Raw genomic sequence first — 40,751 nt, forward strand, 5'->3', positions numbered from 1 at the left:
CCCCTCGAACGAGGGACCGGGGCACCGCGGGTTGTGTGCGGCGCGCCCATGGCGTTGGGTCGCGCGCCGCACTTACTACCATCCCGGTAGTGGACACCAGGGCTTCTCAGGACGGCTCGTGGACTGGGCCCGTGACATGCTGCGCACTGCTCTGGAGATCGTGCGCAAGCCCGCTGACCATCGCGGCTTCAGCGTCATCGCCCGCCGGTGGATGGTAGAGAGGACACTGGCCTGGCTGACCGCCTGCCGACGATTGGCTCGTGACCACGAACGCGACCCTGCCGTCTCCGAGGCGATCATCCGCTGGGCTGCCGTCGCCGGCATGACCCGCCGCATCTCCCGAGGGGGACCCGCCCGAGGTCAGCCCCGCTACGTCTGTGACTGAGGCTGATCGTCCATCTCAGCACGCACTCAGAAAATGGCACTTCCCGGAAAGTAAGCGTCAGTGATGGATTGCTCAGGCGAGACTCCACATCCGGATCGTGGTGTCGAGGCTGCCGGAGACGACGACGGGGGTGCCGTCCTCGCGTGTGCCCACAGCCAGAGCGCTGATGTTGTCGGTGTGACCGGTGAAGGGGCCACTAAGGGGTCGGCCGGTGTCGAGGTTGCGCACCACCAGGTTGCGGTCGTTGCCACCCGAGACGATGACCGGGGTGCCGTCACCGTCCTTGGCCGTCACGACGAAGGAGTGGTGGGCGTTTCCTTCATGCGTCAGGGGCTCCCCGAGGGGCCGGCCCGACTCCAGGCTCCAAATGCGCAGTGTCGCTGGTGGGCTTCCCTCGTCCAGAGGGAAGTTCGGGACCTCTGCCGAGATCACGACGCGCTGTCCATCGCTGCGCTCCGCGATCGCCATCCCGTACACCATGCAGGTGAAGCAGGCGTTGAGAGGCTTGCCGATGGGTTTACGCGTGTCGAGGTTCCAGATCCGCATCCTTGCGTCGGTGCTGCCGGTCACAAAGACGGGCGACCCATCGGCGCGCTTGGTGACTTCGATGTCCATGACACCGGAATAGTGACCCCACCACGGCTTACCGATGAGCTTGCCGGTGTTCAGGTTCCACATGTGGAGCGCCACCATTTTGCGGCCCTCGCCGCTGGAGATGATGACCGGCGTGCCGTCACTACGCTTCCCAACGGCAACCGCGTGGACGAGTGCGTGCCCGGTTCTGAGTGGTTTGCCCAAGGGCTTGCCGGTGTCGAGGTTCCACATCCGTACGGTGCCGTCCTCACCGCCGGAGACGATGACAGGAGTGCCGTTGCTGCGCCTGCCGATAGCCACGTCGTACGCCGGCCGGTGATGGCCGGTGATGGGCCTGCCGAGCGGCTTACCCGTGTCGAGGCTCCACACCCGCAGCGTCTTGTCGAAGCCGGCAGAGACGATGACTCGGGTGCCGTCGCTGCGCTCGCCGATCGCGAGCGCGCTGATGCCGCGTGTGTGGCCCTTCAACGGTCCGCGCAGCTCACTTCCGAAGGGCGGAGCCTCTGCAGGGGATGCAGGCCGGGCAGGTTGGCCAGCGAGGGCGACCGGCGTCGCCATCACCACGGGAGTGTGCCAGCACGTGCCTGCTACCAGGAGACCCAGCGCGACCACCAGCGTTCCGGCACCCGTCCTTACCGCACGTCGCGCCATCTCCTCGTCCTTCCAGACGTTCTGCCCCGGAGTCATGATCGTGATCACGGGCAGGCGTCACTGTAGCGGCCGGGATCCTTGTTCCGGAAGAGCTGACGCTTTACCGCAGCCTGCGCAGGAACGGCTCTGCGAGACGGGCATGTGATAGCGGACCTGTTCGGGGGCTTGCAGGCCCCGAGCCCGCACCACGGATGCACCTGCTGCTCGACGCACCAATGCCTCTCGTCACGCCGTCATGCCAAACATAAACAATCTTCTCAACCACGCTTTAAGGGTGCTGCCAGCCTGGTTCGTTGAACAGATCTTGGAGGGCCTGGGCGGTGGCCGCGCGGGTGAGCCAGAGTTCGAGTTGGCCGAGGTCTGTGCAGGCGGTGATCTGGGCGCGAATGTCGTCGGGGACGTTGAAATCGCGGGCGGCGAGGACGAGCAGCACCGATCTGGCGGCCTCTTCCGCTTTGCCGCGGCCGAAGTGCTCGCGGGCGAAGGGGCTGTAGACCGGCCATTCGGTGGACGCGGACTTCATGATCTCCTCCATGAGGCGGCGGATCTCGGGCGTGGACATGCTGTATGCGTATTCATAGTAATCCGGAGCGTGTTCGTCGGTCACGTCCGCGAGTGCGGCGGTGAACGCCTCGATGACCTTGCGGTCGCGTCCGTGGACCATGACCGACATGGCGGCGAGGTGCGGGTGGGCGGCGGCCTCTTGGGGGTCGGTGATGGCCGGGATGCCGTCCGGCCCCAGCACCCAGGGTCGCAGGCGGTAGCCGGTCAGCCCGGACTCGATCGGCTGTGCGTAGTGGGTGGCGACGTTGCGGTCGGGGCAGATGACCAGGACCGAGACGTCACAGCCCAGCATGAGCCACAGGGCGGCGGCGTAGCGGGCGAGCTGCCGGGGATCCTTGGACTTGTCCTGCTGGATCTCCACGATGATGGCGTGGGCGGGCGTTTGTGGTGGCCCCAGCACGAGGACCAGGTCGGCCTCGATGTCGTCGGAAGGGCGGGTGTTGAAGGTGCTCGTCTCCCGCCGGATCAGCGGGGTGGCGGGCAGGTCCGCTCCCAGGAAGTCACGCAGGATCTCCACCGCCAGTTGAGGGCGGTCGGCGAACAGCTTGATGAGGGTGTCGTGTCGGGGGGACGGCATGGCGCTCATTGTTACATCACAAGTACAGAAAGTGATGGTTATTCATGTGCCTTCGGTATGGCGCCTCACCGCTGGCCCGAGTTCCTGGTCAACGCCCTCGGCCGAGTTCTCGCTCGAACACTCTCCACCATGGCCCGCAACCCCGCCTCGAACCACTGCTCATAGAACGCCACCGCGGCCGCGTCGCCTTCCACCGCCGGCCGGGTGCGCGGTGGGGTGCCGACCTGAGCCAGGGCGTGGCCCAGGACATATACCGCGATCGACTGGATGGCGGTGAGTGCGGCCTGACGAAGTGCCTCGGGCCACGGCGTGTCCGCGTCGAGGTCGATCGCCTCTGACCTTTCTGCTTGTCAGGGCGGTTCGTCGCGGGGACCTTGGTCGGCTACCCCGGGCGGTGCCCGGTCCTGACACGACGGTGCCCCGGCCCCTCGAACGAGGGACCGGGGCACCGCGGGTTGTGTGCGGCGCGCCCATGGCGTTGGGTCGCGCGCCGCACTTACTACCATCCCGGTAGTGGACTAGCGTCCCTTGGGCGGGATTCGCCTGGGCGGCGCGATGGGCCGCTGCGGCATCCTCGGCATCTGCCGGGGCACCGGTGGCGTCTCCTGCCCAGGGAGGTTCTTACCGTGTCGCTTCTTGCCTGAACGTACTCGCATGAGGAAGCTCCTTTACGTAATTCACGACGCGGCCAGGGCCGGTCGACAAGCTCAGCTGCCGCGTCTGGACGAGGTCGGCGGGCATACACACCGCCGGGCGGGGCCGAGTGGCCGGGGTATTGGCACCCCAACGAATTACAGGTAAAAGCGCATGTCACCGACCCTATGCTTCGTCTGGCGCTCGTCGCAACCGATTTATTCGCGCCCGTGTTCCGTGCGGGCCTGTCGCGCTGGGCGCCCGCCGAGCACCCGTGGGCGCCGACACCTGTGTGCGCCGCCACCCAAACCCCCAAGCCCATCTCGTACGACACGGGAGGTCAAACGGTGTTAAGCGGGACTAGCCGCCGCACTGCGTGCCTACAGCCCGCTCAGCTCCCCGTAGATCCGGCATGGGAAGGCCCACACGTGGGCAGCATCTGATGGCCATGCACCCGCCTCGGCGGCCGCAGGCGGTACCGACCTCACCATCAGGGACTGCAACTTCACACCCGGCTCCACCGTGACGGTCGGTGGTACGGCCGCCACTGCCGTGATCGTGATGGATGACACCACCATCCGATGCAAGAACCAGGCGCACGCAGTCGGCGCGGTGGCCCTCGTGGTCATCACGGACGCGGGGGCGGCGACGAAGGCGAACGGTTTCACCTACGCCTGATTTGCCGTTCAGGCGCGGTGGGCTTCGACCCATTGCGCCTGAACGGTTTCCCTGCCGTGGTGCTCATGCTCGACTGGCTGTGTGCAGAGCGTACTCACCTCTCTGATCGCAGTGATGGGGACTCTTTTCGGGGCATCGCTGACCTACATCTTCCAGAGCCGGGCCAGCCGCCGTGCGGAGCGGTTCGCTCGCGATGAGCGGCTCCGTCAGGAACGCCTGACGGTCTACAGCTCCTACGCCGGTGCGGTGTTCGATTTACGGCGCAAAAACGCTGACCAGTGGGCAGCCCGTGTTGAGGGATCGTCTGATTCGCTCGCCTACAAGGAAGCACGGGCGGCCAAGACCACGAGTCGCGTTGCGGCCTACGAAGGTCTAGCGAGGGTGATGTTGGTGACGGACGATGAGCAGGTCATCGACCTGGCGCGTGCAGCGCTGGAGCTCACCAGGGGCCTGTATAAGGCTGAATCCGCAGAAGAACTCGACTTGCGCCAGAAAGGCATCAGGCAAGCGCTGCAGACCTTTGTTGAAGCGGCCGCCGCCCACGTGAGGTAGGCACGCCGCAACACTTCACACCCGGTAGGGGCGTTAGCGCTGGTTTCGGGCACTCTGCCCCGGTTCGTACGCAGGGAGGGGGCCCAAGGTGCGGGTGCCGCTCGAACACAAGTCGGTGGCGGTCTCGCTGATCTCCGCCGCAGTAGACGATCCCGTGGGGGACGATTCGCTGCCTGGTGTGTCGATCACGGGGATCGAGGACAACGTCGGCGACATCATCATGCCCGGAGCCTTCTCCCGGACGATCGCCCTGCGGAAACCGAAGGGCGGTGTAGCGCCAGGCCGTGGTGGCGTCGATGGTGAAGCCAGCAGCCAGGCGGGCGTAAGTGTCGCCGTTGCGCAGGTGCGCCAGGACCAGCAGCGCTTGCTGGGCCGGCTCTGATCTCCGCTACCGGGATCGACGTTCGGCACGCCGGGTGCGGCCATCGCGACCAGGGTCGTCAGGTTGAAAGAGCTCACTGTCTTGAGCCAAGAAGTCGGCAGGACGTGCAGGCCAGTCCCGCAAGCGGATCGCTAGCCGGGCGTCCCGTCGCGCTCGCTTCTTCGGGCGAGGCGCTTGGCTTGCCCGTCGTGCACATCGCTTACCCACTCCCAGCCGGGCTTGGCCGATGGGCCGATCCGCGGGTCATCGGGAACATGGCCCTCACGCAAGGCGAGCACGTACGCCCGATCCCGCTCGATCCGCGCGTGTACCTGATCAGCTCCGCCGACTGACCCGTGCCCAGGGACGAGGACATCGACGTCGCCCGCCACGCTCTCCAGCAGTCGCAGCGCTGCTAGGTAGTCCTCGATCGGGTCAGCGGTGCCGTTCAGGTCGAGCATCGGAACCAGGACATCAGAGAGCATGTCGCCGGCGACGAGAACCCCGCGTTCCTCGATGAACAGCGCCGCATGGCCCGGTGCGTGCGCTTGGTGCTCGATGATCCGGGCTTGGGGGCCATCCCATGGAATCTGCGCCGTCTCGGCGGGCAGGGCGGTGATGAGGCCGAGCAGGTCCAGCGGTACCTGTCCGGCGATTTCCGTCTCAAGCAGGTGGTCGGCGATGTGGGCCTTCGCATCCGGGTCGGAAAGCTGATCCCGGACACTGGCCGAGCAGCGGGCCGTGCCGTAGCGAGGGGCCGCGCCGAGCTGGGGGTGCCAGAGCAGGTGATCCCAATCCGGGTGCGTCGAGAAGCCTGCCACCACGGTCTGGCCCGAATCGGACAGGTCGTTCGCGAGGCAGGCCAATTCGTGGTTCTGCACCCCAGGGTCGATGAGCAACACGCCGGCCCGGCCGTGCACGACAACGGCGTTGCTCTGGCAGAACTCGCTCTCGTGGATCAGCACACCCTCCGCGACCTGCCTCAGCACGGGTGGCCCCTTCCGCTTGTGGTTTGCAACCGCTTTGAGACCGTAGTACCGGGTGCTGGTAGATTGCAAGCACTATGGGCGAAGTGCATGAGCCGCGGTCGGGGTGCCCGATCAACGCCACCGTCGAGGTGTTCGGTGATCGCTGGAGCCTGCTCGTCCTTCGCGACATCGTCTTCGGAGACCGCCGCTATTTCCGAGAGCTGCAGGCCGGCTCAGAAGAGGGGATCGCGTCAAATATTCTCGCCGACCGACTCAAGCGACTCGTCGGGTTGGGATTGCTCACCCGTGAGGACGCGCGAGCCGGCCAGCGGGCGCGCTACAGCCTGACCGAACCCGCGATCCAACTCGTACCCGTGTTCGCGCAGCTCGGCAGCTGGGGGCTTCGCCACCGGCCCACGAGCCGCGCGCTGCGCGTTCGCGCCGAGCTTCTCGAACAAGGCGGCCCCGCGCTTTGGCAAGAGTTCATGGACGAGCTTCGCCACTCGCACCTCGGCTCCGGATCCCCGGCGCGATCACCGAGCGTTCGCGAGCGCCTGAACGCGGCCTACCTCGCTGCTGTCAACTCCTCGTAGCTGCCAGGCAGTCGACTTCGTCAGGCTTCGCGCTGCGGCGAGATGCCCAGGGCCGCGTAGGCGCCGTCCACGGCTGCCCGGCGGAGCTCGTCCTTCGGTACGTCGGTGAACTGGATCGTGCAGTCCTGGAGGCCGCCGAAGGCGATCACGGCCCGGGTGGCCTGCTCGAGCGTGGGTTCGGGGCCGTGCAGCAGCTTCGTCAGCCGCCTGCGCCAGTCCAGCACGAGGTCGATCAGGCCCAGGTCGGCGAGCGTGGTCAGCTCGCTGAGCATGAGCACCATCGCTTCGCGGTGGCGGTAGTGGAAGTCGAAGTAGCCCTCCAGCAGGGCGCGGGGGTCGACCTCGGCCAGTGCCTCCTGGCCCGTCAGGAACGCCTCTTCCTCCTCGATGATCGGCTGCACGATGCTGCGGACCAGGTCCTCGCGTGAGGAGAAGTGGTAGTAGAGCGCCGGCTTGGTGATGCCCAGCTGGTCGGCGATCTCCTGAAGGCTGGTCCGCTGCACACCTTTCTGGGCGAAGAGCTCGCGGGCGACGTCCTGGATCCGCTGCTTGGTGTCAGAGGGACGAGGCATGCCGTAAGTCTATCTGACTTAATGATAGGTAAGTAACCATGTTACGCTTACTTATCGTTAAGAAAGGAAGCGTGCACATGCGGATTCTCATCTCCGGCGCCAGCGTTTCCGGGCCGGTACTGGCGTACTGGCTGACCAGGCACGGCTTCTCCGTCACGGTCGTCGAGCGCGCGCCGACTCTGCGCAAGACCGGCGGCCACGCGGTCGACCTGTTCCGGCCCGCTATGAACATCTCGGAGAAGATGGGCGTGCTCGCGCGCATCGAGGGGCGGGCCACCGGCGCGAACCGGATGACCGCGTACGGCGAGGGCGCGCGGCGTCCCGTACGGGTGGACCTCTCCAAGATCTTCGGCGCCGCCGAAGGCCGGCACGTCGAGATCATGCGCGACGACCTGAGCGAGATCTATTACGACGCCACGCGCGAGGACGTCGAGTACATCTTCGGCGACTCGATCACCGCGATCTCACCCGACGGCGAGGTGCGGTTCGAGAACGCCGCGCCGCGCCGTTTCGACCTCGTCGTCGGCGCGGACGGGCTGCACTCCAACGTGCGCCGCCTCGTCTTCGGCGACGAGTCCCGCTTCAGCGCATTCATCGGGGCCTACCTCGGGGTGCTGACCCTGCCCAACGCCGCCGACCTCGACGGCGAGCTCCTCATGCACGTCGGCGTCGGCCGCACCGCCGGCATGTACGGCGCGCGGCACCTCGGCGAGGCGCGGGCGATGTTCCTGTTCCGGAGCGAGCGCGAGCTCGACTACTCCCATCGCGACGTGCCCCGGCAGAAGGAGCTGCTGCGCGGTGCGTTCAGGGGCCTGCACACCGACGTGGACCGCTGGCTGGCCGAGCTCGACCGCACCCCGGCGTTCTACTTCGACTCGATCACCCAGCTCCACATGGACACCTGGTCGCGGGGGAGGGTCACGCTCGTCGGCGACGCGGGCTACTGCCCCGGCCCCGCCGTCGGCGGCAGCACCAGCCTGGCGGTCGTCGGCGCGTACGTCCTCGCCGGGGAGCTGGCGCGGGCGGGCGGCGACCACGAGCGCGCCTTCCCCGCCTACGAGCGCGTGATGGCGGAGCACGTACGCGGCAGCCGCGCCGTCGCGCTGAGCGCGGCGAAGACCCTGGTCCCCACGTCCCGCCTCGGCGTGCGGGGATTGGTCCAGGGCCTTCGCCTGATCTCCGCCCTGCCCGCGGGGCCCAGCCGCGCCCTCGTCCGCCTCACCACCAAGAGCGCCCGCCTCTACAACTCCATGATCGTTGACGACTACCCGGTGTCGCCCAGCCGGGTCGGCCTGGAAAATCACTGAAGGTCGTTTTCGATTTGTGTGCGGCGCGCGGCGCAACCGATCTATTCGGGCGTTTCGTGCGGGCCCTTCGCTCTACGGCGAGGCCCGCCGCCGCGGTCGCTCTTTTGGATGCTGTCAGCCTGGTTCGTTGAACAGGTCTTGGAGGGTCTGGGTGGTGGCCGCGCGGCTGACCCAGGTTTCGAGTTGGGCAAGGTCTGTGCAGGCGGTGATCTGAGCGCGAATGTCGTCGGGGACGGTGAAGCCGCGGGCGGCCAGCACGAGCAGCACCAATCTGGCGGCCTCTTCCGCTTTGCCCGCTGTCCAGCCTTCGGCCATGCCTTCGGCAATGCCGTCTGCTTTGCCGCGGCCGTAGTGTTCGCGGGCGAAGGGGCTGTAGACCGGCCATGTGGGGGACGCGGACTTCATGATCTCCTCCATGAGGTGGCGGATCTCGGGCGTGGACATGTCGTAAGCGTATTCATAGTAATCCGGAGCGTGTTCGTCGGTTACGCCCGCCAGCGCGGCGGCGAACGCCTCGATGACCTTGCGGTCGCGTCCGTGGACCATGACCGACATGGCGGCGAGGTGCGGGTGGGCGGCGGCCTCTTGGGGGTCGGTGATGGCCGGGATGCCGTCCGGCCCCAGCACCCAGGGTCGCAGGCGGTAGCCGGTCAGCCCGGACTCGATCGGCTGTGCGTAGTGGGTGGCGACGTTGCGATCGGGGCAGATGACCAGGACCGAGACGTCGCAGCCCAGCATGAGCCACAGGGCGGCGGCGTAGCGGGCGAGCTGCCGGGGATCCTTGGACTTGTCCTGCTGGATCTCCACGATGATGGCGTGGGCGGGCGTTTGTGGTGGCCCCAGCACGAGGACCAGGTCGGCCTCGATGTCGTCGGAAGGGCGGGTGCTGAAGGTGCTCGTCTCCCGCCGGATCAGCGGGGTGGCGGGCAGGTCCGCCCCCAGGAAGTCACGCAGGATCTCCACCGCCAGTTGAGGGCGGTCGGCGAACAGCTTGATGAGGGTGTCATGTCGGGGGGACGGCATGACACTCATTGTTACATCACGAGCACGTAAAGTGATGGCTATTCGCATGCCTTCGGGCATGGCCCCCTGTCCGGGTCCTGCCGTGACATGCATACAGTTGGCGCAAGCGCGTGGTCAACGCCCTCGGTCGAGTCCTCCCTCGAAACCCGACACCATGGCTCGCAACCCCGCCTCGAACCACTGGTCATAAAACGCCACCGCGGTCTCCGCCGGTGGTTCAGGGGTGTTGGTGTCCGGTGGGGTGCCGACCTGGGCCAAAGCATGGCCCAGGACATAGACGGCTACCGACTGGATCGCGGTGAGTGCGTCCTGGCGTGGGATTCCCGCTGCCTCGAAACGGTCCAGCAGCCCGGCCAGCAGTTCCAGGCCCAGGTCGATGTCCACCGGGTGGGTGGCCAGCAGGGGCACGGCGTGCGGATGGCCGAGCAGCATCAGCCGGTAGGAACCCGCGAACCGGGCCAGCGCCTCGGGCCATGGCGTGTCGGCGTCGAGGTCGATCACCGCCTCGGCGAACAGGTGGTCGACCACTGCGGCGAGCACCGCGTCCCGGTTCGGCAGGTGGCGATACAGGGACATGGCCGCGACCCCGAGCTGGGTGCCGAGGCGGCGCATGGTGAGCGCGTCGAGCCCCTCGGCGTCCACTACCTCGATGGCCGCGGCCACGATCCGTTCGCGGGTCAGGACGGCTGGGCGTCCCCTGCCGCGCCGGGGTGCGGGCTCGTTCATCCGGTCAGCGTAGCGATCAGCGTGGTGGCCAGCATGAGCAGGGACAGAGCGCCCACCACCAGGTGCTGAACGTCTACCACCACATCATGTCCCTCGATCGGCAGGATCTTGAGCGTCCGGCTGTACTCGCGTTGGTACGTCTCCCGCTGCGCGGCCGTGGCGGTGCCGAAGTAGGGGATCCACCAGTTCCACAGGTGTCCGCCGACTATGACGAGGCAGAGTGCGGTGGCGGCGAGCAGCGACCAGGTTCGGTGCAGTGCGACCCCGGCCGCGATCAGTAACGGGAACGGGTAGTTGATGCCCGCCGCGAGTACGCGCTGTCCGACGTTGCCGGGCCGCAGGTCGTTCAGCGGGAACATCGGCACCCACTCGGTCACGACGAGCCAGCCGAGCCAGACGAACGGGACGATGATCGCGATGGTGGTGGTCATGGTGTCGGCCTCCTGATTGATTTTGTGTACCTTGTAAGCTTACGTCGTACACAAAATCCAGACAATAGGGTTGCCGGAGATCGGGCCGCTGCGACATGCTCGGAAGATGATTGACGATCGGCGTATGGTGCGGATCTCCAAATACCTGTCCAAGCACCTGCGTCACGAGCCCGGGCGGATCGGGATCGAGCTGGACGAGCGCGGCTGGGTGGACGTCGGCGTCTTCCTCCGGGCCGCCGCCTCCCATGGGTTCCCGATCGACCCGGCCGATCTGCAGCGGGTCGTGGCGGGCAACGACAAGCAGCGCTTCGCCCTTGAGAACGGCAGGATCCGCGCGAACCAGGGGCATTCCATCGAGGTCGACCTGGACCTGCCGGTGGCGACGCCGCCCGCATGCCTGTACCACGGCACGGTGGCGAAGAGCCTGCCCGCGATCCGGGCCGAGGGGCTGCGGCCGATGAACCGCCACCACGTCCACCTGTCGCCCGACCGCGAGACGGCGACGCGGGTGGGGGCGCGGCGGGGCAGACCGGTGGTCCTGCCGGTGGACGCTGCGGCGATGCACGAGGCGGGACACGAGTTCCGGGTCAGCGCCAACGGGGTGTGGCTCGTGGACGAGGTGCCACCCACGTATCTGCGGTTCCCGGACTGACGTCAGACTTTCGTCAGGGGTGGTCCTGGACGGTCGGCGGATCTTTTCCGGGCCGCCGATTTCTACCGTCGTCACTATGAAACGCAAGCTCATCGGCGTCCTGGCGGCGACAACGGCGCTGACCTTCGCCCTGACCGCGCCCGCCGCCGGTTCAACTGAACAGCCGGCGCCGACCCCGGCCGCCATCGACTCCTACCTCACCAAGGTCGTGGAGTCCACCGGGCTGCCGGGCATGTCCGTCGTGGTCACCCACAACGACCAAGTGATCCACGCCGCCGGCTACGGCCAGGGCTCCGACGGCAGGCCCGTCACCGCCGACACCCCCATGCGCGTCGCCTCCGTCAGCAAGTCGTTCACCGCCATGGCCGTGATGACGCTGGTCGACGCGGGCAAGATCAAGCTGGACGAGCCGGTCGCCAAGCAGCTGCCCGGCTTCCAGCTGGCGGACCCGCGCGGCGCGGCGATCACCGTACGTCAGCTGCTCAACCAGACCTCCGGCCTGTCCGACACCACCCTCGACATCAACGCCCTGGAGGAGACCACCTCCCTCGCCCAGTACGTGGACCGGCTCAAGACCGGCGCGCTCGCCACCGACCCCGGCACCCACTGGGCGTACTGCAACGCCAACTACGACCTGGCCGCCCGCCTGGTCGAGGTCGCGAGTGGCCAGAGCTTCGACGACTACCTGAAGCAGCACGTGTTCGCCCCGCTCGGCATGACCCACAGCGCCCTGCGGAGTGAGGTGGTCGGGCCGTCGGACGGCTACAACTCGGTGTTCGGCGCCTGGCTGGCGCGCCCCGAACTGCCCGGGTTCCTCGACGGCAGCGGCTCCGGCGGGGTCATCACCACCGCCGCCGACATGGGCGCCTGGCTGATCAACCAGAACGGGAAGGGCAAACCGCTCGTCACCTCCCAAAGTCTGCGGACCATGCACACCCCGTCCAAGGTCAGCGATTACGGCATGGGCTGGGCCCCCGACAGCGACACCAAGCTGCTCGTGCACTCCGGCAACCTGTTCACCTACACCGCCGTCGAGGCGATCTCCCCAGAGACCGGCTACGGCTTCGCGGTCATGACCAACAGCGCGGCCCTCACCGACGACACGTACGCCGTCGCCACGGGTCTGTTCGCGATGACCCAGGGGCGGACGCCGGAGCTGCCCGGTGGTGGGCGGCAGACATTCGAGCTGGTGCTGGGCCTCATCGGGCTGGCCGCCATCGGGCTGGGCATCCTGGGCGTGTGGCGGTCACGACGCTGGGCGGCCGGGCGGGCCGGGCATCCCGGGTGGCGGATCGCGCTGCGGATGGTGCCGGTGCTGCTGCCGGCCGCGGTACTGGCGGCGTATCCGGACCTGATCTCGTTCATCTCGAACGGGCGGACGATCACCTGGGCCCAGCTCACCTACTTCCCCGCACCGTTGACGATCACCCTGGCGGTCGCGGCGCTCGCGGGAGTGGCCACGGCGGCGATGCGGATCGTCCGGCTGCGGGAGCGCAAGGCTGACACGGTTCCGCAGGTCATCCCGTCTGAGTCGATAAGGTCTGGTAGGTGAGAAACGGCGCGATTCTGGCGGTGGTCGCGGGGATCAGCCTGGTCAACGGGCTGTACCTCGACCACATCCCGACCTGGCGGCAGTTGCTGTTCGCGGTCATCGCCGTGCTCGCCTACCTGCACGGCAGGCATCTTCCGGTGCGCCGGGACTGGCTGGTCCTGGGCGCGGTCGCGATACCCGGTGTTGTGGAGCTGGGGGTGAGCCTCTGGGACGGGGTGGGTGCGCTGATGGCCATGGCGCTGTTCGCGGTGCTGCCCTGGCTGGCGGGGCGCTTCCGGCGGCAGCAGGCGGAGCTGGTCGAGGCGGGCCGGCAGCGGGTCGGTCAGTTGGAGCGGGAGCAGCAGTACACCGCCGAGCGCGTCAAATTGCATGAACGCGCCCGCATCGCCGCCGACATGCACGATTCGCTCGGGCACGAGCTGGCGCTCATCGCGCTGCGGGCCGGCGCCCTGGAGCTGGCGGCCGACATGAACGAGACGAACCGGGAGGCGGCCGCCCAGCTGCGGGCCTCGGCGGTCACGGCCACCGACCGGCTGCGCCGTACCATCGGGGTGCTGCGGGACTCGGGCGGCGCCCCCACGGACCCACCGGACGAGTCGATAGAGACGCTGGTCGAACGGGCCGGGCGGGCCGGCATGGCGGTGACCCTGCGCCGCGACGAGCGCTCGGCGGTCCTGCCGCCGCTGCTGGACCGGGCCGCGCATCGGGTGACGCAGGAGTGCCTGACCAACGCCGCCCGGTACGCACCCGGCGCCGAGGTCCGTGTCACCATCGAGCGCCGCGCCGACACGGTCGTCGTCGTGGTCACCAACGCACCCTCGACCAGCGAAGCGCCGTCCACCGGCGGCGGTGGGACTGGGCTGGCGAGCCTGCGCGAACGCGTACGGCTGCTGGGCGGCACGCTGGAGGCCGGCCCTCATGGAGCGGGATTCACCGTGACGGCCCGGTTGCCATGGCCGAAAGACACAGGGGAGAGCGGATGATCCGGGTGCTGCTGGCCGACGACGAGCCCATGGTCCGGGCCGGGGTGAAGTCGATCCTGGCCACCGACGCGGGCATCGAGATCGTCGCCGAGGCCGCCGACGGCAGGGAGGCCGTCGAGCTGGCCCTGGCGCACCGTCCGGACGTGGCGATGCTCGACATCCGCATGCCCCGCCTCGACGGCCTGTCCGCCGCCGCCGAGCTGCGGGCCGCGCTTCCGGAGGTGGCGGTGGTCATGCTGACCACGTTCGACGAGCGCGAGTACGTCGCCAGGGCGCTCGCGGAAGGCGCGGGCGGCTTCCTGCTCAAGGCCGCCGACCCGCGTGAGCTGATCATCGGTGTCCGGGCGGTCGCGGGCGGCGCGGCGTACCTGTCACCGCGCATCGCCCAGCAGGTCATCGCGGAGCTGGGCGACGGCAGGCTCACCCGGACCTCCACCGCCCGCAAACGGACCGAATCCCTCACCCCCCGCGAACGCGAGGTGCTGGCCCTCATCGGCCGTGGCCTGTCCAACCAGGACATCGGCCGCGAGCTGTTCGTGTCGGAAGGCACGGTCAAGGCCCACGTCAGCGCCATCCTCCTGCGCCTGGAGGTGAACAACCGCGTCCAGGCCGCGATCCTCGCCTACGAGGCGGGGCTAATGAGCTGACTCGTCGTACGGCAGCAGGCTCGGCGCGGTGTTGTGCACCTGCTGGAAGATCACCGACGTACGGAACCCGGCGATCTCCCGCCGCTTGCTGAGCCGGTCGAGCAGGAACGCGTGCAGATGGTCCAGGTCCTGGACCGCGACGTGCAGCAGGAAGTCGTCCCCGCCCGCCAGGACGAACACGCTCAGCACCTCCGGCTGCTCGGCCGCCGACTGCTTGAACGTCTCGATGACGGTCCTGCTCAGCGGGCGGACCTGGACCGAGACGAGCGCCTGGACGCTGCGGTTCAGCGCCGCCGGGGCGATGTCGGCGTGGTAGCCGCGGATGACGCCGCGCCGGGTGAGGGCGCGGACGCGTTCCAGACAGGTGGAGGGGGCGACGCCCAGCTGTCTGGCCAGTTCCCGGTTCGATTGCCGCGCATCCGTTTGAAGAAGCCGAATGATTCCCGTATCAAGTTCATCCACGGCGGCATTATCTCCAGAGAACCGATCAAACGTTCGCCAGAAGGCTGCGAGCGCCACGCGTCCGGCTACTTTCAGCGGATATGTCGCAACAAACGAAAGGTCACTTGAGCGCAGGTCAGGGCACGGCGATGCTGCTGGGCGGGGTACTCGGACCGGGCATGCTGGTGCTGCCCCAACTGGCCGCCGAGGCCGCGGGCCCGGCGTCGATCCTGGCCTGGGTGGGCCTGCTGGCGCTGAGCGCACCGGTGGCGATCACCTTCGCCACGCTCGGCACCCATTACCCGAACGGCGGCGGCGTGGCCGCCTTCACCGGGATCGCGTTCGGCGGGAGGGCCGCCGCGGTGGTCGGCTGGTGGTTCTACGGCGCCGTCCCCATCGGCATCGTGGCCGGCGCGCAGGTGGGCGCGGTCTATGTGGCCAACACCCTGGGCGTGGACAAGACCGTCGCCGCCGCCACCCTGCTCGCCGCCGCCTTCCTCGCCAACGCCGCGGGCCTGCGCACCTCGGGACGGCTGCAGGTGGCCATGGTGCTCCTGCTGATCGCGCTCCTCGCGACGGCCGTCGGCACCGCCGCGCCGCACGCCAGCGCCGCCAACTTCACCCCGTTCGCCCCGTACGGCATGGCGGGCGTGATCTCCGCGGCCGGAGTGCTCTTCTTCGCCTTCGTCGGCTGGGAGGCCGCCACCCACCTGTCGGCGGAGATCACCGACATCAGGAGGGCCACCACGGTGACCCTGATCGTGATCTCCGTCCTCTACCTGAGCATCTCCATCACCTCGATCGCCGTCCTGGGCCGAGCGGCACCGCTGTCCGCCCTGCTGGAGACCGGCATCGGCGCCGCAGCCGGCCCGATCACCACCGCGGCGGCCATAGCCCTCACCTTCGGCGCCATCAACACCTACATAGCCGGCGCCGCCCGCCTGGGCGTGTCCATGGCCGGGAGCGGATCCCTGCCGCGCTGGTTCGAAAAGGGCGCAACCCCCTACCGCAGCCTGGCCCTCCTGGCGGCCCTGACCGCCCTGATCATGCTGCTGCCGGCGGACCTGGACACCCTCATGAGAGCCACCTCGGCCTGCCTGGCCGCGGTGACCACGGCAGGCGTGGCGGCGGCCGTCCGCGTTCTGCCGCCGGGAAGGCCGCGCAACACGGCCATCGTGGCGACTGCCCTTTCATGCATAGCCCTGGCCTGCTGCGGCACATACCTAGCAGTACCGGCGGCACTGTCGCTGATAGCCCTGCTGACGGCAAAGCCGTAACGACTGGAGTCCCGAAACCAGGTGCGGCGGGTGGCGGGCAACCCGCGCTTGTCGTACAAGAAAGGGAAAGAGACCCCTCACCGAACGGAAGAGGGACGCGATGACCGACTACGCAAAGGCGAGAGAGCTCGGCGAGCAGGCCCGCGAGAAGGAGTGGACCCGCCCGAGCTTCGCCAAGCAGCTGTTCCTGGGCGATCTCCGCCTCGACCTGGTCCACCCGGCCCCCACGCTGGCGGAGGAGGCGGCCAAGCGCGGGGAGGATTTCGTCCGGGCCGTCCGGCGCTACCTCGACGCGCACGTCGATCCCGCCGAGATCGAGCGGACCGCGCAGGTGCCCGACGAGGTGGTCAAGGGGCTCGGCGAGCTCGGGGCGTTCGGGATCACGATCAGCGAGGAGTACGGCGGGCTCGGCCTGCCCTACCTGTACTACTGCCGCGCGCTCATGCTCGTCGGGTCGTACTGCCCGGCGCTGGCGACGCTGCTGTCGGCGCATCAGTCGATCGGGGTGCCGCAGCCGCTCAAGTTGTTCGGCACCGAGGAGCAGAAGCGGGAGTACCTGCCGAGGTGCGCGCGCGGCGAGGTGTCGGCGTTCCTGCTGACGGAGCCGGACGTGGGCTCCGACCCGGCGCGGCTGTCCACGACCGCAGTCAGGGACGGCGACGACTACGTGCTCGACGGCGTCAAGCTGTGGACGACGAACGGCGTGGTCGCCGACCTGCTCGTGGTCATGGCCCGTACCGGCAAGAAGATCAGCGCGTTCGTGGTCGAGGCCGACTCGCCCGGCATCACGGTGAAGCGGCGCAACGCTTTCATGGGGCTCAGGGGCATCGAGAACGGTGTCACCGAGTTCACGCAGGTCAGGGTGCCCGCCAAGAATCTCATCGGGCGTGAGGGCGAAGGGTTGAAGATCGCCCTCACCACGCTCAACACCGGGCGCCTGTCGCTGCCCGCCACCTGCGCGGGCAACGCCAAGTGGGCGGTGAAGATCGCCCGTGAGTGGGGCAACGCCCGCGTGCAGTGGGGGCGCAAGATCGGCGAGCACGAGGCCGTCGCCACGAAGATCGCCTTCATCGCGGCCACCGCGTACGCCCTGGAGGCCGTCTGCGAGCTGACCAGCCGCATGGCCGACGACCAGCGCAACGACATCAGGATCGAGGCCGCGCTGGCCAAGCTCTACGCCTCCGAGCTGTCCTACCAGGTGCTCGACGAGTTGCTCCAGATCAGGGGCGGTCGCGGCTACGAGACCGCCGGGTCGCTGGCCGCGCGGGGCGAGCGCGGGGTCCCGGTCGAGCAGATGCTGCGCGACTCGCGGATCAACCGGATCTTCGAGGGCTCCTCCGAGATCATGCGGCTGCTGATCACCCGCGAGGCGGTCGACGCCCACCTGTCGGCGGCCGGGGAGCTCATCAACCCCGACGCCTCCAGGAAGGAACGCGCGCAGGCGCTGCGGCAGGCGGGCCGCTTCTACGCCCGCTGGCTGCCGACGCTGGTCGCGGGCAGCGGCAACCTGCCCGCCGCCTACGCCGACTTCGGGCCGTTGGCGGCCCACCTGCGCTTCGTCGAGCGGACCAGCAGGAAGCTGGCCCGGTCCACCTTCTACGGGATGTCCCGCTGGCAGGGGCGGCTCGAGCACAAGCAGTCTTTCCTCGGCCGGATCATCGACATCGGGGCCGAGCTGTTCGCCATCACCGCGGTCTGCGTCAAGGCCGAGGAGGACGCCCGTGACCTGGGGCGCCGGCCGTACGAGCTGGCGGACACGTTCTGCCATCAGGCGCGGCGGCGGGCGGAGGCGCTGTTCGCCAAGCTCTGGGACAACAGCGACACCCAGGACACCCGGCTGGCCCGCTACGTGCTCGACGGCCGTTACACCTTCGTCGAGGAGGGCATTCTCGACCCGTCCATCGAAGGGCCGTGGATCGGATCGCCGCAGGGCGGGGAGAGCGTGCGGAGAAAGATCCTCTGACGCGCGGTCTAGACCGGTTGTGAGGTTTCTGGCGTCCTAGTGTTTTCAAACCGAGACCAACCGGTATAGACCAGACCGAGAATAGAGGCTTACTCTGACGCAAACGCGTTGAGCTGTGACTCACGCACCGGCCGCTGGTACGGACCAGCGAGACCCGTCCGATGAGAAGGCGGTACTTCGGTGAACATGAAACTTGTGGGCGGTGCGGCTCTCGGCCTGGCGACCGTGCTGGTCCTGTCCAGCTGTGGCTCAGGAGGAGGCACCGGCACGGCCGGTGCGGGCGACCAGAAGTCCTCGGCCGGCGGCCCGGTGACGCTCAAGATGGTCGCCGCCGACTACGGTGACGGCCCCGGCAAGCCGAACTCCGGTGAGACGTTCTGGAAGGGCGTCGTGGACGAGTTCCAGGCGGCCAACCCGAACATCAAGGTCGAGGTCCAGGTCATCAACTGGAACGACATCGACAAGCAGGTCGCCACCATGGTCCAGAACGGCCAGGTGCCCGACATCCTGCAGACCGGCGACTACTCCGGCTTCGTCAAGGACCAGCTCCTCTACAAGGTCGACGAGGTCCTGTCGCCGAACGTCTCCGGCGACATGCTGCAGAAGTTCGCCGACTTCGGCAAGGTCGACGGTGCCGCGTACGGCATCCCGTTCGTCTCCTCCGCCCGCGCCCTGTTCTACAACAAGGACCTGTTCCAGAAGGCCGGCATCGCCGAGCCGCCCAAGACCTGGGACGAGCTCAAGGCCGACGCCGAGAAGCTGAAGAAGGCCGGCGTCAGCCAGCCCTTCGGCCTGCCACTCGGACAGGAGGAGGCGCAGGCCGAGTCCTTCCTGTGGATGCTCGGCAACGGCGGCGGCTACAAGGACGCCTCCGGCAAGTGGGCGATCAACTCCCCGCAGAACGTCGAGACGTTCAACTACGTGAAGGGCCTGGTCAACGCCGGTCTGACCACCCCGAACCCGGGCACCAAGGACCGCAAGACGGTCTGGGAGGACTTCGGCGCCGGCAAGGTCGGCATGGTCAACGGCGGCCCGATGTCCATCCCGATCTTCGACGCGGCCGGGCTGAAGAACTACGGCGTCGCGCCGATCCCCGGCAAGTCCGGCCCGCTCGACACCACGCTCGGCGTCATGGACTGGATCATGGCGTTCAACAAGAACGGCCACGCCGCCGAGATCAAGAAGTTCTTCGACTTCTTCTACACCGGCAGCGCCGCGCAGAAGATCAGCGACACCTACAAGCTGCTGCCCGTGACCAACGGCGGCATCCAGAAGCTGTCGGGCGACGAGAAGCTCAAGCCGTTCCTCGACGCGCTGCCCAACGCCAGCTTCTACCCGTTCCAGGACCCGAAGTGGGCCGAGGTGAACCCGCAGATCAAGCAGACCATCGGCGGGGCCGTCAAGGACGACCCGGCCAAGGTGCTCGGCGAGCTCCAGAAGACCGCCGACGCCGGCTGATCAGTCGGGGGCCCGTACGGCCGGCGCTTCGCGTCCAGAGCGCCGGCCGTACCGTTACGGAAGGTTCCGCATGAAAAGGTTGCGCGTCCTGGAGCCCCTGGCCTGGGTCGGGCCCGCTGTTGTGCTGATCGCGGTGGTCGTGCTCTGGCCGGTCTACGAGATGATCCGCTCGTCGTTCCTGAAGATCAGCCGATTCGGCGTGGTCCAGGGCGGGAACGGCGTGGCGAACTACGAGAAGCTGTTCGGTGAGAAGGACTTCGCGGACATCATGGTCCGCAGCGTGATCTGGGTGGTCGCGGTCGTCGCCCTCACCGTGCTGATCTCGCTGGCCCTGGCCCAGCTGTTCAACCAGCGCTTCCCCGGCCGCAAGATCGCCCGCTGGGCGCTGATCGCGCCGTGGGCGGCCTCGGTGCTGATGACGGCGATCATCTTCAAGTGGATGCTCGACCCTGAGGTCGGCGTCATCAACCAGATCAGGCTCAAGCTCGGCCTGATCGACGCGATGGGCGGCGCCTCGGCCGACCAGCTCGGCGACGCCTCGACGGCGATGCCGTGGCTGGTGTTCGTGGCGGTGTTCGTGTCGGTGCCGTTCACCACGTACGCGCTGCTGGCCGGTCTGGCGACGATCCCCAACGACGTCTACGAGGCGGCCAAGATGGACGGCGCCACCCGGTTGCGGACGTACTGGTCGATCACGCTGCCGCTGCTGCGCCCCGCCCTCACGGTCGCCGCGCTGATCAACGTCATGAACGTCTTCAACAGCTTCCCGATCATCTGGGCCATGACGCACGGTCAGCCCGGATACTCGACGGCGACCTCGACGATCCTCATGTTCATCCTCAAGGGCTCCAACATCGGCGAGTCCGCCGCCATGTCGGTCGTCAACTTCGGCATGGTGATCATCCTGACCGCGATCTTCCTCAGGGTGTCCCGCTGGAACAAGGAGGTGGCGTGATGGCCGTCAAGACGGCGCCGACACTGTCCACCCACCACCACGCCAAGCCGACCCGCCCCGCCGCGCGCCGCCTGCCCAGGGTGAAGACGGTGATCGTCGCGGGCAGCGCGTACGTGATCGCGTTCATCTTCCTGTTCCCGTACCTGGTGATGCTGCTGACCTCGCTGCGTCCTCAGGAGACGCTGCGCGACGTGACGTTCTTCCCGTCGCAGTGGGAGTGGTCGAACCTGACCAACTTCTGGACCAGCGGCCTGGCCGGCAACCTCATGGTCACGCTCAAGGTGGCGGCGGGTTCGACCATCTTGGTGCTGCTGGTGGCCCTGCCGGCCGCCTACTACTCGGCCAGGCACAACTTCAGGGGGCGCACGGCGTTCCTGATCCTGGTGCTGATCACCCAGATGTTCCAGCCGACGGCCATGCTGGTCGGCATCTACCGGGAGTTCTTCCAGTTCGGGCTGGTGGACTCGATCTGGTCGCTGATCCTGGTCAACGGCGGGTTCAACCTGGCGTTCGCGGTGTGGATCCTGAACGCGTACTTCTCCTCGATCCCGCGTGAGCTGGAGGAGGCGGCGTTCATCGACGGCAACGGGCGGTTCGGGGCCCTGTTCCGGATCACGCTGCCGCTGGCCATGCCCGGGGTCATCACCGCGCTGATCTTCACCTTCATCGCCGCGTGGAACGAGTTCGTGGTGGCGTTGACGCTGACCACGACACCGGCGAACCAGCCGCTGACGGTGGCGCTCAACTCGTTCATCGGTCAGTACCAGGTGGACTGGCAGAACCTCTTCGCCGGCTCGGTGATCGCCACCATCCCAGTGATCATCCTGTTCGCTCTGATCGAGCGAAAGGTGGTGGGAGGTCTGACGGCGGGCTCCATCAAATAGCCGGCCACGACAGCCATCCCCGCCCGGGCCCCTCCTCCACCGGCCCGGGCCCCTCAGCCGCCCCGCTCGCCGGTGGCGGCTGAGGTGGTTACTGGGGTACGCGGGCGACGCAGAACACGGTCTGGCCGAAGGGCGGCCGGATGAAGCGCTCGATCAGACGCGTGGCCGGAACCACCGTCCGGTCGTAGATCTTCACGAGTCGCGGATCCGGATAGCCCACACCACCCCGGCGGACGGCGGCCCACCAGGCGATGCCGCCCAGGAAGTTGATCGGCTTCAGAACCTCGGGCTCCAGCCCCGCCTTGGCGACCGTCGCGCCCAGGGTCTTGGGGGTGTAGCGCTGGACGTGCCCGACCTTGCGGTCGAAGTCTCCATAAAGCTGCATGTAGCCGGGCACCCAGATGATGATCCGGCCGCCGGGCTGCGTGACCCGGGCCAGCGAACGCAGCGCCTCGGCGTCCTCTTCGATGTGCTCCAGGACGTTCATCATGATGACCGTGTCGACCTTGTCCTCAAGCGGGATCTCGGTCGGCAGGCCGAACTGCAGCACGTTGATGTCGTCGCGCCCCTCGAAGCGCTTGCGGAGCTGCTCGACGCAGTAGGGGTCGAAGTCGCTCACCACGAGGCGGTCGAGGCGCGGCAGGAACTGCTCGGCGAAATGGCCCAGCCCGGACCCGATCTCCAGCATCGAACGGCCGACATGCGGGGCGACCATGTCGAACTCGTACTGCCGATAGTTCTTGGCCTCGTCCCCACCTAGGTGGTTCTCCAGGGCCTCGTCACCGGCCGCCGGTTGTACTACACGGTCATACCCAGAAGACATAGTGCCGTTCCTTCGAAGGGCTCATGGATTTGTGCGAGTCTAATGCCCCAGCAGCGCCGATGGTCACCTGATGGGTCAAACGCCCTTCCCCGAACCCCCTCTGATGCGGTGAAATCTGACTCGTTCATGGACGACGACGAGGCCATCAGCCGCTCCCTCGCCGGCGACCTGTCCGCCTACGAGGCGCTGGTCGCCCGCTACAGCGCGCTCGCCCACCGCACCGCCGCCATGCTCGGGGCGGGGGACGAGGCAGAGGATGTGGTGCAGGAGGCGTTCGTCAAGGCGTTCAGGCATCTGTCGACCTTCCGCAGGGACGCCCCTTTCCGGCCGTGGCTGCTGCGGATCGTGGCCAACGAGACGCACAACCTGACCCGGTCGCGCGGGCGCAGATCCGAGCTCGCCGTACGGCTCAGCGCCACGGCCGAGGTCAAGGCCCCCGACGACCCCGAGGGCTCGGCCGTCGCCACGGATCGGCGCGCCCGGCTGCTGGAGGCGGTACGCCACCTGCCGGAGCGGGAACGCCAGGCCGTCGTCTGCCGGTACTTCTTACAGCTGACGGAGGCGGAAACCGCCCAGGTGCTCGACTGGCCGCTCGGCACCGTCAAGTCCAGCACCCATCGCGGCCTCGCGCGGCTCAGGGAGGAGGTGGGCAATGAGCTCGCATGACCCGTTCGACGACCTGGCCGCCGAACTCACGGCCCTCGCCGACTTCCTCGACGTCCCCAACCCACCGCCGGGCGACGTGGCGTCAGCCGTCCGCGCCCGCCTGGAGCCCACCCCCGAAACGCCCACGACGCCCGAGGTGGCCCCTGAGGCGCCCGGTGTGTCCGGCGCCAGGCGGCATCCCCCGGCGCCGGGTCGGCGAGACGATGAGCGGCGGCCTCCGGCGCAACGCGGGCGGCGGCCGAGATGGCCGATCGTGACAGCCATCGTCCTGGCCGTCATAGCCATCACCGCCGCCACCCCGCAGGGCCGCGCCGCCGTACGCGCGATCCTCCACTACGCCGGCATCGAGCTACGCCTGAGCGACTCCACCCCAGAGCCGATCACCACCCCCACCCCGCTGCCGGGCGAGCACACGGTGGCCCCGGCGGACCTGGCCACCCAAGTGCGGTTCCCCATCAAGACCCCCACCGCGCTGGGCACCCCCGAGCGCGCCACGGTGAGCGACAACGGCCGGGTGGCGTCGATGTTCTGGCCGGGCGGCATCCGCCTGGACCAGTTCGACGGCACGCTCAGCCCGTACTTCTTCAAGAGCGTCGGCCCACCCTGGCCCGAGGACGTCCCGGTCGAGGGCGTCACCGCCTGGTGGCTCGGCGGCGAGCATCCGCTCGGCTACCTCAAGCGCGAGGACGGCACGTCGGTCCCCCTACGCCAGGCCCAGCCCACCCTCATCTGGCAGTCCGGCACAGTCGGCTACCGCCTGGAAGGAGCCGGCACCAAGGAGCGCGCCGCCGAGATAGCCGCCGCACTCCTTCGATAGCCGCGCTGATAGCCGCCTCACTCCGGTTGGGCCAGCCAGTCGTCGATCTCCTTCAGCAGCTCCTTGCGCACGCCCTCGGGCGCCGTGGACGCCCTGATCGACTGCCGGGCCAGCTCGGCGATCTCCTCATCGCGAAAGCCGTAGACCTCCCGCGCCAGCTCGTACTGCCGCAACAACCGCGCCCCGAACAGCAACGGGTCGTCGGCCCCCAGCGCGATCGGTACCCCCGCGTCGAACAGCCTGCGCAACGGCACATCCGCCACCCGCTCCGCGACACCCAGCCCCACGTTCGAGGTCGGGCACACCTCGCAGCAGATCTGCCGCTCGGCCAGCCGCTCCATCAGCCACGGGTCCTCCGCCGCCCGCACCCCGTGCCCCACGCGATCCGCGTGCAGGTCGTCCACGCACTGCGCGACGCTGCGGGGCCCGAGCAGCTCACCTCCATGGGGTACGGCCAGCAGCCCCGCGCGCTTGGCGATCCGGAAGGCCCGCTCGAACTCCCTGGCCGCGCCGCGCCGCTCGTCGTTCGACAACCCGAACCCGACGACCCCCTTGCCCTGGTACTGGACCGCGAGCCTGGCCAGCGTGTTGGCGTCGAGCGGGTGCTTGGTGCGGTTGGCCGCCACGACCACCGCGATCCCGATGTCCGCCAGTACGGCGGCCTGGGCGGCGGCGTCCAGCATGAGCTCCAGCGTCGCCGTCAACCCGCCGAACCGCGGCGCGAACCCCGACGGGTCCACCTGGATCTCCAGCCACCGCGACCCGGCCGCCGCCTCGTCCTCGGCCGTCTCCCGCACCAGCCGGTAGACGTGTTCCGGCCGCCACAGCACCGACCTGGCGATGTCGTACAGTCGCTGGAACCTGAACCACCCACGCTCATCGGTCGCGTGCAGCTGGGGCGGCCAGTCCTGCTCCAGCGCGTCGGGCAGGTGCAGGCCCTGCTCGCGAGCCAGCTCGATCAGCGTCGTATGCCGCATCGAGCCGGTGAAGTGCAGGTGCAGGTGAGCCTTGGGCAGCTGGTCAAGCGGGCGTGGCATTTCCATATCTTGCCACTCAACCTGTATGCCCGTTCGTGCGTTGGGAGGGGCGAAAGGGGACCCCGCTCATGACGGATGAAGACGAAACGGCATTCGACGAGTTCCTTGCCGCCCGCAGCACCTCGTTGTTACGCACCGCGATCCTGGTCTGCGGAGCCACCCACCACGACGCCGAGGACCTGGTCCAGCACGCTCTGGAGAAGGTCTACCGGCACTGGACCCGGATCCGGCACGACAACCCCGAGGCGTACGCGCGCAAGGTTCTCGTGAACGCGGCGATCAGCCGGGCTCGGCGGCGGCGCGTCGTGCAGGAGATCACGTTCGCCCGGCCGCCCGACACCGCCGCGAAATCGCCCGACCTGGACCTGCGCGACACGCTCATCGAGGAGTTGCGCAGGCTGCCGCCGAAGATGCGGGCCGTGATCGTCCTGCGCTACTGGGAGGACCAGTCGGAGTCGGCCACCGCGTCGCTGCTCGGCTGCTCGCTCGGCACGGTGAAGAGCCAGGCGGCCCGGGGCCTCGCCAAGATCCGCGAACGCATGACCGTCGCAGAAGGAGCGATCCGATGAAGACCGAAGAAGAAGCCATCGCCGAGGCCATGGCCACGCACGTCGCCGGCGTGCACGCCGGGCCGACGCTCGGCCGGGACGTGCGCCGCCGCCACCGCGCGCACGTGCTCAGATTCCGTACGGCCGGCGCCGCCCTCGTCACGGCCCTGGTCGCCGTGACCGTGCCGGCACTGATCAACTCGGGGGAACCCCCCAGGGCTCAGCACGCGGCCACCGGCCAGGACCAGGCCGTGATGGACTTGGTGACCGTCCCGGACGTCGTAGGCAAGCCCGTCGCCGAGGCGGTCGAGACGCTGAAGCAGGCGGGACTGGTCGTGGAGGACCCGGAGACGGCCACCGACACGGGTTCGGTGCGCGTCCAGACCCCCGCCGCCGGTCAGGAAGTGACGAAGGGGACGAACGTCCAGCTCACCGTCGGCCAGGAAGTCTCGGTGCCGCAGGACCTCGGTGATTTGGGCGACGGCAGGACGTTCGGCGGCATCCACATCGGCTACCTGCCCGACGGGCTCGAATGGGGTAAATGGTCGGGCAAGAACGGCTTCGGCAAAACCAGCTACACCACCACTTTCGTCCAGCCTGGACAGCCAGAGGGCTATTACTCCGTACAGGTCGTCGTGTTCGCGGGTGAGGCGAGCAAGCAGGTCGCGCAGCGGCTGGCGAGGTTCTCCGACCAGGGCGCTGAAACTCTTGATATCAGTGGCAAGGAGGCTTACCTCGCGAATGTCACTGAAGGCGGAGAAGTCGCCACCGACACCACCGACAACTCTGAGGGCTCCACGAGCACCATCGGCTGGACGCTGCGCAAGGGGCTGGCGGTCGAGGTGTATATCAGCCCGGACTATGCGAAAAAGGTTGACGCGGCGGCCGAGTTGAAGAGGATCGCCGAAGGGCTCGAACCCGTCAAGTGATCAGGTGGTACGGGTGAGATCAGACCGGGGATCTACCGTGCATGAGGCCTGAGGGCGGGACCGGCGGACAGGCGTTGCGCGCGATGCTGGCGTTCCTCGCACTCGGGGTCACCGTTTCGATCATCTATGGGCTGTTCTCCTCGGGATTCGGGCGTCTCCATCGCGCACCGGTGGGGGCGCCTGCGCCGGTTCAGGCTCCGCCGCGGCCGCTTCCGGCCGCGCCGGGCCGGGCGGGGCCCGTTCGGGGCCGGACCGTCACCGCCGCCCTGGCGGCGCCCCGGATCGCGGTGGTCGCGCATGACTTCTGGCTCACCTACCTGCCTTCGGGGTTCGATCGCGCCGACGGGGGAGTGATCGAACCCGACCAGGGCGCCTGGGCCAGGTTCGCCCCTGAGAGGGGGCCAGGCGCTCGGGACAGATTCGTCGAGGTGCGGGTCGAGCACGGCGCCGCGGCGGCCGACTGGGCCACCTACCAGCGACGGACGCCGCTACGTACACCGAGGGAGACCACCATCCGCGGCAGACCCGCCCTGGTCGGCAGGCATCCCGGCGGTGGCCTGATGATCGTCTGGCTGGAGCGTACGGGCACCGGAGCGTGGATCAGGGTCAGCGAATCCCTGAGCGAAGAACTGCTCCGTGTTGCCGCCTCGGTCAAGGCTCCTGTAGGAGACTAGGGGCCTTTTCTGCGGTTTCCACTCCAAGTCATGGGGGGTTGATGCGACGCCTGGCAGCGGTGTCCCTCGTGTTCGTGCTCACCGCGTGCGGCAACGCCGCCACGCCGGAGGCGAACACAGCCACGCCGGAACCGAGCCGGGCGAGGTCGACGATCACCTCTCTGACCTGCGGGTCCGGGGATCTCGGCATCGGCCACCTGCCCGCGGGGGTGGAGCGCGCGGGCTCGTTCGCGCGGGTCAAGTCACTGCGCGAGCGGCTCAAGGTGAAGGGCGTGCGGTGGCGCAAGAACGACGAGGAGTTGCTCGTCGGTCTGGTGTGCGGGGTGCGGGGCGCCGAGCGGTTCGCGTCGCTGGTCAGCAGGTCGAGCCTGGGCGCGTACAACGGCAAGCCCGCCCTGCGCTGGCGTACGCGGGGCGGGCTGAGCAACTTCATGTGGCTGGAACGGCCGGGCACCGCGGTCTACATCGGCGCCACGCCCGGACTGGCCCGCGAGATCGAGGAAGTGGCCGAGGCGGTCGGCTGACGCGGCGCGGTCACCCAGCCTCTTCGCTTAGTGGGCTTCCGCGAGGAGCTTGGCGAGGCGGCTGACGCCCTCTGCCAGATCGTCGTCCCCCAGGGCGTACGAAAGGCGGAAATATCCGGGCGTCCCGAACGCCTCGCCCGGAACAACCGCCACCTCCGCCTCCTCCAGGATCAGCTCGGCCAGCTCGGCCGACGACTGCGGCCGCCGGCCGCGCAGCTCCTTGCCGAGCAGCTCCTTGACCGAGGGGTAGGCGTAGAACGCCCCCTTCGGCTCCGGGCAGAACACGCCGGGGATCTCGTTGAGCAGCCGGACCATCGCCTGACGGCGCCGGTCGAACGCCTCACGCATCTCCGCCACGGCCGACAGGTCGCCGGAGACCGCGGCCAGAGCGGCCATCTGGGCCACGTTCGAGACGTTGGACGTTGCGTGCGACTGGAGGTTCGTCGCGGCCTTGACCACGTCGGACGGGCCGATCAGCCAGCCGACCCGCCAGCCCGTCATGGCGTACGTCTTGGCCACGCCGTTGACGATGACGACCCGGTCGGCCAGCTCGGGAACGGCCGTGGCGATGCTGGTGAACTCCGCTCCGCCGTACACGAGATGCTCGTAGATCTCGTCGGTGACCACCCAGAGGTCGTTGGCGGCGGCCCAGCGGCCGATCGCCTCCGTCTGCTCGCGCGAGTAGACGGCGCCAGTCGGGTTGGACGGCGAGACGAACAGCAGGACCTTGGTGCGCTCCGTGCGGGCCGCTTCGAGCTGTTCGACGCTCGCGAGGTAGCCGGTCGTCTCGTCGGTGACGACGTCGACCTGGACGCCGCCGGCCAGCTTGATCGCCTCGGGGTAGGTCGTCCAGTACGGGGCCACGACCAGGACCTCGTCGCCCGGGTCGAGCAGCGTGGCGAACGCCTCATAGACGGCCTGCTTGCCGCCGTTGGTGACCAGGACCTGCGACGCCTCGACCTGGTAACCCGAGTCGCGCCGCGTCTTGGCGGCGATCGCCTGCTTGAGCTCCGGCAGGCCGCCGGCCGGGGTGTACTTGTGGAAGCGGGGATCGCGCGCCGCCGCGACCGCCGCCTCGACGATGTAATCCGGCGTTGGGAAGTCGGGTTCTCCGGCGCCGAAGCCGATGACCGGACGGCCGGCCGCCTTCATCGCCTTCGCCTTCGCGTCCACGGCCAGCGTGGCGGACTCGGAAATCGCGGAAATTCGGGTGGATATGCGAGGTCGGGTGGACATGGGTCCATGCTGCCACGCGGGCCGTGACCTGGGCGATCGGGTTTGGTTCGACGTAAGGGGCATTCCCCCGATACACTTTCGCCTGGTCGTGCCGCCGCATGTCGACGTGCGGTTCGGTCCAGGCAGTGAGCTGATCAGGGTAGTGTGGTTGGCGACATAGGGCACTGGCGCAATTGGTAGCGCACCGGTCTCCAAAACCGGCGGTTGGGGGTTCGAGTCCCTCGTGCCCTGCGAGTGCGGTCCGCGCAATGGCGTGTAAGCGCGCCGCATACTGCGTTGGATACGACAGATTCAGGTGAGGACTGTGGCGATCGACACGCGCGGCGAGACCGCAGGCAAGCCTAGTGGCGAGAAGAAGACCCGCACCTCGCCGGCCCTTTTCTACCGGCAGGTAGTCACCGAGCTGCGTAAGGTCATCTGGCCGACACGCAAGGATCTCATCACTTACACCACGGTCGTTCTGGTATTCGTTCTGATCATGGTTGCGATCGTGTACGGGCTCGACAGCGCGCTCGGCTGGGCCGTTCTCCGCGTCTTCGGCGGAGCCTGATCCAGACACCGACGGCGTCGCCCGACGGAGTCGCCATTCGATTCGACGAAAGAGGAAAAGTCACCGTGTCCGAATCTTCAGTGCCGGCGAACGAGTCCCACGAGGAGTGGGACACCGAGCCGGAAGAGGCCGCTGAGGCCACTGAGGAGACCGTCGACGAGCTCGACGCCGACGTCGCGGACAGCGACGAGAGCGACGAGGACGAGGTCGCCGACGAGGCTCCCGCAGTCGACGAAGACGGTGACATCCTGCCTGACGTCGACCCGGTCGAGGAGTTCAAGCGCTCGCTCCGGGGCCAGCTCGGCGAGTGGTACGTGATCCACTCCTACGCCGGCTACGAAAACCGCGTGAAGTCCAACATCGAGAGCCGCAACGTGTCTCTCAACATGGAGGACTACATCTACCAGGTCGAGGTGCCGACGCACACCGTCCAGGAGTTCAAGAGCGGTAAGAAGGTGCCGGTCAAGGAGCGCGTGCTGCCCGGCTACGTGCTGGTGCGCATGGAGCTGACCGACGAGTCCTGGGCCGCCGTGCGTAACACGCCCGGTGTGACCGGCTTCGTGGGCCTGTCCAACAAGCCGAGCCCGCTCAACCTCGACGAGGTCGCCAAGCTGCTGGCGCCCGAGCCGACCGAGGAAGCCAAGAAGTCCTCGGCCAAGACCAGCTCCGGCCCGACCGTCGAGTTCGAGATCGGCGAGTCCGTCACGGTCATGGACGGCCCGTTCGCCACCCTGCCCGCCTCGGTCAGCGAGATCAGCCCCGAGTCGCAGAAGCTCAAGGTGCTCGTCTCGATCTTCGGCCGCGAGACCCCGGTCGAGCTGTCGTTCAACCAGGTCTCGAAGATCTAAGACGATCACGTAAGCTGATATGTCGTCCCCACGCGCGTGAACGGGGGGCCCCTGTGTTCTGGGGTCCCCATGCCCGTGGGGGTTTGCAACACCATTCTCAGGACCCGGAGAAGGATCATGCCTCCAAAGAAGAAGATCGCGGCCTTGGTGAAGGTGCAGCTGCCCGCTGGCCAGGCCACGCCCGCTCCGCCCGTCGGTACCGCGCTCGGTCCCCACGGCGTCAACATCATGGACTTCGTCAAGCAGTACAACGCTGCCACGGAGGCCCAGCGGGGCAACATCATCCCCGTTGAGATCACCATTTTCGAAGACCGCAGCTTCACCTTCATCACGAAGACGCCCCCGGCGCCCGAGCTGATCAAGAAGGCTCTGGGTCTCGACAAGGGCAGCGCGGTTCCGCACAAGGAGAAGGTCGGCAAGCTCAGCCGCGAGCAGCTCCGCAGCATCGCTGAGACCAAGATGCCCGACCTCAACGCCAACGACATCGCGGCGGCCGAGAAGATCATCGCCGGCACTGCCCGGTCCATGGGCATCACCGTCGCCGACTAACACTTCCCGATCCGCGGGAGGGCCGTTCCCCGGCCCGAACCGCGATCCGTGGGAGAGCCGGTTTCCCGGCTCCTACCCACACCGATCAGTGGGAGGGCCGGCACCCGGCCCGCACACCACAAGGAGACAGACATGAAGCGCAGCAAGGCGCACAAGGACGCGTCGGCCAAGGTCGACCACGACAAGCTCTACGCGCCCGTCGAGGCCGCGAAGCTGGCCAAGCAGACGTCCACCACCAAGTTCGACGCCACTGTCGAGGTGGCGCTGCGACTGGGCGTCGACCCTCGCAAGGCCGACCAGATCGTGCGCGGCACGGTCAACCTCCCGCACGGCACCGGCAAGACCGCCCGGGTCCTGGTCTTCGCGACCGGTGACCGTGCCGAGGCGGCCCGCGAGGCGGGCGCCGACATCATCGGCGCCGACGAGCTCATCGACGAGATCGCCAAGGGCAACCGGCTCGGCGAGTTCGACGCCGTCGTCGCCACCCCTGACCTCATGGGCAAGGTCGGCCGTCTGGGCCGTGTCCTCGGCCCGCGTGGCCTCATGCCCAACCCCAAGACCGGCACCGTGACGCCTGACGTCGCCAAGGCCGTGACGGAGATCAAGGGCGGCAAGATCGAGTTCCGTACGGACCGGCAGGCCAACCTGCACTTCATCATCGGCAAGACGTCGTTCGGCGAGCGCCAGCTCATCGAGAACTACGCCGCCGCCCTCGACGAGGTGCTCCGTCTCAAGCCGTCGGCCGCCAAGGGCCGTTACCTGAAGAAGGTCACCTTCTCCACGACCATGGGCCCCGGCGTCCCGGTCGACCCCAACGCCACCCGCGGCCTCACCGCCGACCTGGACGCGTAGCGGAAAAGCCACTCTTCTGGCACTTCTTCGCACCACACAGCCCTCGCCGACTCCGGCGGGGGCTGTTGTGTGTCCGGGGGCCGTCGCTTTGCGCGCATGGCGGCCCACAAGCACCCCCGCCACCGACCCCCCGCCACAGGCTCTCGCGTCACGGGCCGCCCGCCGCTGTGGGCGGGGCCCCAATGGGGCTGCGGCGCGGGCTTTGTGGACGCTTCCGGGTGCGGTGTGCGCTCTGCGGGGACGGTCCTTGCCGGGCGCGTCTGCGAGCTCGATCTCGTACGGCGAGCGGGGGATTCCGGGTGACGCGTGACCCGCGCGGTGCCGTACGTGGAAAGAAAGATCGGAGCAGTCCACACGACAGAAGCCGAGGCAGAGAGCCCGTCGCGCGGTCAGGGGGCGCGGGTCGGGGAAGACCCTGGGTTTTCCCTGAAAAGTCAGGGGAATACGCCATCACCGGGACACCGACACGTAGGGTTTAAATCATGCTGAAGCGCAGAATTTCCCTCGCTACCGCCGCGGCCGGTGCCGCCCTGGTCGCGGTCGCGGTTGCCGGTTGTGGAACGACCGCGCAGCCAATCCAGGTCAAGCTGGCGGCGTCCGAAGTGCTGACGCAGGCCGCGCAGAAGACCGCGGAGGTCACCAGCTACACCGTTGACGCCGTCGTCAACGTCAAGCAAGCCCAGGAGGGAAGCGGCAAGGTGCAGGGGCGGATGCTCTACCAGAGCAAGCCGCAGCTGGCCGTCGACCTCACCCTCGACACCCTCGACATGGGCGGTAAGGGTCTGCCCGGTGGAGCACGAGCCGTGCTCCAGGGCGACGCCGTCTACGTCAAGGTCGAGGCGCTCAAGGAGCTCGTCGGGGCGACGAAGCCGTGGATCAAGGTGCCGCTGACCAATGTCGGCGCTCCGGATCAGGTCAAGACGTACCTCGACCAGATCCAGCAGTTCGACCTGGCGGCCGTCACCAAGATGGTGACCGCGTCGCAGGACGTCAAGGCGGCCGGCAACGAGAGTGTCGGCGGCGTGGACACCACCCACTACAGCGGGACGTTCCCGGTCGACGCGGCGGTGCAGCAGCTGCCGGCCGACAAGCAGGAAGCCGCCCGCTCGGGTCTGGCCGAGCTCAAGGACATCAAGTTCGACATCTGGGTGGGCAGTGACGGCCTGCCTCGCAAGCTCGCCCTGAACGGTGCCAAGGAAGACGCCACGCTGGACGCGACCCTGCTGTTCAAGGGGTTCAACGAGGCCGTCAACATCCAGACGCCGCCCGCCGACCAGATCGGCGAGCTGCCGAAGGGCACGACCAACTAACCGGGTGCGGCGCTGAAGAGCGTCGCCGACTGAGAGCGATTTGGAAACTCGGCGGCCAGGACGTACTCTGGTCGTTGCCGAAGACCGCCGGTTGTCGTCAGGTTCTTCAAGACCTGACGACCGAAGGATCCACAGTCTGTGGACGGCCCGCGCAGGTGTGATACGAGTTTCCTACACGGAGCGATCCGTGTGTGAGCCCCGTGTGCGCCCTGCGCCCGGGGCCGTTCTCATTTCTGGGCCTTCACCGGTGGCACATCTGGAAGGAGGCCCATGGCGAGGGCGGATAAGGCGACAGCAGTTGCCGAGCTCAGGAGCGAGTTCGAAGGCAGCGCTGCCGCCGTTCTGACCGAGTACCGCGGTCTCACCGTCGCCCAGCTCAAGCAGCTGCGCGTCTCTCTCGGTGAGAATGCGAAGTTCGCCGTGGCGAAGAACACCCTGACTAAGATTGCGGCCAATGAGGCCGGTTTCGCGGGTCTTGACGACCTGCTCGCCGGTCCGACCGCGATCGCCTTCGTCAACGGCGACGTTGTCGAGGCGGCCAAGGGTCTGCGTGACTTCGCCAAGGCCAATCCCCTTCTGGTGATCAAGGGCGGCGTCCTTGATGGCAAGATGCTGGACGCAACCGAGATCACCAGGCTCGCTGACCTCGAGTCCCGCGAGGTTCTCCTCGCGAAGCTGGCCGGCGCGATGAAGGCGAAGCAGAGTGCTGCTGCCGCCATGTTCGCCGCGCTGCCCACCAACATGGCCCAGCTGGCCGACGCCCTTCGCGCCAAGCGCGAAGAGGCGGGCGAGTAATACGGGGATTGCCGCAAACCCCGCGGTCCCGTTCCTAGTTATCGCAAGATCCATACGGAGGAAACCATCATGGCGAAGCTCAGCACCGACGAGCTGCTCGACGCGTTCAAGGAGATGACCCTCCTCGAGCTTTCCGAGTTCGTAAAGCAGTTCGAGGAAGTGTTCGACGTCAAGGCCGCCGCCCCCGTCGCGGTTGCCGCTGCCCCCGCCGCCGGTGGTGGCGAGGCCGCCGCCGTTGAGGAGCAGGACGAGTTCGACGTCATCCTCGAGGCTGCCGGCGACAAGAAGATCCAGGTCATCAAGGAGATCCGCGCCCTGACGTCCCTGGGCCTCAAGGAGGCCAAGGACCTGGTCGACGGCGCTCCCAAGAACGTCTTCGACGGCAAGGTCAACAAGGAGCAGGCGGAGAAGGCCAAGGCTGCCCTCGAGGGCGCCGGCGCTTCCGTCACCGTGAAGTAACACTTTCGAGGCATATCGCTCGAAGAGCATTACCGAATCGCCGGTTCCGGCGTTTCACCCCAGAAGGGGCGGCTGCACCCAGGTGCCGGGTGTGCCGCCCCTTTTGCATGCCCGGCTGTTGCTGCTTTCGCGCCCGACTGCTTTCGCGCCCGACTGTTTTGCCCCGACTGTTTGAGCCCGGCTGTTAGCGCCGTACAGAGCTCACGAGATTCTCATGGTCGTCTCATCGCGTGGCGAGAGGCCGTGCTTAGCGTTCGAGTGTGTTCAAGGATGCGCGTGTCAGAGATCGATGGGCGTTGGCCGGGCTGCTCGCCGCCACCGCGGTGCTCTACGTATGGGGGCTGAACGCCTCCGGATGGGCGAACGCGTTCTACTCGGCTGCCGTACAAGCGGGCACCCAGAGTTGGAAGGCGTTCTTCTTCGGGTCGTCCGACGCGGCCAATGCCATCACCGTCGACAAGACGCCCGCCTCGTTGTGGCCGATGGAGCTCAGCGCCAGGATCTTCGGGCTGAGCTCATGGAGCATCCTCGTGCCCCAGGCGCTCATGGGCGTGGCGACCGTGGGCGTGGTCTATGCCGCCGTACGCCGCCGGTTCCCCGCGTGGGCCGCGTTGATCGGCGGGGCGGTGATGGCGGTTACGCCGGTGGCGGTGCTGATGTTCCGCTTCAACAATCCGGACGCGCTGCTGGTGCTGCTGCTGACCGTCGCGGGTTACTGCGTGGTGCGGGCCCAGGAGAAGGCGGGGACGCGGTGGCTGGTGCTGGCGGGGGCGTGCATCGGGTTCGCGTTCCTGGCCAAGATGCTGCAGGCGTTCGTGGTGCTGCCGGGGTTCGCGCTCGTCTACCTGATCACGGCTCCGACCACGGTGGGGCGGCGGCTCTGGCAGCTCGTGCTGGCGGGTGTGGCCGTGGTGGTGTCAGCCGGATGGTGGCTGGTGGCCGTGGCACTGGTGCCCGCCGCCGACCGGCCGTACATCGGCGGCTCCCAGACCAACAGCGTCCTGGAACTCGCGCTCGGCTACAACGGCATCGGGCGGCTGAACGGCGGCGACTACGGAGGGCTCGGCAACCTCAACCAGCAGGCCGGCTGGTGGCGGATGTTCGACACCGAGGCGGGCGGGCAGATCTCGTGGCTGCTTCCGGCGGCGCTGGTGCTCCTGGTGGCCGTGGTCTGGCTGACGCGCTCGGCGCCGCGGACCGATCCCGTACGGGCCCAGGTGGCTGTGTGGGGGAGCTGGCTGGTGATCACCGGGCTGATCTTCAGCCTGATGCAGGGGATCTTCCACGCGTACTACACGGTGGCGCTGGCTCCGGCGATCGCGGTGCTGGTGGGTTCGGGGGTGGCGCTGCTGTGGGAGCGCCGGGCGAACCGGGCGCTCGCGCTGGCGGCGGCCGTGACGGCTGGGTGGGGGTACGTCCTGCTGTCGCGTAGCTCGGAGTGGAATTCCTGGTTGGGGCCGATCGTGCTCGTCGGCGGGCTGGCGGCGGCGGTGGGGCTGCTGATCGTCGGTCGTGAGGAGGAGGGGCGGGTGGGTGTGCCGTCCGGGGAAGTTGGGACCGTGCCGGGCGCGGGACTTGGGGGCGGGCGGGCTGAGGAGCTTGGGGGCGTGCCGGTCGCGGAAGCTGGGGGCGTGGCGTCTGCGGGCGTGTCGTTCGAGGCGCGTGGTTGGTGGTCGCGGCGGTTGTCGGGGATTGTCGCCGTCGTGGCGGTTGTGGTGTGCCTGGCGGGGCCGGCCGCGTACGCACTGGACACCGCCACATCCGCGCATACCGGCGCGATCCCCACGGCGGGCCCCTCTACGGGAGGGTTCGGCGGACCTGGAGGGTTCCGGCGCGGCGGTGGCGGCCCTGCGGCCATGGGGCCGGGCGGGTTCGGTGGCTTCGGTGGCGGTCAGCCGGGCGGCACCGGTGGTACTGCGAGATCGGGTGGCACGGGGGCCGATGGGTTCGCTCGTGGTGGGCGGGGAGGCGGTGGAATGGGCGGGTTGCTGCAGTCCGCCACCCCCAGTGCCGAGCTGACCGCCCTTCTGAAGAGCAACGCCACCGCCTACAGCTGGGTCGCCGCGACCGTCGGCTCGAACAACGCCGCCGGATACCAGCTCGCCACGGGCCAGCCGGTGATGGCGGTGGGCGGCTTCAACGGGACCGACCCCGCGCCGACGCTCACCCAGTTCAAGCAGTACGTGGCCGAGGGGAAGATCCACTACTTCATCGGTGGCGGGATGGGCGGTGGCATGCGCGGCGGGGCCAGCACGGGTGGCAGCAGTGACGCGGCCGAGATCGCCGCCTGGGTGCAGGAGACGTACACGGCCGCCACAGTCGGCAACGCCACGGTCTACGACCTCACCGCCGCCAAGTGACCGTACGACCTCAGGGTCGGAGGGTCCCTGGGTGGTTCGTCACACAACCGTTTCGATCCCTGTGACGGTCCGTGGTGGCTGGGGTTCCTGGGAGGGATGCCCCTCCGGGGAGCAGATGGAGGCGGTCCGTCGTGGCAGAGGTCCTATGGAGGAGTACCCCTCCGGGGAGCGGAAGCGTGTACCCGGCGAACGTTCGTGGATGCCGCGCTAGGCGGCGCGGACGCGGGTGATGGCGCTGGTGTCCATGTAGTCGCGCGTGTGGACGATCAGACCGTCCCTGACCCGCAGGATCAGCAGGCCCGGCACCGTCAGCTCCTGGTCGGCCACCGTGACCACCGTCTCGTGCTCCGCCACGACCACCTCTGGGTCGGTGGTCTGGCGGATGACCACATCGCGGATCTCCTTGACCAGGGCCTTCATGGCGCCCCACATCATCGTGTACCCCGCCCGGACCTCCTCTCGGCCCTTGAACGCCGGCAGGCCGCCGAAGGGGAACTCGTGCAGGCCGTCCTCGGCATAGAGGTCGGCCAGTTCGTCGGCCGACTTGTGGAGCATCGCGGCGTGGTAGGCGGCGACGACTTCGGTGGTGGACATGGGGGCCCCATTTCGCTCAACGGAGGTTGACTCAACGAGCGTAGAGCGAAATGTGACGAACGGTCAACGTCTGTAGAGTGAGTAACGATCGTCAAAGGGGGGCGGCGTGACCGAACGGGCGGAGCGGCGTCGCAGGACCGAGCGGCGGATCCTGGAGGCGGCCAGGAAGCTCTTCGCCGACCTGGGATTCGAGCGCACCACGATCCGCGCCGTGGCCAAGGCGGCGGAGGTCGATCCCGCGCTCGTCATGCAGTACTTCGGCAGCAAGCAGGACCTGTTCAGCGCGGCTGTGACCGTGGCCCCGGCGCCGGTGGCCAAGGGCGATGCCGACGACTTGGTCGAGCAACTCATCGGGAGTCTCGGCCTCAAGATGGGGGAGTTGCCGCAGAGCTCCCTGGCCATGATGCGATCGATGCTCACCCACCCGGAGGCGGGCGCGTCGGCGCGGGCCGTACTGAGTCGTCAGATTCATCAGGTCGGCGAGTCGATCCCCGGCGACGATGCGCGACTGCGGGCGGCGCTGATGACGACGATCATGCTGGGCGTGACCGTGGGCCACCAGCTACTCGAACTCGACGAGCTGCGCGAGGCCTCTCAAGCGGACATCGCACGGGTCCTTCGCCCGGCTCTGAGGGCGATCGCCCATCCCCAGGCCGGATAGGCGCCCCGACGCCCGTTGCTGGACTCCGCGTCTCATAACCGGGCAGTAACAAGTTATTGGAACTGGTTCCAATTCCCTCGTGCGCCGCTACGGTGATGGCAGTCTTGTGGTTGAAGTCACATTACTCTGTGCGCATGGAGGGTGACCCGTGGGCGTCGAAGTCGTGGTCGACGGGCTGACCAAGTCGTTCGGTCGGCAGGTCATCTGGGAGGACGTCTCGCTCACCCTGCCCGCGGGCGAGATCTCGGTGCTGCTCGGCCCCTCCGGCACCGGCAAGTCGGTCTTCCTCAAGACGCTGGTCGGGCTGCTCAGGCCGGACCGCGGCCACATCTGGATCGACGGCTACGACCTGGCCAACTGCAACGAGAGCAAGCTCTATGAGCTGCGCCGGCTGTTCGGCGTGTTGTTCCAGGACGGCGCCCTGTTCGGCTCGCTCAGCCTGTACGACAACATCGCCTTCCCGCTGCGCGAGCACACCAAGAAGAGCGAGTCACAGATCCGCCAGATCGTGCTGGAGAAGATGGAGCTCGTCGGCCTGCTCGGCGCCGAGACCAAGCTGCCGGGCGAGATCTCCGGCGGCATGCGCAAGCGGGCCGGGCTGGCCAGGGCGCTGGTGCTCGATCCCGAGATCATCCTGTTCGACGAGCCCGACTCGGGTCTGGACCCGGTACGGACCGCCTACCTCAACCAGCTCATCGTCGACCTGAACGCCGAGATCGAGGCGACCTTCCTGATCGTCACGCACGACATCAACACCGCCCGTACGGTGCCCGACGACATCGGGCTGCTGTTCCGGCGCGAGTTGATCATGTTCGGGCCGCGCGAGATGCTGCTGTCGAGCGACGAGCCGGTGGTCCGGCAGTTCCTCAACGCCAGGAAGCACGGCCCGATCGGTATGTCGGAGGAGAAGGACGTCTCCGAGCTGGAGGCCGAGGCGCAGCTGGGCCATGACCCCGGCTCGCTGCCGCCGATCCCGCCGCAGCTGATGCCGAGCGGCAACGGGCTCCGCCGTACGCAGCGGCCGCCCGGCACCTGGCTGGCGGCCAACGGGGTCATCCCGCCCCAGGGCTCCTTCGTGGACGACCGCGGGCGCAATTGGCTCGAAGAGTACCCACGACTGATCAACGCCCACCTCAACGGCGTCCGGTAGGTCCGGGTCCGCTCCTGGTAGCGGTCTCGGCCCTGGTCCCGGTCTGAGGCTCGGTAGGCCCGGTTGCGATAGACGCTGGCCCGCGCCGATGGGTCTTACGACCGCCATGGAAATCGGGGTGTGGGCCGCAGGCGGTCTGGACCGGTTCGTCGTCCGACCGCCAAGAGCTGTCAGGCCGCTCAGAGCCGTCCGGCGGCCCAAGAGCCGCCAACCGGCCAAGCGCGTCAGACCGGGACGAGCCGCCAGGCGGGCCGAGAAGGCGTTTTCCCGAACCTCGGTGACAGAAAGGCCGTAACGCCGTGCCGAGCCCTCAGCGGGCCCTAGAGAGCCACCTGAAGGGCGTTCGTCAGACACTCGGTCCGCCAGGGAGGCCGGAGACGGCGACAACGCCGCCGCCGAAAGACAATGCCCGGCAAGAGTGGGTCCTATGTCGCCTCTGTCGTTTCCCGGGCTCCGGGAGCGGCCGGCGGGTTACCATCCAGCAACCAAGCCGGGAGGTGAGCAGACGTGGACGAGCCGGTCCGGCCACCCCGCGTCCTGACCGGCGTACTCGTGCTGCTGGTGGTGCTGCTCGGCGCCGCCGTGGTGTTCCTTCGCGGGCAGGACCTGGCCGAACAGGCCAGGGCGGACGATCGGCGGGCCGCGCTGGAGGCGGCGGGCACGCACGCGATCAACCTGATCTCGCTCGACTACAAGACCGTCGACGCCGACATGGGACGCATCCTCGCCACCTCCACCGGAGTGGCCCAGGAGGAGTACAAGGCGAACGCGGCGAAGCTCAAGTCCACCACAGTGGGGAACAAGGTCGTGCAGCACGGCGTGCTCCGGGCCACGGGGCTGGTGTCGATGACGGAGCTGACCGCGAGGGTGCTGGTCGTGGCCGACGTGGAGATCCGCTGGGAGGGTTCCAAGACCCCCAAGCAGGAACGGTTCTACCGCTGGTCGATGGACGTGACCAAGGCGAACGGAGTCTGGCTGGTGTCGAGGGCGGTGCAGGTGGTGTGAGGGCGGTCACGATCGCGCTGCTGGTCCTGGTGCTCGGGCTCGGCGGCGCGTCAGGGGTGTTCTGGTACGACGCCCACGCCATGCGCGCGGACGAGGAGGCGGGGCGCCAGGCCATGGCCGCGGCCCGTACGGTGGCGCCGGACCTGCTGTCCTACGACTACCGGACGGTCGAGCAGGACCTGGCCCGGGCGGCCGAGCACACGACGGGCGAGCTCACCGAGCACTACAAGGCCCTGTCGGCCTCCCTGGCCGCCAAGGCCAAGGCGGAGAAGACGGTGCGGACGGCGGCCGTCGCCGACGCGGGTGTGGAGCGTGCAGAAGATGATCGAGTAGAGGTTCTGTTGTTCGTGAACACGGGTACGGTCAGGGAGATCCCCGGCAAGGCCGAACCACAGCAACAGGTCAGCCAGGACCGGGCCAGGCTCGTCATGGTCCGGCAAGATTCCCGCTGGCTGGTGGCTGAGCTGTCGACCTTGATCGGCACTGCCTGAGTCATCGGGCGCGCCTCCGAGGTCAATTGTTACCAAAAATAAGGTTTAGCGAAGCCCAAGTAGCGGGTACCTGAGTCTCAGCTACACCGGTTGTCGGCATGGGTTCGACCCTCGGTGTGACGGAGCGTTAACCGTCCCCGTTCGCGGGTATCGTCTTGGGCCTGACGGTAGGCGTCCGATCACGCAGGGGAGAAAACCCAGCGTCCGGCCCCTAGGTCGGCGGAAAGTCGGGCTTACGGGCTTGACGTTTCCGCTCGAACGGGCGATGCTGCGACCAACGTGGAGCATGCAGCGAGAGTGAAGTGGACAGGCGTGTGCCGTTCGGCTACACTGCCCCTTTGCGCTGCCCTTTGACGACCCGCTCCGCTTGCTCACGTTGCGAGGTTGTCTGGCGTGCGTGTAGTCAGTCCGCCGCGAGCCCTCGGAAGGACATCTGTTGGCAGCCT

44 protein-coding genes, 1 tRNA gene and 1 pseudogene are annotated in these 40,751 nt (G+C 68.1%); 33 read left to right on the forward strand and 13 right to left on the reverse strand.

All coding sequences use genetic code 11. The annotated features are described in order from the left end of the window. The first annotated feature begins 118 nt into the window (after positions 1-118). Positions 119-385, forward strand: coding sequence for a transposase (locus AB0B61_RS55185; RefSeq protein ID WP_358449954.1), 267 nt, complete (start codon positions 119-121; stop codon positions 383-385). A 72-nt stretch (positions 386-457) separates the two neighbouring features. Here the strand turns inward: AB0B61_RS55185 and AB0B61_RS55190 are convergent, their stop codons facing one another. Next, positions 458-1,537, reverse strand: a complete 1,080-nt coding sequence (locus AB0B61_RS55190; protein WP_358450022.1) for a hypothetical protein — start codon at positions 1,535-1,537, stop codon at positions 458-460. 361 nt (positions 1,538-1,898) lie between these two features. Continuing rightward, positions 1,899-2,771, reverse strand: coding sequence for a hypothetical protein (locus AB0B61_RS55195; protein ID WP_358449956.1), 873 nt, complete (start codon positions 2,769-2,771; stop codon positions 1,899-1,901). 1,038 nt (positions 2,772-3,809) lie between these two features. Here AB0B61_RS55195 and AB0B61_RS55200 point away from each other — a divergent pair. Beyond that, positions 3,810-4,082: an IPT/TIG domain-containing protein gene (locus tag AB0B61_RS55200; RefSeq protein WP_358450024.1), complete on the forward strand. Its 273-nt coding sequence runs from the start codon at positions 3,810-3,812 to the stop codon at positions 4,080-4,082. Between the two features lie 81 nt (positions 4,083-4,163). Then, positions 4,164-4,634: a hypothetical protein gene (locus AB0B61_RS55205; RefSeq protein WP_358449958.1), complete on the forward strand. Its 471-nt coding sequence runs from the start codon at positions 4,164-4,166 to the stop codon at positions 4,632-4,634. A gap of 271 nt (positions 4,635-4,905) precedes the next feature. Here AB0B61_RS55205 and AB0B61_RS55210 read toward each other — a convergent pair. Both AB0B61_RS55210 and AB0B61_RS55215 read right to left on the reverse strand, forming a co-directional pair. After that, positions 4,906-5,106 (reverse strand): annotated as a pseudogene (locus AB0B61_RS55210) (transposase family protein); the annotation flags it as partial. A 41-nt stretch (positions 5,107-5,147) separates the two neighbouring features. Continuing rightward, positions 5,148-5,984, reverse strand: a complete 837-nt coding sequence (locus AB0B61_RS55215) for an MBL fold metallo-hydrolase (RefSeq protein ID WP_358449960.1) — start codon at positions 5,982-5,984, stop codon at positions 5,148-5,150. Positions 5,985-6,058: 74 nt separating this feature from the next. Between AB0B61_RS55215 and AB0B61_RS55220 the strand changes: the two genes are divergently transcribed. After that, positions 6,059-6,556, forward strand: a complete 498-nt coding sequence (locus AB0B61_RS55220) for a helix-turn-helix domain-containing protein (protein ID WP_358449962.1) — start codon at positions 6,059-6,061, stop codon at positions 6,554-6,556. A 20-nt stretch (positions 6,557-6,576) separates the two neighbouring features. Here the strand turns inward: AB0B61_RS55220 and AB0B61_RS55225 are convergent, their stop codons facing one another. After that, on the reverse strand, positions 6,577-7,128 hold the full coding sequence (locus AB0B61_RS55225) for a helix-turn-helix domain-containing protein (protein ID WP_358449964.1): 552 nt from the start codon (positions 7,126-7,128) through the stop codon (positions 6,577-6,579). Between the two features lie 77 nt (positions 7,129-7,205). Here AB0B61_RS55225 and AB0B61_RS55230 point away from each other — a divergent pair, with 77 nt between their 5' ends. Next, positions 7,206-8,435: an FAD-dependent monooxygenase gene (locus AB0B61_RS55230; protein WP_358449966.1), complete on the forward strand. Its 1,230-nt coding sequence runs from the start codon at positions 7,206-7,208 to the stop codon at positions 8,433-8,435. Positions 8,436-8,549: 114 nt separating this feature from the next. Here AB0B61_RS55230 and AB0B61_RS55235 read toward each other — a convergent pair whose 3' ends face one another. The 3 genes from AB0B61_RS55235 to AB0B61_RS55245 form a co-directional block, all read right to left on the reverse strand. Beyond that, positions 8,550-9,458, reverse strand: coding sequence for a hypothetical protein (locus AB0B61_RS55235; RefSeq protein WP_358449968.1), 909 nt, complete (start codon positions 9,456-9,458; stop codon positions 8,550-8,552). 114 nt (positions 9,459-9,572) lie between these two features. Further along, a complete protein-coding gene (locus tag AB0B61_RS55240) occupies positions 9,573-10,184 on the reverse strand; it encodes a TetR/AcrR family transcriptional regulator C-terminal domain-containing protein (RefSeq protein WP_358449970.1) in 612 nt (203 codons plus the stop codon). Then, positions 10,181-10,615, reverse strand: a complete 435-nt coding sequence (locus tag AB0B61_RS55245) for a hypothetical protein (RefSeq protein WP_358449972.1) — start codon at positions 10,613-10,615, stop codon at positions 10,181-10,183. Before AB0B61_RS55245 ends, AB0B61_RS55240 begins: the two co-directional genes overlap by 4 nt. 109 nt (positions 10,616-10,724) lie before the next feature. On the opposite strand from AB0B61_RS55245, the gene AB0B61_RS55250 reads away from it, so the two are divergent. From AB0B61_RS55250 to AB0B61_RS55265, 4 genes are all read left to right on the forward strand, one after another. After that, entirely contained in the window at positions 10,725-11,267 is a 543-nt protein-coding gene (locus tag AB0B61_RS55250) for an RNA 2'-phosphotransferase (RefSeq protein WP_358450026.1), read from the forward strand. A gap of 76 nt (positions 11,268-11,343) precedes the next feature. After that, a complete protein-coding gene (locus AB0B61_RS55255; RefSeq protein ID WP_358449974.1) occupies positions 11,344-12,819 on the forward strand; it encodes a serine hydrolase domain-containing protein in 1,476 nt (491 codons plus the stop codon). Further along, on the forward strand, positions 12,816-13,802 hold the full coding sequence (locus tag AB0B61_RS55260) for a histidine kinase (RefSeq protein ID WP_358449976.1): 987 nt from the start codon (positions 12,816-12,818) through the stop codon (positions 13,800-13,802). The genes AB0B61_RS55255 and AB0B61_RS55260 overlap by 4 nt, the downstream gene beginning before the upstream one ends. After that, the gene (locus AB0B61_RS55265) at positions 13,799-14,449 is read left to right on the forward strand and encodes a response regulator transcription factor (RefSeq protein ID WP_358449978.1); all 651 of its coding nucleotides are present in this window, start codon (positions 13,799-13,801) and stop codon (positions 14,447-14,449) included. The genes AB0B61_RS55260 and AB0B61_RS55265 overlap by 4 nt, the downstream gene beginning before the upstream one ends. Here AB0B61_RS55265 and AB0B61_RS55270 read toward each other — a convergent pair. Beyond that, entirely contained in the window at positions 14,438-14,911 is a 474-nt protein-coding gene (locus AB0B61_RS55270; protein ID WP_358449980.1) for an Lrp/AsnC family transcriptional regulator, read from the reverse strand. The genes AB0B61_RS55265 and AB0B61_RS55270 overlap by 12 nt on opposite strands. A gap of 104 nt (positions 14,912-15,015) precedes the next feature. On the opposite strand from AB0B61_RS55270, the gene AB0B61_RS55275 reads away from it, so the two are divergent. The 5 genes from AB0B61_RS55275 to AB0B61_RS55295 all read left to right on the forward strand — a co-directional run bounded on the left by AB0B61_RS55275 (position 15,016) and on the right by AB0B61_RS55295 (position 21,427). Next, positions 15,016-16,167 (forward strand): amino acid permease, encoded by a 1,152-nt coding sequence (locus tag AB0B61_RS55275; protein ID WP_358449982.1) that lies wholly within the window; start codon positions 15,016-15,018, stop codon positions 16,165-16,167. A 100-nt stretch (positions 16,168-16,267) separates the two neighbouring features. Beyond that, positions 16,268-18,130, forward strand: a complete 1,863-nt coding sequence (locus AB0B61_RS55280) for an acyl-CoA dehydrogenase family protein (RefSeq protein WP_358449983.1) — start codon at positions 16,268-16,270, stop codon at positions 18,128-18,130. Positions 18,131-18,316: 186 nt separating this feature from the next. Beyond that, positions 18,317-19,588, forward strand: a complete 1,272-nt coding sequence (locus tag AB0B61_RS55285) for an extracellular solute-binding protein (protein WP_358450028.1) — start codon at positions 18,317-18,319, stop codon at positions 19,586-19,588. 70 nt (positions 19,589-19,658) lie between these two features. Continuing rightward, a complete protein-coding gene (locus tag AB0B61_RS55290; RefSeq protein ID WP_358449985.1) occupies positions 19,659-20,543 on the forward strand; it encodes a sugar ABC transporter permease in 885 nt (294 codons plus the stop codon). After that, positions 20,543-21,427, forward strand: coding sequence for a carbohydrate ABC transporter permease (locus AB0B61_RS55295; RefSeq protein ID WP_358449987.1), 885 nt, complete (start codon positions 20,543-20,545; stop codon positions 21,425-21,427). Before AB0B61_RS55290 ends, AB0B61_RS55295 begins: the two co-directional genes overlap by 1 nt. A gap of 88 nt (positions 21,428-21,515) precedes the next feature. Here AB0B61_RS55295 and AB0B61_RS55300 read toward each other — a convergent pair whose 3' ends face one another. Then, the gene (locus AB0B61_RS55300; RefSeq protein WP_358449989.1) at positions 21,516-22,250 is read right to left on the reverse strand and encodes a class I SAM-dependent methyltransferase; all 735 of its coding nucleotides are present in this window, start codon (positions 22,248-22,250) and stop codon (positions 21,516-21,518) included. A 108-nt stretch (positions 22,251-22,358) separates the two neighbouring features. On the opposite strand from AB0B61_RS55300, the gene AB0B61_RS55305 reads away from it, so the two are divergent. After that, positions 22,359-22,916 (forward strand): RNA polymerase sigma factor, encoded by a 558-nt coding sequence (locus tag AB0B61_RS55305; RefSeq protein WP_358449991.1) that lies wholly within the window; start codon positions 22,359-22,361, stop codon positions 22,914-22,916. Further along, positions 22,903-23,733 (forward strand): hypothetical protein, encoded by an 831-nt coding sequence (locus AB0B61_RS55310; RefSeq protein WP_358449993.1) that lies wholly within the window; start codon positions 22,903-22,905, stop codon positions 23,731-23,733. The genes AB0B61_RS55305 and AB0B61_RS55310 overlap by 14 nt, the downstream gene beginning before the upstream one ends. Positions 23,734-23,750: 17 nt before the next feature. Here the strand turns inward: AB0B61_RS55310 and AB0B61_RS55315 are convergent, their stop codons facing one another. Further along, complete coding sequence (locus AB0B61_RS55315; protein WP_358449995.1) at positions 23,751-24,770, reverse strand: adenosine deaminase; 1,020 nt, start codon at positions 24,768-24,770, stop codon at positions 23,751-23,753. Between the two features lie 68 nt (positions 24,771-24,838). Between AB0B61_RS55315 and AB0B61_RS55320 the strand changes: the two genes are divergently transcribed. The 4 genes from AB0B61_RS55320 to AB0B61_RS55335 are packed head-to-tail and all read left to right on the forward strand — an operon-like array spanning position 24,839 to position 27,445. Next, a complete protein-coding gene (locus AB0B61_RS55320; RefSeq protein ID WP_358449997.1) occupies positions 24,839-25,339 on the forward strand; it encodes a SigE family RNA polymerase sigma factor in 501 nt (166 codons plus the stop codon). Continuing rightward, entirely contained in the window at positions 25,336-26,247 is a 912-nt protein-coding gene (locus tag AB0B61_RS55325) for a PASTA domain-containing protein (RefSeq protein ID WP_358449998.1), read from the forward strand. The genes AB0B61_RS55320 and AB0B61_RS55325 overlap by 4 nt, the downstream gene beginning before the upstream one ends. 41 nt (positions 26,248-26,288) lie before the next feature. Further along, positions 26,289-26,921, forward strand: a complete 633-nt coding sequence (locus tag AB0B61_RS55330; RefSeq protein WP_358450000.1) for a hypothetical protein — start codon at positions 26,289-26,291, stop codon at positions 26,919-26,921. A gap of 41 nt (positions 26,922-26,962) precedes the next feature. Continuing rightward, positions 26,963-27,445: a hypothetical protein gene (locus tag AB0B61_RS55335; protein ID WP_358450002.1), complete on the forward strand. Its 483-nt coding sequence runs from the start codon at positions 26,963-26,965 to the stop codon at positions 27,443-27,445. Positions 27,446-27,472: 27 nt separating this feature from the next. Here the strand turns inward: AB0B61_RS55335 and AB0B61_RS55340 are convergent, their stop codons facing one another. Further along, complete coding sequence (locus AB0B61_RS55340; RefSeq protein ID WP_358450004.1) at positions 27,473-28,681, reverse strand: pyridoxal phosphate-dependent aminotransferase; 1,209 nt, start codon at positions 28,679-28,681, stop codon at positions 27,473-27,475. Between the two features lie 158 nt (positions 28,682-28,839). On the opposite strand from AB0B61_RS55340, the gene AB0B61_RS55345 reads away from it, so the two are divergent. The 9 genes from AB0B61_RS55345 to AB0B61_RS55385 all read left to right on the forward strand — a co-directional run bounded on the left by AB0B61_RS55345 (position 28,840) and on the right by AB0B61_RS55385 (position 36,404). After that, positions 28,840-28,912 (forward strand) — tRNA-Trp (locus tag AB0B61_RS55345). Positions 28,913-28,985: 73 nt separating this feature from the next. After that, positions 28,986-29,231, forward strand: coding sequence for a preprotein translocase subunit SecE (gene secE, locus AB0B61_RS55350; protein WP_225294001.1), 246 nt, complete (start codon positions 28,986-28,988; stop codon positions 29,229-29,231). 65 nt (positions 29,232-29,296) lie between these two features. Then, positions 29,297-30,079, forward strand: a complete 783-nt coding sequence (gene nusG / locus AB0B61_RS55355) for a transcription termination/antitermination protein NusG (RefSeq protein ID WP_358450006.1) — start codon at positions 29,297-29,299, stop codon at positions 30,077-30,079. 117 nt (positions 30,080-30,196) lie between these two features. Then, positions 30,197-30,628, forward strand: a complete 432-nt coding sequence (gene rplK / locus AB0B61_RS55360) for a 50S ribosomal protein L11 (RefSeq protein WP_225293997.1) — start codon at positions 30,197-30,199, stop codon at positions 30,626-30,628. A gap of 132 nt (positions 30,629-30,760) precedes the next feature. After that, entirely contained in the window at positions 30,761-31,480 is a 720-nt protein-coding gene (gene rplA, locus AB0B61_RS55365; protein WP_358450008.1) for a 50S ribosomal protein L1, read from the forward strand. Between the two features lie 482 nt (positions 31,481-31,962). Next, on the forward strand, positions 31,963-32,790 hold the full coding sequence (locus AB0B61_RS55370; protein ID WP_358450010.1) for an LppX_LprAFG lipoprotein: 828 nt from the start codon (positions 31,963-31,965) through the stop codon (positions 32,788-32,790). A gap of 270 nt (positions 32,791-33,060) precedes the next feature. Continuing rightward, positions 33,061-33,585, forward strand: coding sequence for a 50S ribosomal protein L10 (gene rplJ / locus AB0B61_RS55375; RefSeq protein WP_225293991.1), 525 nt, complete (start codon positions 33,061-33,063; stop codon positions 33,583-33,585). A 69-nt stretch (positions 33,586-33,654) separates the two neighbouring features. After that, on the forward strand, positions 33,655-34,044 hold the full coding sequence (gene rplL, locus AB0B61_RS55380; RefSeq protein WP_225293990.1) for a 50S ribosomal protein L7/L12: 390 nt from the start codon (positions 33,655-33,657) through the stop codon (positions 34,042-34,044). 260 nt (positions 34,045-34,304) lie between these two features. Further along, positions 34,305-36,404 (forward strand): glycosyltransferase family 39 protein, encoded by a 2,100-nt coding sequence (locus tag AB0B61_RS55385; protein WP_358450012.1) that lies wholly within the window; start codon positions 34,305-34,307, stop codon positions 36,402-36,404. A 207-nt stretch (positions 36,405-36,611) separates the two neighbouring features. Here AB0B61_RS55385 and AB0B61_RS55390 read toward each other — a convergent pair whose 3' ends face one another. Then, the gene (locus tag AB0B61_RS55390; RefSeq protein ID WP_358450014.1) at positions 36,612-36,998 is read right to left on the reverse strand and encodes a nuclear transport factor 2 family protein; all 387 of its coding nucleotides are present in this window, start codon (positions 36,996-36,998) and stop codon (positions 36,612-36,614) included. 106 nt (positions 36,999-37,104) lie between these two features. On the opposite strand from AB0B61_RS55390, the gene AB0B61_RS55395 reads away from it, so the two are divergent. The 4 genes from AB0B61_RS55395 (at position 37,105) to AB0B61_RS55410 (ending at position 40,305) form a co-directional block, all read left to right on the forward strand. Beyond that, a complete protein-coding gene (locus tag AB0B61_RS55395; RefSeq protein WP_358450016.1) occupies positions 37,105-37,659 on the forward strand; it encodes a TetR family transcriptional regulator in 555 nt (184 codons plus the stop codon). A gap of 148 nt (positions 37,660-37,807) precedes the next feature. After that, positions 37,808-38,809 (forward strand): ABC transporter ATP-binding protein, encoded by a 1,002-nt coding sequence (locus tag AB0B61_RS55400; RefSeq protein WP_225293987.1) that lies wholly within the window; start codon positions 37,808-37,810, stop codon positions 38,807-38,809. A 507-nt stretch (positions 38,810-39,316) separates the two neighbouring features. Next, the gene (locus tag AB0B61_RS55405; protein WP_358450018.1) at positions 39,317-39,814 is read left to right on the forward strand and encodes a hypothetical protein; all 498 of its coding nucleotides are present in this window, start codon (positions 39,317-39,319) and stop codon (positions 39,812-39,814) included. Beyond that, positions 39,811-40,305, forward strand: coding sequence for a hypothetical protein (locus AB0B61_RS55410; protein WP_358450020.1), 495 nt, complete (start codon positions 39,811-39,813; stop codon positions 40,303-40,305). Before AB0B61_RS55405 ends, AB0B61_RS55410 begins: the two co-directional genes overlap by 4 nt. The last annotated feature ends 446 nt before the right edge of the window (positions 40,306-40,751 follow it).

Origin of the sequence: Nonomuraea sp. NPDC049158, from assembly GCF_040648335.1 — a bacterium.
In the GTDB taxonomy this organism is placed as follows: domain Bacteria; phylum Actinomycetota; class Actinomycetes; order Streptosporangiales; family Streptosporangiaceae; genus Nonomuraea.

Coding starts and splice junctions, on each gene's coding strand:
- AB0B61_RS55190 (WP_358450022.1), bottom strand. CDS start 1,537: ATGGCGACGCCGGTCGCCCTCGCTGGCCAACCTGCCCGGCCTGCATCC.
- AB0B61_RS55195 (WP_358449956.1), bottom strand. CDS start 2,771: ATGCCGTCCCCCCGACACGACACCCTCATCAAGCTGTTCGCCGACCGC.
- AB0B61_RS55220 (WP_358449962.1), top strand. CDS start 6,059: ATGGGCGAAGTGCATGAGCCGCGGTCGGGGTGCCCGATCAACGCCACC.
- AB0B61_RS55225 (WP_358449964.1), bottom strand. CDS start 7,128: ATGCCTCGTCCCTCTGACACCAAGCAGCGGATCCAGGACGTCGCCCGC.
- AB0B61_RS55230 (WP_358449966.1), top strand. CDS start 7,206: ATGCGGATTCTCATCTCCGGCGCCAGCGTTTCCGGGCCGGTACTGGCG.
- AB0B61_RS55235 (WP_358449968.1), bottom strand. CDS start 9,458: ATGCCGTCCCCCCGACATGACACCCTCATCAAGCTGTTCGCCGACCGC.
- AB0B61_RS55240 (WP_358449970.1), bottom strand. CDS start 10,184: ATGAACGAGCCCGCACCCCGGCGCGGCAGGGGACGCCCAGCCGTCCTG.
- AB0B61_RS55245 (WP_358449972.1), bottom strand. CDS start 10,615: ATGACCACCACCATCGCGATCATCGTCCCGTTCGTCTGGCTCGGCTGG.
- AB0B61_RS55255 (WP_358449974.1), top strand. CDS start 11,344: ATGAAACGCAAGCTCATCGGCGTCCTGGCGGCGACAACGGCGCTGACC.
- AB0B61_RS55265 (WP_358449978.1), top strand. CDS start 13,799: ATGATCCGGGTGCTGCTGGCCGACGACGAGCCCATGGTCCGGGCCGGG.
- AB0B61_RS55280 (WP_358449983.1), top strand. CDS start 16,268: ATGACCGACTACGCAAAGGCGAGAGAGCTCGGCGAGCAGGCCCGCGAG.
- AB0B61_RS55285 (WP_358450028.1), top strand. CDS start 18,317: ATGAAACTTGTGGGCGGTGCGGCTCTCGGCCTGGCGACCGTGCTGGTC.
- AB0B61_RS55290 (WP_358449985.1), top strand. CDS start 19,659: ATGAAAAGGTTGCGCGTCCTGGAGCCCCTGGCCTGGGTCGGGCCCGCT.
- AB0B61_RS55295 (WP_358449987.1), top strand. CDS start 20,543: ATGGCCGTCAAGACGGCGCCGACACTGTCCACCCACCACCACGCCAAG.
- AB0B61_RS55300 (WP_358449989.1), bottom strand. CDS start 22,250: ATGTCTTCTGGGTATGACCGTGTAGTACAACCGGCGGCCGGTGACGAG.
- AB0B61_RS55310 (WP_358449993.1), top strand. CDS start 22,903: ATGAGCTCGCATGACCCGTTCGACGACCTGGCCGCCGAACTCACGGCC.
- AB0B61_RS55315 (WP_358449995.1), bottom strand. CDS start 24,770: ATGCCACGCCCGCTTGACCAGCTGCCCAAGGCTCACCTGCACCTGCAC.
- AB0B61_RS55320 (WP_358449997.1), top strand. CDS start 24,839: ATGACGGATGAAGACGAAACGGCATTCGACGAGTTCCTTGCCGCCCGC.
- AB0B61_RS55325 (WP_358449998.1), top strand. CDS start 25,336: ATGAAGACCGAAGAAGAAGCCATCGCCGAGGCCATGGCCACGCACGTC.
- AB0B61_RS55330 (WP_358450000.1), top strand. CDS start 26,289: ATGAGGCCTGAGGGCGGGACCGGCGGACAGGCGTTGCGCGCGATGCTG.
- AB0B61_RS55335 (WP_358450002.1), top strand. CDS start 26,963: ATGCGACGCCTGGCAGCGGTGTCCCTCGTGTTCGTGCTCACCGCGTGC.
- AB0B61_RS55340 (WP_358450004.1), bottom strand. CDS start 28,681: ATGTCCACCCGACCTCGCATATCCACCCGAATTTCCGCGATTTCCGAG.
- rplK (WP_225293997.1), top strand. CDS start 30,197: ATGCCTCCAAAGAAGAAGATCGCGGCCTTGGTGAAGGTGCAGCTGCCC.
- rplA (WP_358450008.1), top strand. CDS start 30,761: ATGAAGCGCAGCAAGGCGCACAAGGACGCGTCGGCCAAGGTCGACCAC.
- AB0B61_RS55370 (WP_358450010.1), top strand. CDS start 31,963: ATGCTGAAGCGCAGAATTTCCCTCGCTACCGCCGCGGCCGGTGCCGCC.
- rplJ (WP_225293991.1), top strand. CDS start 33,061: ATGGCGAGGGCGGATAAGGCGACAGCAGTTGCCGAGCTCAGGAGCGAG.
- rplL (WP_225293990.1), top strand. CDS start 33,655: ATGGCGAAGCTCAGCACCGACGAGCTGCTCGACGCGTTCAAGGAGATG.
- AB0B61_RS55390 (WP_358450014.1), bottom strand. CDS start 36,998: ATGTCCACCACCGAAGTCGTCGCCGCCTACCACGCCGCGATGCTCCAC.